Here is a 57671-nt window from a genome sequence, read left to right as displayed (position 1 = left end):
TCTCTTAGGACTAATACTTTATTGTTTAGTGTATCATCTAAAATCTTAGACTGCGGGATGATGTGATCAACTTGAACGTTTGTACCATATATAACATCCATCATAGTTAATGGAGTGTTTGTATAGATACAGTGCTTATTTTGTGAAAGATAGAGTTTATATCTTTCCATCATTTTAGAATTTACGTTAACGTGTAAGTTTTCTTTATTGATATAGTCAGTTAATTCGCTTTCTAATTGCAAATTCTTTTCATAATTATCATTTTGATATTTTTTATCATTATCTCTTTGTTCAAATGACTTATTAACATCTGAAGCAACTTCTATATTTATTCTTACGATATTATATTTATTGATTGCAGCATTAATAATCTTACGTGATTGGTTAATTGTACGATAAACAACAGGATTGCGTATTAAATCACTATCTTGAATGGCAATCAACTTGTTATTTTTCATAAAATGGTGATCTTCAAGTTCTCTAGTTTCATTGAATTCTGCTTGGAAATCACCATATTTTTTTCCACTTTCAAAAGCATGAATAGCCTCAAGCATATACTTGTTAGAAATATTGGCAACAGATTGGGATTTAATAACTTTTATACTATCGGCTAGTTTAGAAGCTAATTCTTTTGGATAATTTGTATCTATAAGTATGTTAGTTAGTTCTTCTTTTCGCTTTGATGGTGTAATAAATTGACCTATGCAATTCCCTATTTTATTGGATAATGAATTGACTGAACGGTAAGAAGATGTTTCTATTTCTTCTCTAAAACTTGCTATCATTTCAGTTTCAAAGATGGTTGAATCAGTCAATTGTTTCATATAATTGAGTTTGTATTTTTTATTACTCTTTTCTTTAGAGTTAAGTTCCAATCCATGTTTTAAGAGAAATGAACTAAGTTCTTTATTGGTTATCTCGCCTTTATGATCAAAGAAATATAGCATTAAATCATGAAGCAAAGACTTTGAAAAAGACATTATTACTCCATTACTGTCAGTAAAGAAAAACTGTGATAGGGTATTTATTAAATAATATTCATCGTAAATTAAAGAATTTTTAGTGCCTTTCTTTTCATTTGGATAAAAAGGACAAAGACCTATCATTTCATTAAAACCAGTATAGAATTGGTTTCCTTTACTATTATTTTTGTAATCATCTCTTTTATTTTTAGGTCCTGGCCCATCTTCAAAATTGCGTTGGAAGAAGATTTTGTCTAAAATAATAGTAATATTATCAATTGATAGACAATCATAAAACTCTTCTTGTTTATGAAGAATTAGTGACATTTCATTTTCTAGCAATTTTCTTGGAATTAAATACTGATAACCTTTCTTATTATGATATTTAATAACCTTTTTCGAACCACTTTTATCTACAATGAATGTTGGATCTGTTGCAATCATTTCACCAACAGTTCGATATGAATTAGAAGCAAAAAGCTTTTCTATTGTAGACTTTGCTTTTTGCATTTCTTTTTCGTCATTATCAGTATTGTTGTCATTAATATCATTATCATAGAAGTCTTTATAACCACGATTATTTGACATATAGATTAAAATAGAAAAGAGTTCTAATGGAGATAGTTTATTATCCAATCCTTTAACGCGTAATGAAAGAATATCATTAGGATTCTTTTGCTTTTTAAAAGAATTTAATATTTCTACTAAATCAGGAAATTCAATTTCCTGGAGAAATTTGATTAAAGCTTCTTTTCTCTGTTTTTTTCTTCGATTCAGTCTATGTGCTGATCTTTTAAGTCGTCGTTGCTGACTAGCTCTAGCAGAAGCTTTTTTGGCGCCTTCTTCACCACTTTCAAATATCTGTACACCTAGATCTTCAACTCGATGAGCATCTAAGTCAATTATTGCCCATCCGTTTGAACCGATTCCTAAATCGGTTGCAAGAACAAATCTATGTTTCTGACGATAATTCTCCATTTAATAACTCCTCCTAATTGACAAAATAATTTATAGACGCTATCATAATATTGCTTAGCGAAGTGTGATCTTACCAATAAATAACAGACAAAACCAAAAATTACACTTTATGATATAACTTTACCAGTGAATATCAGACGGCTAAGATAAAGCTATAAGCTGTGGGGTTGCGCATCCCCAATTTCGCGCACGAGCATTAGCTCGTTTTTTTTATGTCATTGATAAGATACAATGACATTATAACATCAACAAAAGATCTAGAGAAAGCACTTTCAATGCGTATAGAATATAAATTGAATAAATACAACAAATATATCACATCTCAAGAAGAGAATAATAAATGGGTGACCTTATTAATCATATGGAGAGTAGTAAAATTGTTTTATTTCAATTTTCAATTGAATAAGTTGAACAAAGTCATTCTACTATTTCCAATGTAAGAATTATTAAATGGTAAGTAAAAATATTATTGTTCATCATGAAAAGAAAAAGAACCAAGAGCTTTAGCTGACTTCTGGTTCTAGTAAACGAAAACTAGAAAGGACAAGAGTCACCTCTCTTGTCCTTTCAATTGCCCTGGTGTGTGCATACATAATGTAAATTATTTCTTCTATGATGTCAATGATTCTTAATGTTTATCTGGCTTTCTATTTGATTAGGTCTAGGGCTTAGTGTAAGAACGAGGCAATACCGTTCGCAATACCGTTAGCGACTTTTTCTTGATAGGCATCATTTGTCAGGTTGGCATCTTCATTTGGGTTTGAGATAAAGCCCATTTCTACGAGTGCGACTGGTACTTGTGTCCAGTTAATGCCTGACATGTTGTTGACAAGGCTTAAGCCACGGTTTTTAGCACCAGTTGCTGAACATAAGCCATTGACAACAGCTCTTGTAAGAGATTGTGATGATGAGACAATACTAGGTGATAGATAAGGATTACCTGATGCAGGTGCTAAACCAGTAACACCATTGACAGATTGATTATTTGAGGAATCACAATGTAAACGAATGAATGCTCCAGCATGAGCTTTGTTCGCAATATCAGCACGTTCTTTATTAGAAATATTAACATCTTGACTTGTACGACACATAACAACAGTATATCCACGTGATTGAAGGATGCGTTGTAGTTTAAGTGCTATTTCTAAGTTAATTTGTGATTCTGTACGATGTGAGCGAATACCAGTTGCTCCTGTTGTTACCTTTGCTTTTGTCTGACTAGCACCGGGACCGATAGGTTCCTTTGCGCTATTGCCGTAGCGTTGATGTCCTGCATCAATACATACGACCTTATTGTTTGTTGGGACAGCTTGTTTAACTGGTGTAGGTGTAGCTGTTTGTTGTGTTTGCTGAGCCTGCTGTGGCTTTTGTGCTTCTTGTTTTTGTTGTGGTTCATTTGTTTGTGGCTCTTCTTTTTTGTTGGCACTATCAACAACTTTCTTTGTAGCTTCAGAGAGAGCTTGTTCTGATGACTTTAAAGCTTCTTTTTCTGCTTCACTCGCTTCCCCTTTTGCAGTGTTATTGGTGATTGTTGTTGTAGAAACTTTAGGCTGTTGTGACTTTGTTTGCTTAGAAGCTGTCAAAGCAATCCCAATGCCTAAAACAAGGACAGCTAATAAGCCAACAATTATTATTTTATATTTATTCTTCATAAAGACATTCCCTCCGATATCATCATTATATATGATTTTTTAAGAGATTTTTAGGAAACATTCAAGAATTAATAAAAACAACTATAATAGATATAAGGAGGCGATGGAGATGTCAATACTCTATACATGTTGTGTACCCCATCCCCCACTCATTATTCCCGAAGTGGGTAAAGGGGAGGAAAAGAAAATCCAAGATACCATTCATAGTTATCGTGAAGTCATGAAGAAAGTTGCAAGCTTTCATCCCGAAACCATCATTATCATAAGCCCGCATAATACTTCTTATATAGATTACTTCAATATCTCAGAAGGTGCTCATGCCGAAGGTGATTTTGGTCAGTTTAGGGCAAAACAAGTTAAGATCACATGTGATTATGATGAAGAGTTTGTTGATGCATTATGTCATCATACAGAAAATAGTGGTGTCCCTGCTGGAACATTAGGTCAAAGAACGAAACGTCTTGATCATGGAACTATGATTCCACTCTATTTTCTTAATCAATACATGACTAACTATAAAGTTGTACGTATGGGATTATCAGGATTAAGCTATCAAGATCATTATCATCTAGGTCAGCTTATTCGAAAAACAGCTGATGAGCTAAATCGTAAAGTTGTTATTATTGCATCAGGAGATTTATCGCACAAACTTAAAGAGAGTGGTCCATATGGCTATGCCAGTGAGGGACCAGAATTTGATCATAAAGTGATAGAGGCATTAAGTCATGGAAATTTCCTAGATTTAATGACCATGGATTATGGTTTTTGTGAAAGAGCAGCAGAATGTGGTTTGCGTTCATTTATTATCATGGCAGGTGCCTTAGATTGCCTTTCTGTCAAACCAACATTCTATTCTTATGAAGGACCTTTTGGTGTGGGATATGGTGTTATTGGATTTGATATTGGTGAAAAAGATCCAACACATAATTTTGGTGAACAGGCGAAAAAATATGAAGAGGAGAAGATATTAACGATAAGAAAAGCAGAAGATCCCTATGTAAGATGGGCAAGAAATGTTGTAGAAAGCTATGTGATGAACAAGACTGTACCAGCACTTCCATCAAAGTTACCAGAATCTATGCTTAACAATCGGGCAGGCGTCTTTGTTTCTATTAAGAAGGATGGGCAGCTAAGGGGCTGTATTGGCACATTCCAGCCAACAACAGATAATATTGCCCTGGAAATACGCAATAATGCCATCTCGGCAAGTACAAGAGATCCCCGTTTCTCACCCATCATCAATATCGAACTACCAAAACTTATTTACAGCGTTGATATTCTAGGTGAAGTTACACCAGTTACTTATGAAGAACTTGATCCACAGAAATATGGAGTCATTGTCAAACATCATGAAAAAAGAGGCTTGTTGCTGCCTAGACTAGATGGTGTTGATACTGTATCAGAACAGATTGAAATAGCTGCAAGAAAAGCAGGTATTTATGATGATGAAGATATTGAATTGTTTAAGTTTGAGGTTGTAAGACATTATTAAGAAGGTGATATTGTGAAATGTGATCTATGTTTTCATCATTGTGACTTACAAGAAGGACAAACTGGGTTATGCTTTGCGCGAGAAAATAAAGCAGGACAGATTGTAAGTAAAAACTATGGCCAAATCACATCACTTGCATTAGATCCTATCGAAAAGAAACCACTCTATCACTTTCATCCAGGCAGCTATATTCTTTCAGTAGGAAGTTATGGCTGTAATCTCAAATGTCCTTTCTGTCAGAATTATGAGATTTCTTACGATAATGGCAGCAGTGTAAGGGGACAGATGAGTCCAGAGGAACTTGTTGGATATGCAGTTAAGCTAGTCAGACAAGGTAATATCGGTATAGCCTTCACATACAATGAACCACTCATTGCCTATGAATATATCAAAGATACTTTCATGAAGGCAAAAGAGGCTGGACTTAAAACTGTTCTTGTGACAAATGGCACTATTACAACAAAGTATCTTGATGATCTTCTTGATTATACTGATGCTTTCAATATTGATTTAAAAGGCTTTAGTCAGGATATCTATGATCGCTTAAATGGCAATCTAGAACTTGTCAAAACCAATATCATCCATGCCCATCAAAAAGCACATGTTGAAATAACTAGTCTCATTGTTCCTACTTTCAATGATGCTCTTGAAGATATGGAAAAAGAAGCAAGCTGGCTAGCGGATATTGATAACGATATCCCTCTTCATATCACCCGTTTCTTTCCAAGATATCATCTTTTAAATCAAGAACCAACAAGCATTCCTCTCCTAAAACAAATGCAGTCCATTTCTTTAAAGCATCTACATCATGTTCATCTAGGAAATGTCTAGATATTTTCTTGAAAGTCTGTTGGAAAACAGGCTTTTCATTTCCACATTTTCCCATATAATAATCCCTATATGGGGGAATTATTATGCAAAGAGATCTTACAAAAGGCAATTTGTTGAAGAATATTGTTGTTTTTTCATTACCATTCCTGCTTTCTTATTTTCTACAAACACTCTATGGCATGGCTGATTTATTTATTGTTGGTCAGTTCGATGGGGCAAGTGTTATTTCGGGTGTAGCTATAGGATCACAAGTCATGCATATGATCACTGTGATGCTCGTAGGTGTGGCGACTGGTGGTGCGGTGATGATTGGCCGTTATGTTGGTGCCCATGACAAAGAAAATGTTTCCAAAACAATTGGCAATACCATCACACTCTTTGTGATTATTGCGGCTATCCTGACAGCATTATTATTACTTCTTGTATCACCAATAGTAACCATTATGTCTACACCAAAAGAAGCTATTGTTGAAACATCAAATTATTTAAAGATATGTTTTATAGGGATACCTTTTATTATTGCCTATAATGTCATTTCTTCAATCTTTAGAGGCATGGGTGATTCTAAGAGCCCAATGTATTTTATTGCGGTGGCATGTGTTGTCAATATTGCCTTGGATTATTATTTTATTGGCACACTTTCTATGCATGCATCAGGTGCAGCCCTAGCAACAATCATTGCTCAGGCATTTAGTGTATTGGTAGCCATTCTTGCGATTGTGACAAAGAAACTCATTCAACTCTCATTCTCTTCACTGAAGTTTGAAAAAGAGATTATCACCTCTATTCTTAAGATAGGTATTCCTGTAAGCTTACAGGATGGTTTTATCCAGGTTGCTTTTCTCATTATTACTATTATTGCGAATAGTCGAGGTGTGGAAATAAGTGCAGCAGTAGGTATTGTTGAAAAGATTATTTCATTCCTCTTCCTCGTACCATCAACAATGATGCAGACAGTCTCGACAATCTCATCACAAGCCATTGGCGCAGGCAAGAAGGCATTGGCAAGAAAAACACTCTTTACCTCAATGGCTATATCAACATCGATTGGTTTGATCTTTGCTATCAGTTTCCAGTTTATCTCTGAACCAGTGATTGCTTTATTTACCCATGATGCAAAGGTTGTCCAGCTTGCAACAGGTTATATGCATTCCTATGTCTTTGATTGTGCTATTGCCAGTATGCATTTCTGCTTTAGTGGTTTCTTTGTTGCCTCAGGATATTCGATTGTATCCTTTATTCATAATGTTGCTTCAATAATTACATTACGTGTACCAGGTGCTTATCTTGCTTCCATTTATTATCCTAAGACATTATTCCCAATGGGTTTAGCAGCACCAGCAGGTGGTGTCTTGCAGCTAGCAATATGTATTGGCTTTTATCGCTATTTACGAAAGAAGAATAAGATATGATGAAGGAAGTTGGAACACATGCAATTAAAACTGAACGCTTGTTGTTAAGACGTTTTGTGGAAAGTGATATTAAGCCATATTATGATAACTATGGCTGTGATCAAGCTGTTCAGGAATATATTGCCTGGTTTGATTGTAAGACTTTGGATGATACTGAGAATTTTGTTCATGAACACTTAAAGAAATATGATGATCCTTATTTCTTTGGCTGGGTGATTGAATATGAAGGTGAAGTGATTGGTTCAATTGGCTGTTTTAATGTCAATCCATTTTTATCATGTTGCGAAATAGGCTATTCGATTGGTTCACGCTGGTGGAACAAAGGCATTGTCAGCGAAGGGGCAAAGGCTGTTGTTGATTATATGTTTAAGGAAGTGGGGGTTCATAGAATCTATGCATCCTATACAAAAGAGAATGTGGCATCAGGAAGAGTAATGGAGAAAATTGGCATGAAATATGAAGGAACAGCAATTGATGGGATCATGCTGGAAGACGGATATCATGATCTTGTCTATTATGCCATCATAAATACGCAAAAACCTTGACAATATCAAGAGAAAATGAATATAATAACACTCGCAAAGGCAATGAATAGAAGAGTAGTCTTATTGTCACATTCTAGAGAGCTTCCGGATGGTGTAAGGAAGTAATGCTGCATAAGATGAATAAAGACTAGGAGCTGTATTTTGGATCGTAAGTGATAAAATAACGTGTGACCGCGTTAAGGTTTAATGAGATCATAGTCATATGATGAATTAGGGTGGTACCACGATTAACTCTCGTCCCTTGGATGAGAGTTTTTATATTGGAGAAAAGGAGAATATTATGGCAAAAGAAAAACTCACTCAGCAAGAGCAAGTTAGAAGACAAAAGATGCAAGAATTAAGAGACATGGGTATTGACCCATTCGGACAGGCATTTGATGTCAAAGACAATACAAAAGATATTAGAGAACAGTATGGTAACTGTACTAAAGAAGAATTAGAAGAAAAAAATATTCATGTACAATTAGCTGGACGTATTATGTTGAGACGTCGTAAAGGTAAGGTTGCCTTCATGGATATCAACGATAAATTTGGAAAGATCCAGTTATATGTAAGAAAAGATGTTGTCGGTGAAGACGTTTATGAAATCGTAAAACGTGGTGACTTAGGTGATATCATCGGTGTAGAAGGCGTACTTATGGAAACAGACACAGGTGAGCTTACAATCCGTGTAGAACAGTACACACACCTCACAAAAGCCTTAAGACCACTTCCAGAAAAATTCCATGGCTTAACAGATACAGAAGAAAGATTCAGAAGAAGATACCTAGACTTAATCATGAACGAAGAAGCACGTAAAGTCGCTTTCACAAGACCAAAAGTCATTCGTTCCATCCAGCATTACTTAGATAACTTAGGCTATACAGAAGTTGAAACACCAATGATGAACTCTATTCTAGGTGGTGCTTCCGCAAAACCATTCATCACACATTTCAATGCCTTAGATAAAGATTTCTATTTAAGAATCGCAACAGAATTAAATCTTAAGAGATTAATTGTTGGTGGCATGGATGCCGTTTATGAAATCGGTAGACAGTTTAGAAATGAAGGTATGGATAAGACACATAACCCTGAATTCACTTCTATTGAAGTCTACAAAGCATTCTCTGACTTAGAAGGCATGATGGACTTAACAGAAGGTATCGTTGCCCAGGCAGCAATGGATGTTAATGGCACATATGATATCGAATATAAGGGACATAAGTTCTCATTAGCACCAGGCTATAAGAGAATTTCTATGGTAGAAGCTATTAAGGAACAGACTGGCATTGACTTTGCAGCTGATATGAGCTTTGAAGATGCTAAAAAGTTAGCAGAAGAACATGAAATCGAAGTAGAACCACACTTCGCCTATGGTCATATTGTGAATGCCTTCTTTGAAAAGTATTGTGAAGAAACATTTGTAGAACCAACATTTGTTTATGGTCATCCAATTGAAATCTCACCACTCGCAAAGAAGAACCCTGAAGATCCAAGATTCACATTAAGATTTGAATTATTCATTTGTGGTAACGAATATGCGAATGCCTTCTCAGAATTAAATGATCCTATCGATCAGCGTGAAAGATTCGAAAACCAGCTCAAAGAAAAAGAACTTGGTAACGATGAAGCTAACGAAATGGATACAGACTATGTAGAAGCACTCGAATACGGTCTTCCACCAACAGGTGGTATGGGCATGGGTATTGATAGACTTGTCATGTTGTTGACTGGCCAGGATACAATCCGTGAAGTCATTCTCTTCCCAGCTATGAAACCAACAGAAAAATAGTGCATATTGAAAAGTATATTCATAATATGATACGATCATATTACTGAATATACTTTTTTTTATTGATAATTGGAGCTTCAAACAATGTATAAATTTGCATTAGTAGATGATGAAATTGTGTTTTTAAAAATACTTGATCAAAAGCTATCAAACATCCTATTTGAAAAACATATTGAATATCATCTTTCATCATTCAACCAACCAACATCCTTTCTAAAAACACTTTCTCAAGAGAATTATGACATTGTTTTTCTAGATATTGATATGCCCAACGAAAATGGCATAGATATAGCGCGTAGATTACGCAATATAGATCATCCTCCAGTAGTTATTTTTGTCACATCAAAAGAAAAATATATGCGAGATGCTTTTGGCATGAATGTATTTGCGTTTATTGTTAAAGAGAAGATGAATGAAGAGCTAGCACCAATTATGACAGATTGCCTAACATACTTGGAAAAGAATAATGGGGTAACCTTAAAAACAAATCAAGGGCTTCATCGCTTCTATTTCAATGACATTATTTGCGTGTATAGTGAAGATAGAAAGATTCAAGTCATTACGCATTTAGAAGTATTTCAAATCTATCAAGAGACTTTAGGAAGCATTGTTCAAAAATTAAATCATCCACAATTCGTATCACCTAACAGGGGGAGTATTGTTAATTTAAGATATGTTTCTAATACAAGAAAAGGGTGTATTACTTTAGAACATACGAATCATAAGGAATATATAAGTAGGGAAAGAATAAAAGAATTTGATAGAATATTTACAAATTATGTATTAGGACAAAGGATCTATCAATGATGAGATATGTGATATATTTTTTATTATCAATCTGTGACTTACTTATTCCTTATTTCTTCATTTGTTTCTTTCTAGAGCATTATTACAAACAAGAAAAGCTTATCTTTATTTATTTCATAGCATTATTACTTCATATCATGAAAGTACCCATTATCATTATTCAATTATTCGTATTAATGATTAATGTGTATTTGAATAAGAAAGAATTACATAATAAGCATATCAAGGATATCTATGTTTATTTAGTTTATTTGGCAATCTATATGTTTATAGAAGTAATCTGTCAGACTATTATAGCTGTTACAACAGGCATTCCTTTCACTATTGATGATGTTTTTCAATTAAATCAATATGCCAATATTATTTATGAAGTCATCATTTTGCTTTCTGTTACAACAATCCTAAATTTAAAGTTTTTCAGCAACAATATATCTCATGGTAAAAATAGGATTTTATTAACGACAATAGCGCTTATTACAGGGTTATGCCTATTACTAGCCCAGTCTTATTTCAATAATGCTATACCAGTACTATTAATCTATACTTATTTTACAGGTATATTGCTTTGGTTGTTTTTTGTCATATTCACATTTTTTAAAGACAATATAAAAGCAAGAATTGAAAATGAGAAGCTTAATGAGCAATATAAACTCAACGAGTATAAGCTAAAAAGCCTGTTAGAAAAAGAACAGTATTATGAAGAATTACAAAAATACAAGCATGATATCAAGAATAATCTTCTTACATTATCCTATCTATTAAATAATGAAGATCAAGTGGAAGCAAATAAATATCTTGGTCAGTTAGTGGGAAAATTAAATGAAAATGATTCACACTTGCAATTCTCTGAGCATCCTATAATAAATGCTATTTTCAATGAAAAAGTCAGAAATAATAAGCATATTCAATTTCAAATAAAATGTAATTGTTCAAGAAAGATATTTATAGATGACCTACATTGTAATATTCTCATTACGAATTTAGTAGATAATGCGATTGAATATTTAAACAGTCATGAATTTCTTGAGAAATATATTCATTGTGTCATTGTTGAACATAAAGAATTCTTGGTCATCTCAATTGCAAACCCAATAGCATCATCATTTCAATACAACCAATCTATGCCAACATCAAAAGAGGATAAGATAAATCATGGCTATGGGTTATCAATCATAAGATCAGTTGTAGATCTATATGATGGTAATATGACATTAGAACAAAAGAATAATATGTTTTGCATAAATATATTATTGAAGAGGTAGTAAATGATTATTTTAAAAAGAGAAAAAAGCTTTGTGGATAGATTTAGAAAATATACGATTTATATCAATGACAACGTATACGGGAAAATCAAAAATAATGCATCAATTGCAATAAATCTTCCTTCAGGCAAATATGAGATGTTTCTCATGATAGACTGGTGTAGAAGTAGGACTTTGACAATTAATGTTGAAGAAGGGCAAGATATTATTCTAGAATGCTATTCTTGTCGGAAAGGAAGAAATTTTTTTAAAACAGCATTTGCTTCTATTCTACAATCTAATGACTATATCGTTTTACAATTTAAACATTGAAAATGACAATTCAGACAATGGAATGAAAAAATAGAAGAGGTATCACTATAATTGATTCTGGAAAGGAGAAAGATTATTGTGAGGAAAACTTTTCTTTGTATTTTTATGCTTTTGATATGTAGTGTCAGTAACATCCGAAATGTTGAGGCTCGTGGATTTATAGGTAATTCTTCCACTATAAGTACAGTTTTAGAGCAATATAATAATGTATTTATTGAAACTGGATTTATAAAAGAATTCTATCTTGTTGATGGGAAGATGAAGTGTAAACAAGATATTCAGTTAATGATGGAGAAATATGAATTTAATGAATCTGATCAAAAATTTATAAAACAGTTAATTGATGAGTCAAACGTTAACTCTACTGTAGAATGCATAAGAAAGCCAGCAAGAGTCAAAGTGAAAAATGGGAGTATATTATTAAATAAAAAAGAAGTAAGAAAATATTTCAAGAAGGCTATTACGATAGGACCAATTGCTATTGTTGGTGCAATGATAGCAATTGGAGCAACGGTAGGACCTGTTGGAGCAATTGCTGCCTGTGTAGCAAGTACTTTTAGTTCAAGCTATATAGCAACTAATATCAAAAAGGCATATGTTTCAAACAAGGGTTTAAAAATTTGCTTGAGCGGAATTAGTGTTTATTAATAAATCATTGAAACCTAGTCGTATTGCTTTCTAAATATAGTAGTTTACTAAGTAAAAAAAGATAACTAATATAATTATTTTGTCAATTTACAACAAGCTCTTATTTTGAAGAGTACATTAATCATAAGAAATATGAATGATGATAAAGCAAATGAGAATCAGTTTTTGCTACATGTCATATAACATTTATTGCTACTATAGTTACTGCTTAAGTACAGGCATTCAAAAGCAGCTGTAAAAAATCTTCAATGTCTTTATTAAAGATTGATTTCTTAATAAGAAATTATACATTAGAGAAGTTTTCATTGTTTGAACTTATGGGGTGATTCGAATAACTAGGTTATAAATAATCTTCAAGGGTACAAAAATTTATTGTTCACCACTTAAGCCATTGAACTGGTTAAAATATGAATTAAAGAAAAGGAGAACAAAAAAATGCACATAAAATTGAGAAAATTTATTGCAAGCATTCTTGCTTTTGTTTTATCTATAAGTGTTGTAGGCTTTAAGGAAATAAGCAAAATTTATGCATATGAAAGTAATAAAAGTGAAATTGATAGAATTGTTCTAACAAACAATGAACTTACTACTTATAAGGGATTGGATATAGCTAAACATCAGTATGACATGACCAAAATGAATGAAAAAGAACGAGATCTTTACAATATTCTTTTAGAAAAAGAATATGAAAGGCAAGAATCTTCTTTGGATAAGCAAGGAGTAAGTAAAGAGGAATTTATAAATGAGCTGAAAATGATTTTAGGAAATGATTATTTAGTTAAACAAGATAGCATGATAAAATACAAAGCAAAGGGAAAGAAAAAAGCTACGAGACTTATTTCCGTAGGTGCTTTGGGAAGTGCTTTGAATATTGTAATAACAGCTACTTTGATAGCAACGGGAGTTGGATCCATAGGTGAACTCGTGAAGAAGTTAGGAAAACAAGGAGCAAAGAAGTGGGTTAAGAAACATCTTTCTTCTAAAATAGTGAGTGTATTGACTAGGGTTGGAGCCAAAACATTAGGGAAGTGGATAGGTTCATTTGTGGTATCGATAATAGATACATATCTAGATCCAGGTACTTTTTTAGCAAAAAAGTTTGATTCTGTAGATATTGTTCCTAATAGTGGGTATATTGAATTATGGTAATAATCGTTATAATTATGGCGCTTAGTATTCTTGCAATGTTATTTGGCCCTTTGTCACCATTGGTATTATTATCATCGTTGGCGTTGATAATATATGAAAGAAATAATTCATTTGGAGTGGTTTCAACAAAAAATCGTATTATTAGTTTTCTTATTGCAGTTGTAGTAGGATGCATATGTGTGATATTGTCATATAAACTCCCTTATCATGACTATTATTCTGGTAATAATAGAAGATTTTTTGAGGCAATTGGAACAATAAACCTATATTTTACATCAAACATTTTGCTTATAAAGCTTAAAGAACATATAAAATAATGGAAGATTGAATGTAAGTTCTCTATGAGAGCAAAGAAAAATAACTCAGGCAGTTCCTGTTTAGAATTGCCTTTTTTATTCTTCAAAGAGATTCATCTTGATACACATAAGGTCTTTGATAAATATCGTATCAAATAAATTATTTTTGATGAAGTATTTTATAGTAAAGTAAGAAGTAGGAAGGAATTAAATGTTCATGTCAAATATATTATCTCATTTTACATTTGATGAAGCACATGTTGTTATAGCAGCTATTATTGCAGTTGTTGTATTATTTGAATGTAAATTTGGAAAGCCCATAACATTTATTTTTGGAAAACCAAAACTCTTTGAAGGAACAAGAAAGCAGAAAATATATGCTTGGATAGTATTTGTTTTTGTGATTTTGTGTTTGCTTAGTTCATCTTTATAGTTTTTTATGATACAGTAATTCTATATAAGAATGGAGAACGAAAAATGAATAAGAAAGTGAAGATTATTGTCATTGTTGCTGTAATAGCAGTAATCGTATTGTGCATTGCCACAGTTGTTGGTGGAATTCAACAAGGAACAACACCAGTCACAACAGTCAAGAATAACATCCCTGTTAGTACATTTGAAAAAGACTTCTCAATCAAACTTCCTCAAGTCAATAAACAACTCTATTCCATTGAAGAAATCCAAGACTATCGTTTTCTTTTCTATCACAACAAAAAAGTCCAAACACGTTATTGTGTGTATGAACTCAACACAGATACACCAACAAAACTCAAAAAAGGAAATATCATTGATCAAATGTATCCTGGCTCAGATGTACCAAAAGAGTATAATGTGAAAGAAATAACTGATTTATCATCAGCACATTACTTAAAAGCATCAAACTCAGGATCTAAACTGTACGTACAAGTCGTATCAGACAAGATGTATATTTGGCAGGAAATGAACGACCATTAAAGAATAATGAATTATGGTAATGCTTATTTTAGCTGCGACAATAAATATATTGGCAATGTTATTTAGGCCTTTGTCACTTTGGTAATTGTGTAAACATTGTTGTTGATCAGGTATGAAAGAAATGATACAGGTGATTCAGCTTCTAAAAGAAATCGAATCATAAGCTTTCTGATAACAGCTATCATTAGCAGTCTATGTGTGATCTTTACATATCATGACAAAAATCAAAGTCTTTTCATAGAATCAAGAGGCAGATAGAATGCAAGACATCTATCTGCTTTTTTCGTACAAATAAGTATGGGTAATGTGACTGGATGACAAAAATGAAAATCTTGTTTTTATCAGCAGTACTACAAATAAAGAAAAGGAAACGTTTGTCATGAAAGATTCAACAGTCAGTGCTTGTGTAGAAATGCATATTTATATAGAAAAAGATATCTTACAGAAATTAGGAATTCCATCATCTGTTGTGATTAACTCACTGTATCGCCAAATCCTCTAGCATAGAGGCATTCCATTTCTTTAACAAGACTTGCTGAATGAGACACAGTTGACAGTATGTCGGAAGATGGAGTCGATAAGAAACTGTCATAAAATGATACATTAAAACAATCTCGTAACATAAAAAGTGCAACGAGAATGTATCTCGTTGCAAACAAGATGCAACGAGCCCTATCGAATAAGTCATAAAAAGATGGAATAATATATTTAAAGCATAGAATACATCAAATACATATATATGAAATGTGAGATATTTAGGGTCTTATGAATATAATGGGGATTAAAATGCTGTATTATGCCTAAAATGCAACGAGAATTAATCTCGTATCATGAAAAAGTGCAACGGGATTATAATATGAATAGTTGAGGTCCTAGAGTATGGAACGAGAAAATAAGACATTAGAATATAAAGAAACACTCACAAAATCATTTTTGAAAACAGTTAGTGCATATGCGAATTATGGCACGGGTAGAATTATATTTGGTGTAAATGATGATGGAGTCATAGTAGGTATTAATGACTTAGATCAATTATGTCTTAATATCGAAAATTCAATTAATGACAATATCACACCGCACGCTCCTTATTCACTTTAATTATAATCTGTGTGGCGTAGTTATTAGAATTTGATTCAGCAATAAGACTTTTTTAAAAGGCATAATCTTCTAACAGGAGGTTATGCTTTTTGCGTACTATATTATTTTAAATATATTTCATAATCTTGACATCCATCAATTATTCCTAACATCTTCCTCGCTATACTAAAGTCATCAAAGGAGGCTGAAATCATGCAAAAATGGTTATTAAAAAATCGACAGAATATTACATTTATTACAGGGTTATTAGTGTTGCTTGCTTTAATGATGCAATGGTTCTTTAAAAATAAACAGCTTGCTGATTTATTATTGTTGTTGGCATCACTTATTGGTGGTTTTCCAATTCTCATGCAGGCTATATCAGCATTAAAAGTGAAGGTTATCAGTATTGATTTACTTGTCACAATAGCGATACTAGGAGCTTTTGTCATTCAAGAATTTGAAGAATCTGCAATTGTTGCTTTTCTTTTCCTCTTTGGAGCTTATCTAGAACAAAAGACATTAACGAAGACACGTTCGGCTATTCAGAATCTTGTTGCCCTTACACCAAGTGTCGCCTTACGTCAAAATGAAGAAGGTAACTTTGAAGAAGTAGACATCGATGAAGTGGGAAAAGGTGATCGTCTTCTTGTGAAAACAGGGGACAAGATTCCCGTAGATGGAAAGGTCATCTATGGCCATGGCAGTGTCAATGAAGCAAGTATTACCGGTGAACCTTTAGCCATCAGTAAGGCTATCAATGATGATGTTTTTGCAGGAACTATACTTGAAGATGGAACAATTCAGATAGAAGCAGAAAAAGTAGGTGAGGATAGTACTTTTGGTAAAATCATTGCTTTAGTAGAAGAAGCACAAGATTCCAAGTCATCAATGGAACGATTTATTGATCGTTTTGCGAAATATTATACACCTGCAATTCTTGTGTTATCCCTTCTTGTCTTTATCTTTACTCAAAGTATCTCTTTAGCGATTACCATCTTAGTCCTAGGTTGTCCTGGGGCGCTTGTGATTGGCGTGCCCGTCTCCCATGTTTCAGGAATAGGGAATGGAGCGCGTCATGGTATCTTGTTTAAAGGTAGTGATGTGATTTCTAAATTCAGCCATGTTGACAGTATTCTTTTTGATAAAACGGGAACTTTGACTTATGGCAATCCAGAAGTCATTACCACACATTATTATCAACAAGATCATCATCTTATAAATCGTTACCTTATCAGTATTGAGAAAGAATCCAGTCATCCCCTTGCGAAAGCCATTGTCAAATATTATCAAGACGTTTTAACGCTACCCGTATCATCCACTCAAGTTATTTCTGGCAGTGGTATTCAAGCAAGTGTTGATGCTCATGATATTCTTATAGGTAATCGTTATTTACTTCATCAATCTCATGTAAATATAACAGATGTTGTTGAACAAGATCTTAAAACAATGGAAGAAGATGGTCAGTCAATTGTCTTAATGGCTATAGATGGGCAGGTTGCTCTTGTATTAGGCATTCGTGATCAGCTACGTACAGGCGTTAAAGAAGACTTACAGGCGTTAAAAAAGATGGGTGTTAAAAATCTCATTCTTCTTTCTGGTGATAACCAGGCAACAGTAGATCTTATCAGCAAGGATTTAGGATTAAGTAAAGCTTATGGTAATCTCTTGCCAGAAGACAAAGCAGATTTTGTAAGAAAATATCAAGATAGAGGAGATATTGTAGCCTTTGTTGGAGATGGTATCAACGATAGTCCATCACTCGCTTCTGCTGATATTGGTATTGCCATGGGCAATGGTACAGATGTCGCTATTGAAACATCAAATGTTGTTATTATGCATTCTGATTTCCATAAAATCCCTTATGCCCTCTCTCTAGCTAAAAGAACAACCCTTAATATGATTGAAAATATTGTCATAGCTTTAATGGTTGTTGTGGTTCTTCTCACAAGTATCTTTGCGAGTGATTTTATGAATATGGCGATGGGTATGTTTGTGCATGAAGCAAGTATCTTGGTCGTTATTCTTAATGCAATGCGTTTATTAAAACATCACAAACTTGATAGAAATCAATTATTAATCAAAGATCTTCAAGTAAACTAAATTCAGAAAGGAAGTCGATGAATATGAAAAAAGCAGTCTTACAGTTAGAAACACTTGCATGCCCAACATGCATGCAGAAAATCACAGGAGCACTTAAAAGTGTTCCTGGTGTTGATCAGGAAAGTGTCAGAGTCCTCTTCAATGCCAGCAAAGCGAAGCTCACATTTGATGAAACTGTTACTGATATTAAGGATATCAGACAGGCAGTTGTTCATATTGGTTATGATGTACTTAAAGCATCAATACAATAAAAGGAGGCCTATTTATGATACAATCATTCTATAACACAAATAATGCAATACTAGATCTCTATACAAAAGCTATCACGAAAGCACATGGACAACATCATCCAGAAGTTTTTAAAGTACGTACTATTTATAAAGAGATTCAGAACAAGATTAATCATAATCAATATGATCTTACAAATGAATTCTCACAATTACGTATAATTACAAACGACTATTTCATCCCGAATGATGTATGTGGTACTTTTAAAGCAACTTATGAAATGTTGAAAGCTTTTGATGAAATCTCAACACAATAAGAAAGAGAGGTTATCTTATGGCAGAACATTTATGCATTGCCCAAGTTCCCTTATTCAATCATCTTCCCATAGAAGCACAACAAGAAATCATGAATCTCACACATCACCATATCTATAAGAAAAACGAATTAGTCTTTCAACCAGGTGATGAAAATCTTTATATAATAGCGAGTGGTAGTATTAAAGTCTATCAATTATCTATTAGTGGCAAAGAACATCTCTTACGTGTACTCAAAGAGGGTGATTATGAAGGCGAAAAACAGCTCTTCAATATACCAAGCGATACCCTCTTTGGACAAGCTCTAGAAGAAACGGAAATATGTACGCTAACTCAACAAGCATTTCACCAGGCTCTTTTAGAAAATCCATCCATTGCCATCAAACTCTTAGAACTATCAGCAAAGAGAACAGCTCAGTTAGAAAAACAAGCACAGTTTCTCTCAATGGAACGTGTCGAAGAACGACTTGCCCATTACTTATTACAGATCTCAGCTAATCAGTCATCAATAACTCTTTTCATGAAAATGAAAGATCTTGCTCTTTATCTAGGCACAACACCAGAAACACTCTCTCGTAAGCTTAAATATTTGGAAGATCACAATTACATCAAACGCACAGGGAAACATATCACTATTCTTGATCCTGATGCATTAGAAAATATATGAGAAATATCCCTTCATTAATCTGGAGGGATATTTGTTTTTTATAGTGTATTTAAGGTGAGTTATGTAAATGAATAAACTCTCAGGTAGGGTGTTAATGCATAAAATTAACGATTTTGTTGAAAATTGCACTTTTAAAACTAACGAAAATTGTAAATGTAATTAAAATAAAATTAACGATAAATGAAATAAAGCAAAAAATGGATGGAATTAAAGCAATCATTAATGGTGACGGAGTCTAAAGGACTTACATATAGACTTTACTTTCTAATTTTATTTGTTCATTCATTATTGAGAGAGCAGCTACAACAAAGTGAGGATAAAATATGACAATGTATGAAAAATTAAATGGAAAACAGTTAGAAGTGAAGTATGAGACAGGTGCACATTACCGCATGACATATCTTTCTGAAAATGAATTAAAATGGGAAGCTCTTTCTGAAGTTGCTGAAGGTGAAGCTACAACAGGTACTGAACCATATTGGGCTTATGAAGTCGCTGAAGGTATTTATCATATTGACTGGATTGAACAGGATGGCATGACAGCTGCTCAAACAGTAGATTTCAACAAGCTTCAGGCAACAGCTTTCTTAACTTGGAGTGATGAATCTGAACGTGGGGGTAGAGGAAAGATCCTTATGCATGGTACAATAACTGTAATTGGATAAGGAGGACGAACCATGCAGTTTTCTGGAAAGCTCGCTACAGCTGTGCATATCTTGCTTTATATTGAAAAATATCAGGATGAAGAAAAAATCACATCTGAAGTATTAGCGGATACAACAGGTGTGAATGCAGTGAATATTCGTAAAATTTTAGCTAACTTAAAGAGTTCTGGGTTAGTTGTTGTGAAAGCGGGTGTTGGTGGTACATATTTGAATAAGAAGCCTGAAGAGATTTCGGTGAGGATGATTTTTGAATCCGTTGAAGGCCATGATCAAAAGCTCTTTAGGATGCATGAGCATCCTAATGTGAACTGTCCGGTTGGAAGAACTATTCAGGATGTGCTAGAAGTGAGATTACAAGCACTACAAGATGAACTGCTGCAGAAAATGGAACATATGTATTTAAGTGATATGTATGATGATATGGAAAATATACTAAATAATGAAGAGTCTAGTGAAAACTAGGCTTTTTTCATATCTCTTAAAGAAAGAGACCCAGCTGGTCGAAAAGAGAGGGTGATATCCGTCATTAATTGAGCACTTTCTTTCATGCCGTGTTCAAACCACAACAACATTCCATTATAAATACCACCCACATGCCATGCAGTTTGAAACTGTTCTAAGGTGGATTGAGTGTCAGTTGTATTTACATGGAAACATGCATTAAGTGCATCAAGTAATAAATAGGATAGCTGAGCTTGATGAATAACGAGAATACCACGCTTATGAGAAAGAAATGTCTTAAAAATGGAATAAGTATAATCATGGAATGACACATTCTCTTTTTCAATCTCACCAATAATCTTATAAAAATACCAACGTAATAAATCCTCTTTCATATTAAAATGACGATAATACGAAGATCTATTGACCCCAGCCTTATTAGTAATCTCTCCAATAGTAATCTTTTCAAAAGATTTCTCTTCCATCAAAAGCAATAAAGCCTCAACCATATATTCCTTAATAAGCTCACTATTTAAATTCTTTCTACGCATCACACTACCTCCAAAGCAACAAAGAAGAACCTATTGTTGCTTTATAGGATACCTATATTGAAAAAGCAACAAATGTTGCTATTATCGTAGGGAATAAAGAAAAAAGTGTCAATAGAAAGGTGTGAATGAAATGCTTTATGTGAAATGGTTGTTGGTGCTTATTCTTGCTTATTTTGCAGGCATACTCATCAAGAAGTGTAAATTGCCTTCAATATTAGGTTGGCTTATTGCCGGAATGCTTTTAGGACCTGAAGCAGCCAATTTGCTTTCAAATCAATTACGGAATACTTCAAGTTATCAACTCATTATATGTTGGATGCAGTGTGCCTTTGGTATCATGCTTGGCTCTGAATTAATTTTGAAAAAGTTACGTTCTTATGGCAAAGCCCTCTTTGTGACGACATTGACACAATCATTAGGAACTTTTGTGATTGTCAGTGCGGTATTTGGCATTATCTTTGCCTTTCAGGGTGTACCTATCTATCTTGCTTTAGTATTTAGTGGGATTGCACTGGCAACAGCCCCTGCTCCAGCCCTCTCAATTGTACGAGAATTCAATACGCATGGACCAGTAACAGATACTTTGTTGCCTATGGCTGTATTGGATGATGTTGTAGGTATTGTCGTTTTCTTTAGTGTGAACGCATTTGTTGCTCATCAGGTTGCAAGTGGATCATTACCACTTTATATGATCCCCGTGATGATTTTTCTTCCAATACTTTTAGGCGGAGCTATTGGTTATTTAGTTGGTCTGGTCTTAAGAAAATCTCATGATACAAAGATGAATCTTATTGTGCTATTAATAGGTATTACTGTTATTGTTGGTATTGGCGTGTATCTGAATAAAGAAATACTTAAGGGGATTACCTTGAATTATATGTTGATGGGGGTTGCTTATTCTGGTGTTCTTTCCAATATGATAGAGGAAGAGAAGCTACAATTACTCCTTCAAGCCTATAATCCCATACTGGCCATCAGTTTATTGATATCCATTGTAGATTTAGGAGCACCTCTTGATTATCATCTTATTCTTGGGGCTGGTTTCTATACTTTTGTCTATATTGTTGCAAGAGCAGCAGGTAAAAATGGTGGGGCAAGACTGGGTGCAACCATCATGCATATGCCGGAAACAGTCAAGAAGTATCTTGGCTTAACACTCTTACCCCATTCAGGTGTTTCCTTAGTCTTCACTTCCATTGCCTGTGCAACATTACAAAGTGCACCAGCACTTGTACGTATTGTCCAAGGAACAATTGCAGCAGCTGCTGTTATTAATGAAATCATAGCTGTGATTGCCGCAAAGAAGGGATTTGAATTAGCAGGTGAATTAAAATAAATAGTACAAAATTAAATAGACAAAAATCTTTACTTTCTATAACTAAAGGACTATGATTTACCTTGTTCAAATAAGAAAGGTGATTAATCATGAGATTAGCGTGGAAAGAATTAAAATATAACTGGAAGAGATATCTTCTAATTGAAATTATTGTTGTATTAATGATGTTCATGGTTCTCTTTCTTTCAGGTCTTGTACAAGGCTTGGGGAGAGCTGTTTCATCAGGTGTAGAGAATATGAGTGTAGAACACTTTATACTAAGTGATGATGCTGAGAAACTCATAACTGTATCCAATCTTACAACAACACAATCTGATGCAGTAAAAGATACTTATGGCAAGAAGGCTACGCCTATTGATATTACGCGTATGTATCTTCAAAAGGAGAATGATGATGAGAAGATTGATGTTACTTATTTTGCCATTAATCCATCTTCATATCTGAATGTCGATGTCTATAAGGGCCACAAGCTTACAAACAAGACAAATACAATTGTCTTAGATGATGATTATGAAAGTAAAGGCATTAAACTCAACGATACAATAAAAGATGCTAATTCAGGTATTTCATTTAAGGTTGTTGGCTTTACAAAAGATGCTATGTATGGACATGTCTCTGTTGCTTATATCTCAACTGATAACTACAAAGCAATCATGAAAGAAGCAAATCCTATGTTTAATAACACAGTCCATGCCTATGCCATAAAAGGATCAGCTAAGAAAATAATCAAAGGTACAAAGACATATACAAAACAAGAAATCATTAAATCATTACCAGGTTATCAAGCTGAACAAATGACCATCACAATGGTCGAATGGTTACTTGTCGTTATTACAGCTTTTATTATCGGAATCTTCTTCTTCATTATTAATCTCCAGAAAGAAAAAGAATTTGGTGTTCTTAAAGCTATTGGTACAAGAATGAGTCGTTTAGTGAGATTTATTCTTTCTCAGGTATGCATGATTAGTATTAGTGGTGCTCTTATTGCCGGTGTCCTTGTTCTCTTAATGAGTCAAGCCTTACCAGCTACAATGCCATTCTTCCTTGTGCCTTCACAAGTCATATTGGTATTAGCGTCATTTATCTTTATTTCTATACTTGGTTCACTTGCCACAGTCATAAGAGTCGCAAAAATTGATCCAGCTAAAATTATCGGAGGTGATTTTGAATGAGTCAGACAGTCTTAAAATTAAATGATATTGTCAAAAAGTATCAGGATGGTGAGAGTGAACTTGTCATTCTTAATCATATTAACCTAGAAGTTCATGAAGGTGAATTTGTGGTTATTGTTGGTCCATCAGGATGTGGTAAGAGTACATTATTAAATATTGCTGGTATGATGTTATCTAGTGATCATGGTGGTATAACACTATGTGGTGAAAAGGTTTCAGCTCTTCCAAAGAAGAAATGGACGGATATACGTAAAGAGAATATCGGCTTTATTTTCCAGAACCACCAGCTTCTTCCTTATCTTAAAGCCGGAGAACAGCTTACGGCCTTACTAGGCACAAACCCACAGGAAGTCAAAAAGCTATTTAAAGAACTGAGTATTGATAATATTATTGATCAGTATCCATCTCACTTATCTGGTGGTGAAAGACAGCGTGTAGCAATTGCCCGTGCTTTTGCTTCAAACGCAAAACTGATTCTTGCCGATGAACCAACGGCATCACTTGATTCCAAAAGAGGCAGACATGCAGTAGAAATGATTCAGATGGAAGTACATAAGCGCAAAAAAGCAGCTATCATGGTCACACATGATGAACGTGTACTAGATCTAGCTGACAAGATCTATCGTATGGAAGATGGCCAGCTAACACAAATCAAATAATATCCCAAAGCGGTCTATACCGCTTTTTTTGCCTTAATAAAAAAAGCCAAATCACTCAATAGAAAAGCGCCAAATCACTTAATAGAGTTGAAATCTCCAATTTTTTATTTAAGGGACGGACGATATGGCTTGATAGAAATTAAGCTTGGCGGTGATGATAATATCGAGCACGGGGCAAAAACACTAAAAAAGCTTAAAGATACAATTGACACTGATAGAATGAAAGAGCCAGTATTTATGATGGTATTGGTAGGAAAAGGTAAATATGTATATCGAAGAGATGATGGTGTTTATTTTGTTCCAATAACTTGTTTAAAAGATTAATTGACCTATTTCCCTATTTATGGGAGATAGGTTTTTTGTTAATCAATATGATATATGCAAATTGCTCTGGCCTATCAAATTAATAAAGCACAAAAGGAATCCGTATGATGATGAGATTGTGTTTGCATGAGTGACAATACTGATAAGAATATAAATCTTACTCTCTAAAAAGAATCTCATTACACCCATACAATCAATGTGACATTTGTCATATTGATTGTATTCATTTTGATAATGTATAATTTGTTTCAAATAGGGGAGTGTTTATATGCATATAAAATCTAAAATTGTATGGATGATAATCTTTCTTTCAACTTCTTTAATGATTTATACAGTCTATACATATTCAAATGTAACAGATCATTCCATCATCATCGGAACAACATATATGACAATGAATAATACATTTTATGAAGCTATTAATTCTGAGGTAAAGAAAATTGCTTCACAGAATAATTGTAAGCTTGTTGTACGTGATCCAGAATTAGATGTTAATAAACAAATACGTCAGATCAATGCAATGAGAGAAGAAGGTGTGAATGCAATCATTATTAATCCTGTTGAAGGGAATAATAAACATCTTATTGAAGCATTAAAGAAAGCTAAACAGGATGGGATATATATTGTTGTTGTAGATTCTCAGTTAAGTGATAGTCAATTTGTCGATAGCACAATTGTATCTGACAACTATCATGCAGGTGTTATTTGTGCTCAGGATTTAATGAAAAGAAGAACACAAGCAAAAGTTTTATTACTGACGCATAATAGCGCTAATTCGGCAGTTGATCGTATCAATGGCTTTACAAATACAATAAAGGCACATCCTGAGTATCAAATTGTTGATCGTATTGATGTCTTAGGACAAACAGAAATCGCTATGCCAAAAGTCTCGCAGTATATCGATGAACATCGAAATTTTGATGTCATTATGTCGTTAAATGATCCTGCTGCTTTAGGTTCACTTGCGGCATTGGAGGAAAAGCATCTCAATAGGAATATGTTGATCTATAGTGTTGATGGTTCACCCAACATGAAAAAATTTATTAGTGATAAGGCCAATCATGTCTTCACTGCAATGCAATCACCTGAAGGTATGGCAAGACAATCCGTACATACAGTTTTACAGCTCATTAAAGGTAAACAAGCTAAAAAAACAATCAAGTTAAATGTTGATCAGCTGATCTCTAAAGATAACATCAATGAGTATAATATATTGGGGTGGCAATAATGCTGAAGTTTGATTCAAAGCAACTATCACAAATAAGACATTTCATTATCTTTCTTAATTTTATAGCTGTTCTTTATAGTACTTTGTTGTATATGTTCTGTACACAATATATTGTCAATAAGAATCTCAGCTATGAATTAATGGAAAATCTTACAGTTATACCTAAGAATCCCTTACATTTATTTTTTTACTCAATCTTTTTATTATTCTGTTTCTTAGTATTTATCTTTATTCGTGATGACTTATTAGAAAAGACAAATATGAGTATTGAATTGTTGATATCGATTGAATTAATCATTACTTTATTGATTATCCGTAATCTTAATCTTTGTTATAATGGGATGATATTAGTTGTGTTCATGGATATTATTTATTATATCAGGGACTTGAAAAGACGTATGCCATTCTTTGTTGTATCATTCTTGATTTGGTTATTTACAGATTATTCTCTTGTCTCTCGTATGATTGATATTCCTTCAATAGAAGTTTATATAAGTTTTTTGCCTAATGGTTATCGTTTTGCAGCTTCATTCTTTAAAAACTTTCTGACAAGTGTTAATTTATTATTGTTTATAATTTTCTTAGTCATATATTTAGTGGATTCCTTAATAGCCCAGAAAAATATTGAAGATGAACTTGCGATGGTTTCTAAAGTGAATACAGACCTCAATAACTATATCAATTTATCAGAAAAGATTGCTGAAGATAGGGAGCGTAAAAGAATTGCCAGGGAAATACATGACACGCTTGGGCATGCACTAACTGGTGTATCAGCAGGTATTGATGCTTGTATTGTCCTGATTGATATTGATCCAGCCAAGTGTAAAGCACAGCTACAAGTTGTCAGTCAGGTTGTGAGACAAGGCATTGGTGATGTGCGCCGTTCTTTGCAGAAGCTCCGTCCAGGGGCTTTAGAACAACATAGCTTTAAAGAAGCATTGAATCAAATGATTCAAGAATATAAAGAATTATCCAATCTCGATATCGAACTGTATTATGAATGGGAACATATTGATCTTGATCAAACAAAGGAAGATATTATTTTCCGCATTATTCAAGAATCAATTACTAATGCATTACGTCATGGACATGCTACACGTGTTGAAATCAACATGTTTAATTATCCTAATGCCTACTATATTATCATTCAGGATGATGGCAAAGGAGTTAAAGATATTAGGCCTGGATATGGCCTCAAACAAATGCAAGAAAGAGCAGCGATGCTTGGTGGTCATGTTGTATTTCATGGGGATAACGGCTTTAGAATCTTTGTAAGCATTCCAAAGAGAAAAGGGGAAGATATAGATGATTAAAGTATATATAGCTGACGACCAGGAACTTATTAGAGAATCGTTAAAAATTGTTCTTTCAGCGAACAGTGATATAGAACTTGTAGGAAGTGGAGCTGATGGATTTGAGACCCTTGAAGACATTAAGCATAATAAGCCCGATGTTATCCTGATGGATATTCGTATGCCTAAGATGGATGGTGTTATTGCGACAAAGAAAATCAAACAGCTTTACCCAGACATCAAAATCATCATTCTTACAACCTTTGATGATGATGAATTTGTCTATTCAGCACTTAAATATGGTGCATCAGGTTATCTGTTAAAAGGGGTCAGCATGGAAAATCTTCATAAAGCCATCCAAACAGTCTATAAGGGTGGCAGTATGATTAATCCTGATATTGCAACAAAGGTAGTGACACTCTTTTCTAAGATGGCACAAAGCAACTATAGTATTGAAGTTGATGAAGAGCTTACAAAGGAAATAAGTAATACAGAATGGAAAGTCATCCAGCAAGTCGCTCGTGGCCTTTCTAATAAAGAAATATCAGCCAATCTCTTCCTTTCCGAAGGAACAGTACGTAACTATCTTTCAAGTATTTTATCAAAGCTTAATCTTCGTGATCGCACACAGCTTGCTATATGGGCAGTACAGACAGGTGTATTAATGAAGGATTTCAACGATGATTAGATTATTAAGAAAGCATAAAGATCTGGTTGCCTGGCTGATTGCTTTTGCACTTATGATTAGCTTTATTTATGCTTATAATCCAGGACGTAAGACAGTGCTTAAGCTCGGTGTCTATGCCGGCAGTAGCTGGGATGTACCAAGTAATGATACAAAAGTATTAGACCGTGTCATTAAGAAATTTGAAAAAGCTTATCCCAATGTTAAAGTTGAATATGAATCAGGAATTCAGAAATCAGAATATAGCCAATATCTTGCAGAGAAGATTGTTCAAGGAAAACAGCCAGATGTCTTTGTCGTACCACAGGATGATTTTGCTTTGCTTGCCGATAATGGTGCACTTCAAGATATCTCAAGTTATATGGAGAATCAAAGACTATCAAAAACAGATTTCTATGACGCTGCTTATAACACTGGGGTTTATCATAATGCTCTCTATGGCTTGCCATTAGAAAGCAATCCAATGATGATGTGCGTCAATATTGATCTCTTAAAGAAAGAAGGCATACAATTACCTGCTTCATTAGATCTTAATCAGTTCTATGCTATTTGTAAGAAAGTAACGCATGATGGACAATATGGTGTAGCTGGCATGAGCTGGCAGAATATAGGTGACAGTTTTGGCTTAAAGGTGTTTACTGATGATGGTAAAGAAGCACATATTAATGATGAAACATTCAAGAAAACCATTAACTTCTACATCAAATTACGAAATCTCAATAAGGATTATGTAGTCTCTTCAGAACAATTCGATGAGGGTAAAGTGGCTTTCATGCCTATGACGCTTGCCCAATATCGTACCTACAAACCTTATCCTTATCGCGTTGCTAAGTATTCTACATTCAACTGGGACTGTATCACTATGCCAACAATGTTAGAAAAGCCACAAACACGACTTAATACTGTCCTATTATCCTTGTCAAGTCGTTGTACGAATAAACAAATGGGCTTTGCCTTTATGAAAATGCTTTGTTATGACACTACTATTCAACAAGAATGGCTCAAAAGTAATCTTGGTGCTTCACCATTACAGTCAGTCATGAATTCCAGGAAGTCAGAAAAACTCTTTGGTGAAACAGAGGCACTTAAATCATCAACAATTGATTCAATCATGCAAACATCCTATGCCTATCCGCTCTTTAAGAAAAAGGCTCAGGCAGAAATGAAATTAGATTATCTCATTAATCAAGCTATCTACAATAACAATAATAATGTTGATTATGCTTATATCCAGCAAGAAGTTGATCAGGAATTATAATCCTGATCTTTTTTTATATGACAAATGTCATTTCAAAGAGGAGAAATGTCACTTTGAAGAAGTGACAGATGACACATCACAAATGTATGCGCTTTAGATATGATATAGGTGCAATCGAGAGGGAAGGAGGAACATATGAGATATTTAGTTTTAGTCAGTCATGGAGACTTTGCGAAAGGGTTAAAGACTTCACTCGCCATGTTTGCCCCAGATAAGATGGACTCAGTCATCGCTGTAGGCTTAGAGAATGGAAAGGGTGCTGATGACTTCGCACAGGAATTTAGAAGTGCAATGAGTGTTCTTAAGGAAGAAGATGACTTGGTGCTCTTAGCGGATATTGTTGGTGGATCACCACTTACAACAGCATTGAATGTTCTTAATGAGCTTGGTCGCTATGACAACACTGTAGTGCTTGGTGGTATGAATTTACCAATGGCTCTTACAATGGCAGTTATGAAAGATAATTTGAGTGGTGAAGCACTCAAGGCAACAGTTCTTGGTGAAGCAAAAGGTGGTATCCAGGAATTTGACACAACACCAGCTGATGCAGCTGAAGATGAAGAAGACGATATTTAAGAGGAGAGAGAAAAATGGCAATTTCATTTGTAAGAATTGATGACCGTATGATTCATGGTCAGACAGTAACAAGATGGTCTAAAGAATATCCTTGTACAGGATTAATTGCAGTCAATGATGCAGCAGCATCTAATAAAGTCTTGAAAGAAGCTTATAAGTCAGCAAGTGATAAGAAAACATTTGTATGGACAAAAGATCATTTCAAAGATGTTCAGGAAAAGGTACTTAAGAGTGCAGATCAGTATTTCTTAATCACAAAGAATCCATTGGATATGAAATATATTCTTGTTGATTTAGGGTTTGTACCTGGTGATGTCAAGACAGTTATTGTTGGTCCATGTAATGATCGTCCTGGAGCAACAAAACTTGGTAACAACCAGTCAATTACACAGGAAGAAGCTGAAGCTTTAGAAGCTATTTATCAGAAAGGTTATACAGTCAAGTTCTCTTTGATTCCTGATATTACAATTGGTACTTGGGAAGACTTTAGAAGTAAGTTTGGCTTTTAACAAATCATAGAAAAAAGGGGAAAGAAAATTATGGTTATTAGTTGGTTACAAGCCGCTTTACTAGGATTATTTGCCTGCTTAGCATCTATGCCTGGTATGGGTGGTACTTCATTTGGTAACTATACATTAGGCCGTCCGTTAGTTGGTGGTTTAGTGTGTGGTCTTATTCTTGGTGATTTAAAACTTGGTATTCTTTGCGGTGTTGCTATGCAGGTTGTTTATATTGCCTTAGTTACACCTGGTGGAACAGTTTCTGCTGATGTTCGTGCAATCTCATATATTGGTATCCCACTTGCCATGGTCGCTGTTAAGTCACAGGGACTTGCTGCTAGCTCACCAGCTGCTGCTGGTCTTGCCACTTCAATGGGGACATTAGTTGGTACAGTTGGTACAGTATTATTCTATGGCACAGCTACATTAAACTTAGCTTGGCAGTCATATGGCTGGAAAGCTGTTGAAAAAGGTGATTTCCATAAACTTTATTTAGTAGACTGGGTATTACCTTGGGTTTCACATATCTTATTCTCTTTCATTCCAACTCTCATCATGTGTAAATTAGGTGCAACAGCCGTTACAGCTATGAAAGATGCCTTACCAATGGATGGTTTAGCTATGAAAACATTATTCACTGTAGGTGCATTGCTCCCATGTGTCGGAATTGCGATTCTTGTTAAACAGATTGTTGAAAAGGCGACAGACTTTATCCCATTCTTTGTAGGTTTCACACTTGCTGCATCTCTTGGCTTAAACTTAGTATCAGCAGCTGTTGTTTCATTAATCTTCGCTGTTATTACTTATGAATTACAGATTATTAAGACGCGACCTGTCGCCCAGGTAGCAATTGATGATGATGAAGAAGAGGAGGATATCTAAAATGGCAGACAAGAAGAAAATTAGTGCTAAAGCGTTATCTCGTTCCTTCCATCATTGGTATTATGGTAACTTAACTTGCTTTACACAGGAACATATGCAGACATTTGGTTACTTGACTTCAATGCTTCCAATTGTCGAAGATCTTTATGATAATAAAGAAGATCAACAAAGATCTATGAACACATATACAGCCTTCTTCAATACAGAACCACAAATTGGTTCATTAGTAGTAGGTATTACAGCTGGTCTTGAAGAAGCACGTGCAAATGGTGAAAATGTTGATGATGAAACAATCAACAGCTTAAGAGCCGGTTTAATGGGTCCTTTAGCAGGTATTGGTGATTCACTTATCGTTGGTACTCTTATTCCAGTATTATTAGGTATTGCTTTAGGTTTATCTAATGGTGGTAGTCCTGTTGGGGCCATCTTCTATATCGTAGTTTGGAACTTACTTGCCTACTTTGGTATGAAATTTGCTTACTACAAAGGCTATGAACTTGGTGGTAAAGCTGTGGAATTCTTAGTTGGTCCTACTGGTGTTGCTTTAAGAAAAGCCATTGGTACTGTTGGTGGTATGGTCATTGGTGCCGTTGCTGCTACATGGGTATCAGTAAAGACTTCATTCGAATTAAAGAATGCTGCTGGTAAGCCATTCTTACAGTTACAGAAACAGTTAGATGCTGTTTATCCTGGCATGTTAACGGCTGCATTTATCATTCTTTGCTGGTGGTTAATGGCTAAGAAGAAAATGTCTCCAATCAAAGTTATGTTACTCTTAGTTGTTATTGCATTTGTTGGTGTATTCATTGGCTTCTTCAACCCAAATTTAAAATACTAATAGAAAGAAGGAAACATTATGACAGAAGAAACAAAGCAGGGTTATCTCACAGAAATCGCATATCAGAAGCATATGCTTAAAAATCTCCAGAGATACATGACACTTACTTTCTTCATTTCAACAATCAGTGTTGTGCTCTTGTATTATTTCCACTCCCATATCTTCGACACGCTCTTCTTTGTAGTGCTTACTGTCATAAGTGTCCTTGCTACACTTGTGCTCCTATACGGCATAATATTAGGACGCAAGAATGTCAATAAAGTTATTGATCAATTTGAAAAACTCATTCGTTCATAAAATCTCCCAATAAGAAGATCTATCAATGATAGGTCTTCTTTTTTCGTGAAAAAACAGGCATTATTGCCTGTTTGAAAGAATGGCCTGAGCCACACCATCATCATTATTTGATGATGTATGGTTTCTAAATTGTTCTTTAATAGCCAAAGGTGCATTGTCCATAACAACGGGATAGCCAACACTTTCCAACATTGTTAAATCATTATAGTTGTCTCCAATAGCCATAACATGATTGATATCAATATGCATAGACTGACAAAATGTCTGGATAGCTGTAGCTTTGGAAACACCACCATTATTAATTTCAATAAGAATATTGGATGATTTCGCTATTTGAAGTTCAGGAAAGTTATCTTTTAGCTTGTTCTCAATATCAAGAATATCATCAGGATCACACATGCATAGAATCTTATCCACCATATCATCATCTTTTAAATCACTTACGTCACCTAATTGTGCCTGTGCTTCAACAATACTTTCTTCTCTTTTTACACGTTCATCACTTAAGTCTTTGACAAGCCATTGATCCTTTGTAAAGATGTTGTAGGTGAGATTGAAGTGTTGTTGTTCGATAAACTGACAAACCTCTTGCGCTTTCTCTTTTGTAAATCCACTTTCATATAAAACATGTCCTTCTTGATCAAGCATCAAAGCTCCATTGAAAGCAATCATATGACAATGAATATGATAGCGATTCATAATTGGATAAACACCCTGAGGACTTCTTGCCGTTGTTAAAACAAAGGCAATACCTTGGCTAATAGATGCATTGATTGTATTCGCTTGATGAATGGACATACGATGTTCATTATTCAGCAATGTACCATCAATATCACTAAATATAGCTTGTATAGTCATTTTTATTTCCTCCTCTTACACATATATTCTAACATCTACCAATGTGAGAATATACGTTTAGAAATGTTTGAATAAACATAAAACAATGATAATATATGTTTAAGTGAGGAATAAACAATGAATAGTATAGAGCGTCATGAAAAGATTAAACAATTACTAGAAGAACATCAGGATATGCAAGTAAAAGAGCTAGCGAGAGAATTTAAAGTTTCGGAGATGACTATTCGCAGAGATCTTCATTTCTTAGAAAAACAAGGGAGTGTGGAATTGTTCTTTGGTGGGGTACGTAAACGTGCAGCCTATTCACCTATTTCTATGTTTAATGAACGTGAAGGAATCAATTATGATGCCAAAAGAAAGATTGCACGAAAAGCATCTGAATTATTCTTAGAAGGTCATCATATTTATATTGATACCTCCACAACATTGACATTACTTGTACGTTTAATACCTGATATGAAAATGAGTGTGGTAACGAATTCATTATCGGTTGTCATGGAACTTGTAAGTCGTAAGAATATTGATCTCTATGTAGCACCAGGACTCTATTTAGATCAGTATGGTGGTTCTTTTGATTATGCAACAGTGGAGTATCTCAGGAACTTTCATTTTGATGAGGCGTTCTTTGGCACTTCAGCTATTGATCCTGCATATGGCATAACAGCGAGCAAAGAGATTGAGATGGTTGTTAAGAAAGCTGTTATGCGACAAAGTGATAAGTGTTATTTGCTTTGTGATCATACAAAGTTAGGGAAAAGCACTTCTTTAAGATGAATGATATTTATGATTTTGATGCGCTTTATATTGATGATGAGATAGATGAAGAGAGTTTGCAGAAATTAAAAGAAATGACACAGGTTGTTGTATGTGAATAGGATGGTAAGAATATGTTGTTAATTGAGAAGTTAAAAGATTCAAGCCTGACAGAACAAGAGAAACGCATTGCCCAATGCATGATTAAGTAAGAAGAAAAGCTAAAGACAAGAGAGTGCGAGATATTGCCCATGAAAAATATCTTCCTCAGTTCAAAGATGCTATTGAAAGAATTGAGGTTGCTGATGTCACAATCAAGGATGATAAAGCAAGAGCATTAACCGTAAGCGGGGGCATATCAAATAAGATGACCGTTTTCCATTTTATATATCTTTGTGAAATGTATATCTTCATGGTAATCATGTGAGGCAATGATAACAGCTTTGTTTTCTAAGATTAGGTTATTAATATGATGGATAAAGATTTGAATGCTTTCTTTGTCAAGTCCTCTTGTTGGTTCATCAAGCAAGATGATATTCTGGTTTTCCATAATAGCCTGGATAATACCAGCTTTCTGCCTCATTCCTAGTGAGTACTTCTTGATGGCTGTTTTATCGTTATAGTCAAGATGATAGAGATTGCAGAGATGACTGATCTTATTTTGATCATAGTGATGTTTAAGATTGGCAAGAAACTTAAGGTTATATGAAAGTGACTCAGTTTCAATAAAACCTGGATTCTCAATAAGCGCACCAATTTCAATATCATCACTTTCTTCTATAGTCCCACAATCAGGCTTAAGAATACCGGCAATTATTTTAAATAAAGTACTTTTTCCACATCCATTCATGCCATGGATGTAAATGCAATCGCCTGATTCAATGGTGAGATTGAGATTTTGAATGACATGGTGTTCTTGAAATGATTTTGAGAGATTGTTTATTGTTATTGTGGGCATGGTGACTCCTTTCTAATTAAAAATCAAATAATGTTCAATAAGATTGAGTGAAATAGGCAAAAGAATATAGAGAAGATTGGATTTGTGTTGAAATTGTAATCCTATGATATTTACACAAAGAAGAAGCAAGATTGTATGCGCGAAGAGAAGATGCCATGGTGTATGATGCAAACCAAATAAAGCAGCTACAAAAACATACTGAATACCAAGCATTAATAATGTATAGCTTGTAATCCTTGTGTGGATATAAAGGTTTGTATGCTTTTTAAGTCTTACACATAATGGATAATAGATTTGTTTTAGCTTTCTTATTTCATGGAAACATATAATGAGAATAGTATTGTTGAGAAATAGGGCGATAAAGTGATTACTAGTAATAATATAGACAAAGTCTACTTGATGAGGAACATGCACAAAAAACAAGTACAGCATCATCAAGATATAAACAACTGTTCCTTTAATCATCATGTTTACCTTTATAAAGAAGTATTATCATAAACACATAAAAACATAGAGAACCAAAGTAAGCCAATAAAAGAGGACCATGAAACAAAGTGTTGAGGATAATACCTGGATGAGTAAGGTTGATTGTCTGTATAAACAAGATCAATTGTACAAGTATGTCTAAATGAAGATTTCTCAATAAGCCACTTAAAAGAATACCTCCTAATAGTGTTGAAAAACCTAAAATAAGCCCTAATACACGATAGAGATAAATATTATGTATATATGCCTGTAAACAAAACATGAATAAGGCAAGAATACCACCACCAATGGATGATAGAATAATATAAAGCAATAGATTCATTCCGGCATTCATAGGAATGAGTTGATATTGATCAACTGCTTCACCTAATAAACTTCCCAAAGGAAAGGGCATTAGACATTTTATTGTCATTATTGTTAAGAGGTGAGTCATCAACATGATCATAAAGGCACTTATAAAACTCAAGCACATATCTTTATGATGATATTCTTGTTTTGTGAGTCTTGTGATGATCATATAGTCATGATGATTTTGTTTTAGGGTGAGTAATTGTGTATTGATGATATTGTTAAGTATGAGGCAGATAAGAAAGAACTGATAGAGATATAATCCCACTTCCTGCATTGTATAGAAGAAGGATATGCCCATATCAGGCATCTGCTTTTTCATTAATATGAGTTCAGAAGCAGGGACATTGGCATATTCTTGTTGATAAGTGATAAGTGTTGTGATGATGATCAAAAGAAAATAGATTATGAAAAGTATTTTTTGTCTTCTTGTTAAGAGTAATGGCACCATATAATCATCCTTTCATAAAAATGAGAATAGTTGAAGTTTATTGCTTCTTTTCTCTGCTTTTATCATAATAGAGGAGGGAGAGGATGAGAATAGGGTGGGCGTTAATGAACACTTTGTAAGCGTAAAGGGGAATATTTATGAGCTTTAAGTTAGCTATCATTGATGATGATCAAGAAGATATAGAAAGAATCAAGAAACTTGTGGGTGATGAGATGGAATGCACATGTTTTCAAGATGTTAAAGTGTTTGATACCAAGATATATTATGATGCACTATTTCTTGATATCGATATGCCAGAAAAATCAGGATTAGAGCTTGCGAGAGAATATCGTGCACTTCATCCCCATACATGTATTGTTTTTATTACTAATCATAATGAACTCGTCTATAAAGCTATTAATACGCATCCCTTTGATTTTATTAGAAAAGAGAATTTAGAAAAAGAACTTCCTCTTGTCCTCAAAGAACTTAAGCGAGAACTCACACCTCATCATACTATTTCATTTGTTATTAAAGGGGCAACATACATTATTAACGAAGAAGATATTTACTATTGCGAAAGCTTCAACCATATTACTATTGTTCATCTCAAAGACTCAGAACTTAGAGTAAATAGCCAGCTCAAGAGTATCATTTCAAAACTTACATCGCCTTATTTCATGCGCACAGGTCGCTCTTACTATGTCAATCTCAAACATGTAATAGCTCTAGAAAACCAAGAACTTATTCTTCATCAAATACATATTCCAATAAGTAGATATCATAAAAAAGCTATTCTAGAGAGATTAAAGGAGGTTAATCATGCATTTTGATATCATTCTTTTTGCACTGATCGCATTCTTTTTGAGCCGTTATCTTTATCACATCAAACAAACGACTTTATTATTTTCTTTGTTGGCGGCGATAGGACTTAGTTTTATAAGTAATGAGCGCATTGCTTATGGATTATTGATTGGGATAATGATAGTGCTCGTAGGATGGAAGAGGACTTTTGAAAGCATATTAGTATTATTGGGGTTAATTGTCATGAAGGTTCTTATTGTCCTGCTTTGTTTTTATGGGGCTGATTTCTTAGGTTATCATCTAGATTTCAATGCTGCAATGTTATATGGGAATATCACTTTAGCTATCGTTGTTTATCTGTTAAGAATGAAACTGAGGAAAGCTTTGTTTCAGTTAAGAAGCTATCATGCTATTGGTTATCTCGCTTTAAGTGGTTTACTGTCGCTTTATATGCTTATTCTCTTTTTTAGTTATAATCAAAGAACACCTAGCTTACTCGTCATATTAGTTATGGTGAGTATGCTTGTATATATGACTATTCTCTTATTACGAAAAGTGCAACAGGTGCAAATAGAAAATGATGACTTAACTTTTCATGAAAAGAATTATCAGATTCTTGAAGACAATCTTAATAACTTACAAGCTCAAAGACATCACCAAAGAAAATACATCCTCAACCTACTTAAAAATCTCAATGACCAGGATTATACAAGCCTAAGAGGTTCCCTGGAAAATGCTCTTATAACACTCAATAAAGCCTATACGATTCATACCGGTCAGGAAACAATGAACCGTATCATATCCTCAGTGCTTCCCCTTATTTTAGAAAAACATATTCAGCTTTATACGTCCTACTATGATGGTCTTGTCCCTCTAAGTAAGCAGGATTATGGCTTACTTATTTCAACACTCATCACTCATGCCATAAGGCAATGTCAAGAACCTAATAAAATCATGATTGATCAATATCAAGAAGATCATCACTATATCTTGGAAATCCGTTATACATCAAAAGTAATTGAACCTGTAGATGCTTATTTCCATTCAAATATGACTTATACGCTGAATGAGAACTATGTGATTATGCAATATCAAAAGATATGTGGATGAAATGATCTTTATCTGCATATCTTATATTTTTATTTCATGAAAATGTTGTATTTTTATTTGAAAGGGGTTGCATTTTCTTTTTGCGCATGTTAGTATACAACACGTCAAGGATAGTTATCGAAAGAGCTAAACCTATAAATATATAAATATGTAATATGTTTTTATGTTACAGCTTTATATATTTATAGGTTTTTTTATTGGAGGAGGGGATGTCATGAAGATTGAGAAAGCGCTTAATAATAATGTTGCGATTATTATTGATGGTGGTGAAGAGAAGATTGTGATGGGAAAGGGGATTGCCTTTTCTAAGCATAAGGGTGATGAAATCAGTTCTGATGCCATCGATAAGACATTTGTATTAAGTTCACCTGATTCATTAAATCAGTTTGCTCAATTACTAAAAGACATTCCTTATGAATATGTAACGCTTGCGCAAGAGATCATTGCTTACGCAAAGACGACATTGGGTAAGAAGCTTGATGAAAAAATAAATATTGATCTGACTGACCATATTTATACAGCTGTTAAGCGTTTAAAGGATGGCATTGTGATTAAAAATGCATTGTTATGGGATATTCAAAGATTTTATCAGGATGAATATACGATAGGTACTTATGCATTAGATGTGATTGAAAAGAAGTTTGGCGTACGTTTACCTGATGATGAAGCTGGCTTTATTGCCTTGCATATTGTGAATGCAGAATTGTCAGAAGGAAATCTTGAAGATATTTATGCGATTACTCAGATTATGCAGGAAATTATGAATATCATCAGACGTACTTTTAATAAGGACTTTGATCAACAGAATGTTTATTATTATCGCTTTATGACACATTTAAGATTCTTTGCGCAAAGACTTATTAATAAAACAACATATCAAGATGAAGATGACATGGATCTCTTTGAAATGATTAAAAAGAAGTATCCATCTTCCTATAAATGTACAGAAAGAATTAAAGAATTTGTGAAAAACCGCTATCACTATGATATATCAGGTGAAGAAGAAATGTACCTGACAATTCATATTGAGAGACTTGTTTATAAGTCATAGTGGTGTTATAGATGAAAGGATGTGAAAGATGATTAAGAAAAACGTACTCATGTAATTTTTGGATGGTGACATTAAGTTGGCCACACCTTCGTACATAACATCATTTTGTTCAAATTTATGATCGGAGGAAAAAGAAAAAATGGGTAAATATGAACAACTCGCTAGAGATATTTTGAAAGAAGTTGGTGGTAAAGAAAACATCAACTCATTAACACACTGTATTACAAGATTAAGATTTAAATTGAAGGATGAAAGCAAGGCTAATGATGACAACCTTAAGAATATGCCAGGTGTTGTTACAGTCATGCATTCAGCTGGTCAGTATCAGGTTGTTATTGGTAACCATGTGCCTGCAGTTTATGCCGATGTTTGTGAAATTGCTGGTATTAATGCTGGCGCTGCTGCTGATGAAGAAGAGGAAGCACCAAAGGGTGTATTCAACAAGCTTATTGATATCATTTCAGGCTGTTTCTCTCCAATCTTAGGCCCAATGTGTGCCGCAGGTATCATTAAAGGCTTAAATGCATTATTGAACTTCTTATTAGGTGCAAGTTATGCAACAAGTGGTACATACATGGTATTAAATGCCATTGGTGATGCTGTCTTCTACTTTATGCCAGTCATGTTAGGTTATTCTTCAGCTAAGAAATTCAAGCTTAATCCTGTAACTGGTATGCTTATTGGTGCAGCATTATGTTATCCTACAATCCAGGCTGATGCTTTAAAAGCTGCTGGAAAAGCTGTAGGTAGCTTAGGTATTTTAGGCTCTTACTATAAGACATTTGCAGGTATTCCATGGATTGCTGCTAACTATACATCAACTGTTGTTCCTGTACTAGTTGTAACTGCATTAGCAGGTAAAATTCAGAAACTTGCTAAGAAGCTTGTACCTGAAATGCTTCAGAACTTCTTTGTACCATTCTTTGTATTATTAATTTCTCTTCCTGTTGGTTTCTTAATCATTGGTCCTATTGTTTCATTAGCAACTAACGCTTTATCAACAGGCTTCACTTCATTATTTAAGATGTCTCCAGTTGTTGGTGGTGCTCTTGTTGGTTTCTTCTGGCAGATCTTAGTTATCTTTGGTTTACATTGGGCATTAGTACCATTAGCAATGATCAACATTACTACATTAGGTTATGATAACGTATTAGCTTCATCATTTGCTGTATCATTTGCTCAGACAGCTGCATTATTCGCAATGTTCTTAAAGATGAAAGATGAAAATCGTAAGGCATTAGCTTTACCAGCTGTTGTATCAGGTATTTGTGGTGTTACTGAACCATCAATCTATGGTTTCACATTACCAGAAAAGAAACCTTTCATCATTTCATGTATTGGTGGTGCTATTGGTGCTGCATTTACTGCTGTTATGAACGCTCCAACATATATCATGGGTGGTTTAGGTGTATTTGGTATCGTTAACTATATTTCACCAAAAGGTGATGCTCATGGTATGTATATACAGTTAATTGGTATCGCTATCGCAATGGTTATTTCTTTCGTACTTACATATATCTTATGGTTTGATCATAGTGAAGAAAAAACTGCTGAAACAAAAGCTCCAGAAAAAGCATCAGGACCAGAATCTATTGTATCTCCAGTAGCAGGCAAGGTTATCAACTTAAAAGAACTTAAAGATGCTGCATTTGCGGAAGGTGCACTTGGTACAGGCTTAGGTATTCTTCCTACAGATGGACATTTCTATGCCCCAGTTAATGGTACAGTCACAACATTATTCCCAACATTACATGCCATTGGTATTACAAGTGACAGTGGTGTTGAAGTGCTTATTCATATTGGCTTAGATACAGTACAGCTTGAAGGCAAAGGCTTCACAGCACATGTAAAACAGGGTGACCATATCACTGTAGGACAGCCATTAGTTGATGTTGACTTAAATGCTGTTAAGAAAGCTGGCTATGAAACACAGACTCCAGTCGTTATTACTAATACAAGAGATTTATTGGATGTATTACCTGTTGGTGAAGGCAATGTCACTGCTGGTGATGAGATTATCAAAATTATTAATTAAATTTTTCAAAAAAAGAATGAAAGTTTACACTTTCACTCTTTTTTACTAACATGGACATAGAAGGAGGAAATAAACATGAGTTTTCCTAGTGGATTTTTATGGGGCGGCGCAACAGCTGCCAATCAGGTAGAAGGCGGATGGAACGAAGGTGGTCGTGGACCAGCTTTAACTGATGTCACTACAGGAGGTTCGGTCAAAGAACCACGTTATGAAACATATATTGACAAAGATGGTAAGCCAGGCAAAAAGCTACAGAAGCAGCCATTACCAGATGGTGCACATTATGCAGTGCTAGATGGGTATCACTATCCAAACCATGAAGCAGTAGATTTCTATCATCATTATAAAGAAGATATTGCTTTATTTGCGGAAATGGGCTTTAAGACATATAGAATGTCTATTTCTTGGAGCAGACTTTATCCAAAAGGCATTGAAAAAGAACCAAACAAAGAAGGTGTTGAGTTCTATCGTAATGTCTTTATGGAACTTAAGAAATATAATATTGAACCATTAGTAACAATCTGGCATTTTGATACACCACTTTACTTAGAAGAACATGAAGGTGGCTGGCTTAATAGAGACCTTATTGAATACTATGTACGTTTCGCAACAACATGTTTTACAGAATATAATGGCTTAGTAAAATACTGGCTAACATTCAATGAAATCAACAATACAGTTATGTTCCTTGATATGTTTGGCAATAAAGCAACTGATGAAGATTATCAGAATGCCTACCAGATTCTTCACCATCAGTTTGTTGCAAGCGCAAAAGCAGTACAGATTGGTCATGCCATCAATCCTGATTATATGATTGGCTGTATGATCTGTGGTATCACACGTTATCCAGCTACATGTGATCCTAATGATATTCTTGCGAATAGATATGGCTGGGAAAAAGGTATCTTCTATTGTGGCGACGTCCAGGCTAAGGGCTATTATGGCACATATGCGAAAAGATTATGGGATGAACATAATGTCCACCTCAATATTACCGAAGAAGATCTTGTAGACTTAGAACGTGGTACTGTTGATATGTACACATTCTCTTATTACATGAGCTCACTTGAAACAACACATGAAGTTAAAGACAAAGTTTCAGGTAACTTCGTAGCAGGGGCTAGAAATGAATATCTTACATACTCAGACTGGGGCTGGGCACTTGATCCAAAAGGCTTACGTTACTATCTTGAAGTTATCTATGACCGCTATGAATTACCACTTATGGTTGTTGAAAACGGCTTAGGTGCATATGACAAGGTAGAAGAAGATGGCAGCATTCATGATGAATATCGTATTGACTACTATCGTCAGCACATCATTGAAATGAATAAAGCGATTGAACATGGTGTAGACCTCATCGGTTATACAACATGGGGATGTATTGACCTCGTATCAGCAGGTACTGGTGAAATGCGTAAACGTTATGGCTTCATTTATGTCGATATGGATGATGAAGGTAAAGGAAGTATGGCAAGAAGCCGCAAAGATTCATTCTATTGGTATAAGAAAGTCATTGCCTCTAATGGTGCGGATCTTGACTAAGTAAAAAGGGCACACTTGTGTCCTTTTTCAATACAATCATAAAACTATGAATCTTGTTATTGCTCGAATCCACCTCCTTGATAACCTCTTGCAATCTCATAAGACATTATTATATACACGTATTATGCCATCGAGATAATCTTCATTAGTATTCATGGAAACTAGAATTCATTGTTGATAGACTCTACCCATATCATGTGCATGAGGTATTATTTTGGCTATATCTTGATCTACCTTTGTGATGTCAAAATCACCCAATCCAATCACCTTTTTTAATATTTGATCATTGGCCATTGGGCCTTCTACCATATCATCATTACATTTCTAGACTTAGCTACAAAGTCAAGCTTATCATCACACACTTCTGGAAATGATAAAACTATTTACAATAGATTAACCTTCCTTTGTCAGTGCCTAACGTTTTGCTTTATTCTCATTTTTTGTACAATAGAACCCATTTTGGAGAATGCCCTGTAGCTTATAGTTCACCATAGAATGACACTATTGTCCTTTCATAAAAAGAAAAGACCAAGTTTTCACTTGGCCTAAGTTCTTATTTAAGTTTCCAGATATCTTCATTATACTGAGCAATTGTTCTGTCACTTGAGAAGAAGCCTGCTTTAGAGATGTTAATGAGCATCTTCTTAGCCCATGCCTTTCTGTCGTTGAAGTCGGCAATAGCTTGTTCTTTTGTCTGGATATAGTCTCTAGCATCAAGTAATGCCATGAACCAGTCTTTGTTTGTCATGTCATTATAAAGTCTGTAAAGGCATTCCTGATCACCAATAGCTTTCATTTCATCACTGACAATAAAGTCTACAAGTTTTCTTAATTCAGGATCATTTGCAAGAACATCCTGTGGGTGATAATCCCCATTCTGGTAATGGGCAATAACTGTATCTGCCTTAGCACCAAAGATATAGATGTTGTCATCACCAACGAATTCATGAATTTCAACATTGGCTCCATCATCAGTACCTAATGTTACAGCACCATTCAACATGAACTTCATATTTGAAGTACCACTAGCTTCCTTAGAAGCTAATGAAATCTGTTCAGAGAAATCAGCTGCTGGAATAATAGATTCTGCATATGTCACATTGTAGTTTTCTACCATCACAAGCTTTAAGTATGGTGATACTTCAGGGTCATTGTCAATGATCTGCTGTAAGCAGAGGATTGTGTGGATGATATCTTTGGCAAGAATATAGGCAGGAGCTGCTTTCGCACCAAAGATACATGTGATAGGATGAGCAGGCTTATTGCCAGCTTTGATCTGTAAGTACTGGTAGATAATATAGAGAACATTCATTTGCTGACGCTTATATTCATGTAATCTCTTAACCTGAACATCGAAGATTGATGAAGGATCAAGCTTAATGCCTTCCTTAGCTTCAATAACGTGAGCTAATTGTTCTTTCTTTGTCTGCTTGATGGCAAGTAATTCTTCAAGAACTGCATCATCATCAACGAATTTCTGTAATTCTTCGAGCTTGTTGGCATCTTCCTTATAGCCTTCACCAATAAGCTTATCGATAAATGCTGTTAATTCTTCATTACAAGATAATAACCATCTTCTGAATGTCACACCATTAGTCTTATTGTTGAAATGTGTTGGATAGAGCTTATAGAAATCATGTAATTCAGTATCTTTTAAGATATCTGTATGAATAGCTGCGACACCATTGATAGAGAAACCAAAGTGAATATCCATATGAGCCATATGAACAGTCTTGTTGGAATCAATGATGGCTACTTTTTCATCAGCACATCTTTCACTTGCAACAGCATCCAATGCTTCAATGATTGGAACTAACTGTGGAACGATTTCTTCAAGATAATACATTGGCCATTTTTCTAATGCTTCGGCTAAGATTGTGTGGTTTGTATAGGCACATGTCTTAGAAGTAATGTCGATTGCCTGTTTCATCGTCAAGCCTTCTTGCATCAGTAAACGAATTAATTCAGGAATGACCATTGATGGATGTGTATCATTGATCTGGATACATACATGCTTATCTAATTCTGTTAAGCTAATACCTCTCTTCTTGATGTCTTCAAGAATCATCTGAGCACCATTTGATACCATGAAGTATTGCTGATAAATACGTAATTTACGACCATCTTCATCACTATCATCAGGATAGAGGAATAAAGTCAAATTCTTTAAGATATTAGATTTATCAAACTGAATACCATCATGAACAATATGCTCATCAACAGAAGCAATATCAAATAAATGTAATTTATTCTTATTACCCTTATAACCTAAAACATCTAAATCATATAATTCAGATTTTAGAGAAAAGTCTTTGAAATCAACAGTATAGTGTTTGTTTGTAGGAATAAGCCATGAGTGGTCATCGATCCAAGGGTTTGGTGTTTCACACTGTTTGTTGTGGTCAAAGACCTGTTTGAATAAGCCTAAGTGATAATTTAAACCAACACCATCACCTGGAAGATCTAAAGTCGCAATAGAGTCTAAGAAACAAGCAGCCAGTCTACCTAAACCACCATTACCTAAAGAAGGTTCAGCTTCAATTTCTTCAATTTCTGCTAAGCTCTTGCCATTCGCTTCAAATAAATCTTTAACTTCCTTACGAATACCTAAGTTAATGAGGTTATTACTCATTAATTTACCAATCAAGAATTCAGCAGAGAAGTAGTAAACCTTACGGTCTCCTTCAATTGTCTTCTTATCTTCAAGTAATTCTTTAACAACACTTAATAAAGCAACATAAGCTTGTTCATCAGAACAATCCTTTAATGAAAGATTGAATAATGTCTGAACTCTTTCTTCAATTAACGTTTTAACATCCATCGGGTGTCTCTCCTTTAAATTCGGTTTGTTTTTTCTGTAATATCACGCATGCGATTTTTTAACGCATCAGTAAAGTCATTGGCATTTAAACGCCACATCCAGTTAATACCTAATGTATTAGGCTGATTCATACGTGCGCTATTATCAAGTTTGAGATAATCCTGCATTGGGATAATGCATTTATCACTCTTACTTGCCATGATACAATCAATGCTCATATCTACAAGTGTTGCATCATCATCACAATCTGTATGTAAGTAATCTTTAAGCATTTGTCTTTCTTCAGGATGAATATTCTTAAACCATCCCATCATTGTTTCATTGTCATGTGTACCTGTATAAACAACAGAATTCTCTGTGTAGTTATGTGGGAGGTAGTTGCTTGCACCTGAAGAGTCACGTGAGTCAAAAGCGAACTCAAAGACCTTCATGCCAGGATAGCCACACTGCGCAACCATTTCCTTAACTGTATCCGTTAAGTAACCTAAGTCTTCGGCAATGACATCAAGCTTGCCTAAAGATTCTTCAACAGTCTTAAATAAGTCATAGCCTGGACCTTTTTCCCAATGTCCATTAACAGCTGTCTCATCACCATAAGGAATAGAGAAATATTCATCAAAACCTCTGAAGTGATCAATACGTACAACATCATAAGCTTTCTTACAATAAGCAATTCTCTGAATCCACCAGGCATAACCTGTTTCCTTATGTTTCTTCCAGTCATAAAGTGGATTGCCCCAAAGCTGTCCTGTTGCTGAGAAACCATCAGGTGGTACACCGGCAACAGCTGTTGGCTTAACATCTTCATCAAGCTGGAAGAGCTCTGGCTGACCCCATACATCTGATGAGTCAAATGCTACATAAATAGGGATATCACCAATAATCTTTACCCCTTTACTGTTGGCATAAGCTCTTAAGGCATACCACTCTGTCCAGACAAAGTACTGAAGGAATTTATGATAGTTGATCTCACTAGCGAGCTCAGCTCTTTTTGCATTAAGTGCTTCTTCATCTCTTAAACGTAATTCACGAGGCCAGACTTCCCAGCCTTGATTATCATAAGATGCCTTGATTGCCATAAAGAGCGCATAGTCATCAAGCCACCATTTATTTTCTTCACAATAAGCCTGAAAATCTGCATCTTCAACAATATTGGAATTTTCATAAGCTTTTCTTAACAATGGATATCTATTTTCATATAGATATTCATAATTAACTTTATCGCTATTCACATCAGCTTCAGGTAAGTCTTCTTCATCTAAATAACCACGCTTTACAAATTCATCTAAAGAGATGAAATATGGGTTACCAGCAAAAGTAGAGAAAGACTGATAAGGTGAATCACCATATCCTGTAATACCTAAAGGAAGAATTTGCCAGTATGTCTGTTTAGCTTCTGCTAAGTCATCAACGAACTTATAGGCAGCTTCATCAAAGCAGCCAATCCCATATTTACTAGGCAAACTAGAAATAGATAGAAGCACACCACTTTTTCTCATAAATTATCCTCCATCAAAATACCATAATGATCTGAAACAACAGGTTCATTCTTCCCATCAAAGATCACTTCATGGCTTAATACATTTTCATCACGATTACACCAGATATAATCAATACGCATACCATCAACAGCTTCATCCCAGCCATCAATCTTGCCTTGAGCAGTGAAACGACCTGATACTTTTTTGGCAAGATCACGGGTATCTTTCCAGCCATCATTTTTTATAGTTTCATAGCTTTGATCTTTCAATACATCGGGAGCATTGAAGTCACCAGCAAGATAAACGGGCATATCTTTTGAAGCTGCTACACTTTTGAGTTTCTTCCATTGTTTGATAAAAGGCTCTTCATCATCATCCCACCAGCCAAGATGGGCAGTGTAGACGTAGAAGCTTTGTGTACCTTTGGTGATTTCAACACCAAGCGCGTTTCTCTTCTTCCAGAAAGAATAATCGTTTGTCGTAGTGAGTAATGTGTTTTCGCTAGCCGTAATTTTATGCTTAGAAAAGATGGCTAGACCTTCATCAAAACGGTCATAGCCAACTTTCACAGGAATATATGTCCAATAATACTTGCCTTCAAGAAGCTTACTCAAAGCAAGGGCAAAGTTATCTTCTTTAATGATATCTCTTCCAACATAATGTTCGTCGCAAGAAATACTCTTTGCATTCATTGTTTGATTCACTTCTTGTAAGGCAATGACATCAATATCACGACTTGAAATCACATGAGCGATTGCTTTAAGTTTATTGTCTTCATTTGCATCACTAAGTGAGTGCGTATTTAATGTCAGTAATTTCATTTATTTTCCAAGAGCGTCATTAATATCTGACTTGAGGACATCAGCTTTAGGACCATAGATAGCCTGTACACCATTATCCTTCTTCAAGAGTCCCTTGGCACCTTCCTTCTTCCAATCGTCAACATCAGCAACTTTATTGATATCATTAACAGTAACTCTTAAACGTGTCATACATGCATCAACTAACTGAATATTGTCACGACCACCAAGTAAGTTAATAATAGCTTCTACCTGAGCACTACCTTCATGGGCAGTAGATGCTTCATCACTTTCCATGTCATCATAGTTACCATTTCTACCAGGAGTAGCGAAGTTGAACTTCTTGATCATGAAGTTTGCAACAAAGTAACCAACAACAGCGAAGATAATACAAGCAATGATGAAGTTAATGATATCGCCACCAAGACCAGCCTGGATGGACATAGGCATACGTGTTAAGAATTCGATATTACCAAATGAGTGTACTCTTAAGTGTACTAAGTCACTGGCTGCGAAAGCAAGACCCTGAAGGACTGCATAAACAAGGTAAAGTGGAACAGCTGCAAACATGAACATGAATTCGATTGGTTCAGTTACACCAGTTAAGAATGTAGCAAGGAATGTAGAGACGAACATTGATTTATATTTATGTTGTTTATCTTTATCAACATTCTTATACATGGCAAGAGAGAAACCAGCTAACATACCAGTAGCACCAATCATCTGACCTACTTTGAAACGAGCTGGAGTAACTGTTGTAAGTAAGTGATTGTAAGCAGACATGTTGCCAGCTTTCTTAAGGTTGATTAAGTCTGTAACCCAAGCTAACCATAATGGATCCTGACCGAATACTTCTTTGCCCTTTTGAGCACCTGTTAAGATAGTATATGTACCACCAAATGAAGTGTAGTTCATTGGAATTGTAAGCATATGATGAAGACCGAATGGTAATAAGAGACGTTCTAATGTACCATATACGAATGGTGCGATAAATGGAGCTGTCTTAGAAGACTGGGCAATCCAGACACCAAATGCATTGATAGCACCCTGAACGAATGGCCATACAATTGACATTACGATAGCAATAACAACTGAGTGAACAATAACCATTAATGGAACGAAACGTTTACCATTGAAGAATGAAAGAGCGTCTGGTAATTTACGGAAGTTGTAGTATTTGTTGTAGACAACACCACCAACGAAACCGGAAATAATACCAACAAAGACACCCATATTAAGAGCAGCAGAACCAAGTACTGTTGTGAAATAACCACTGACTGGAATCTTAGCACCAAAGAGTGTATGCGTATAAACAGTAGTTGCACTGTTAACCATGTCAGCTGTAACACCAAAGATTGTACCTGTAATATTATTGATTAAGATAAATGCGATTACTGCAGCAAATGCCCCACCGGCACGATCTTTAGCCCAGTTACCACCAATAGCAGCGGCGAAGAGAATATGTAGGTTGTTGATGACAGCCCAACCAATCTGTTCCATAACAGTACCAATTGTCATCACAAATGAGACATCAGCACCGAACATCTGAACAACTTTACCAAGAGAAATCATTAAACCAGCAGCAGGCATAACAGCGATAACTGTCATTAAAGCTTTACCTAACTTCTGTAAGAAATCAAAGTTAATACCTTTTTTCTTCTTACCTTCAGCTGGAACATCTTTACTTGCAGGTGCATCTTCAATAACAAGCATATCCTGTCCAGCTTCATGATGACCTTCTTTGATGATCAGCTTTTTACCTTCAAGGTTTTCTGCTTTAGTGAAGACAACAGGTGTAATCGTATTAATGCCTTTAGATTTAAAGAAATCTAAATCAGCTTCATACAATAAATCACCTTTTTCAACAACCTGACCTTCTTTAACATGCCAAGTGAATCCTTCACCCTGTAAGTTAACAGTTTCAAGACCAAAGTGAATGAGAATTTCAATACCATCATCAGTCATTAAACCAACTGCATGTTTTGTAGGAGCCACCATTTTGACTGTAACGTCTGCAGGTGCATAAACTTTCCCGTCCTCTGGAATGATGGCACATCCATCACCCATCATCTTCTCGCTGAAGACTGGATCTGGGACATCTGTGATTGGCACGACTTTGCCCTTAATAGGCATACCTAAAACTTTCCCCTTACTCATTTCTTTTTCCTCCTGTAATGGGTTTTTGAGATAGAATTCTTTTCCCGTTTCATTCCATCTCTTTTCTTTACACATCCTATTTTATAGAATGTAAAAGCTTTCACAAGATAGTTTACGCAATATTCTTGCCTATTTACGCAACAATTATGCATATCTTGGCGCAATCATAGTGCAACGGTTGACAAATGCATGATTTAAGCGAAAAATAGGTGTGAGGTGATTTTATGGCAATAACAATTAAAGATATCGCAAAAAAGGCAGGTGTATCGCCTTCAACCGTCTCTCGTACCATCAACAATCATTATTCCATCAGCGAAGAGACAAAAGCTAAGGTACGAGCTGTTATGGATGAACTTGGCTATGTTTATGACAAAAGCCATTTACAGACCCATACGATTGGGGTTGTCTTTCCAAGATCAATGGTCGATGTTTACGAAAATCCTTTCTATCTTGAAATCGTCCGTGGTATTAGTTATCTCTGTAATAAAGAGCACTACACCCTTAATTTAATTACTGGTGCTGATTTCAGAGAAATTAAAACCAGTATTGAGATTGCAAACTGTGAAGGTTATATCTTCCTCTATGCTGATATCAATGAAGCCCTTACGCATTATATGGTTGAACATGAGATTCCCTATATTGTCATTGGTAAACCGGCTATGCAATCTGTCACTTCATTAAGTGTTGATACGGATAATGTGCAGGCTGGCTATGAAGCTGTGAAATATCTCATTAGTAAAGGCCATAAAAAGATTGGCTATATTGGAGCCGAAAAACATGCCCAATATGCCTTGGATCGCCGCATTGGCTATACACAAGCTATTACCGAAGCAGGCTATCCTCTTCGTGATAATTACATTCATACACTTTCTTCAAGCTATACCTATAGTCCGGATGACATTCTTTCCTTGCTTAGAAGTGAAAACTGTCCAACAGCTTTTGTCGTATGTGATGACATTTATGCTGTTATTATGACACGCTTGATTGATGAAGTAGGAAAGAGGGTACCTGATGATATTTCTCTTATTAGCTTCAATAATTCTATCTTTGCCCGTCTTGCCAATCCACCACTCACAACAATCGATGTCAATCCAAACCAGTTAGGCATGGAGGCTGTTGTTCAGATTGTCAAACATATTGAAACACCAACAATGTTTGCGACAAGAACAATCGTCCCTTTTACAATCAGAAAGCGACAAAGTGTTAAAAGTGTATAGTCATTTTTTTCACATTCACAATATAATATCGTATAAACAAATACAATCCTTAGAAGATTTTTTCAAAATATTTTTCTAAGGCTAGCTAGATAGTAACATGTTGATTGTTTTAAATCTTTTACATCGTGTATAATCATAGTATTCTCGTATATATCTAAGAAATCTATTATGAAGAGGTAAGGAAATGGATATAAAAATTATCTTTTTTGACATTGATGGAACATTGAAAAGTTTCCATAATGATGGCTTAACACCCGGTGTAATCCAGGCGCTTCGCCAAGTGCAACAACGTGGTATTAAGATTTTTATCGCGACCGGTAGAGCACCCTATATGATGCCACATTTTGATGGTGTGAATTTTGATGGCTATCTTTGTTTTAATGGCGGCTATAGCTATACAAAAGAGCGAGTGCTTTATCATAATGCTCTCGATAAGCAGGATATTGAGCAGCTTATACATAATGCCAAGATAATGGGTGAAGATGTATTGGTTGCTGGAGTTAAGGAAATGAGTGCGACTGGACTCAATAAGGCTCTTGAAGACTATATGAGCTTTGCGAAATTAAAAATCACAAATTATGGCGACAAACATTTACAAAATGTCCTTGATCACGATGTCTATCAGTTGATGGTTGGAACAAAAGAAGAACAGGATGCAGAGCTTCTTCAGGGCATTAAGAATTTGAAAGTTACAAGATGGTGGGACTGTGCTTGCGATATTGTTGATAAGGATTGTTCTAAGTCACAAGGCATCAGCCATGTCTTAGAAGCTTATGGTTATGATCGAGAGAATGTTATGGCTTTTGGTGATGGTGGCAATGACATGGATATGTTGGCATATGCAGGAATGGGCGTAGCTATGGGCAATGCGAAAGAAAAAGTCAAAGCCTGTGCCAATTATGTAACAGATTCTGTTGATGATGATGGCGTTGTGACTGCACTAAAACACTTCCATATTATATAGAAAGGTGATCATGATGAAATATAAGTATGATATCTGAGGATATATTTATGATGAGGATTTAGAAGAAAGACCAGTCAGTGATCTTGATTGTTGTCCTCGATGCCATATGGATCAAACTCATCTTAAACCTATAGAAGAATAGAGTGATGATATAATGATTGTGCTTTATGCTTTTTTCGATATAATACTTGTGGTGATATTATGATCAAAATTGTACAAGAAAAAGAAGCAAAATTTATAACTCATGCTGGCTCCTTCCATGCCGATGAAGTCATGGCAACGGCATTACTTGAAATACTCTATGATGAAATCTTGCTTGCAAGAGTAGGTGAGGTAGAAGAGGCGAAAGAAGATGCCTTTATTTATGATGTTGGCTTAGGTAACTACGACCATCATCAGGAAGATAAGGTAAGAAGAGAGAATGGCATTGCTTATTCATCCGTTGGGCTTATATGGCGTGATTATGGCAAGGAAGTTCTTAAGAAAATGGGTATTGAAGATAATCTGGAAGATTATTTCTTGGATATCGATGAACAACTCATTATGCCTATTGATGCTTTAGATAATGGCGAAGGTGAACGTGCTCCTATGACTATCACCAGTGTTATTTCTCTCAACAATCCCTTCTGGAATGCACAGAAGACAAGTGATGAAGCATTTCTTGAATCGGTTAGCTTTGCTCATACTGTATTTTGTGGATATGTTGATTATTTGACAACTGTTTATCAGGATCAGGAACTGGACTGGGATAAAGGCTATGAATGGCTTGATCAAGTCTTAAAGAAGCTTGTGCTTAATGTTGCCAATAAGGCAAACTGCTTTATTTATAATGAAGAAGGTAATGCTTTGGATATGTGGGACGAATATGGAGAAGATGTTCTGACATACTACCGGTGTCCTGTTGAGCATGCCCATCAAGGTGTTCATAATGTCCGCAAGATGTTTATTGATCCACTTTCCTATGAACGACCAGAATATGAAGGCATTACTTCCTATCCCATTGAACAAATCGCAATTATTCTAGGAGAGCATCAGGGAGAAGCCATGCTTGAAAAGATTTTTGATCGTTGTATTGAATCAGAAGCAAGTCGTCTTTGTGGTAATGACTATGTTGAACAATGTATTGATTTAGCCCAGGATCATATTGTCGTATTAAAGAAGTTTGCTCCATGGAAAGGGACATTATTAAAATCAGAAAGTCCTAAGGCCAATGATGTCTATCTCGTTGTCTTTCCTTCTCAAAGAGGTGGCTGGAACTACCAGGGTATTCCGCTCTCACCGGCAAGCTTTGACACACGTATAACTGTGCCAGAGGAATGGTGTGGGAAAAGGGACCAGGAATTAGCTGAGTTAACAGGTATTAAGGAAGCTCGCTTCATTCATCCCAATGGCTTTATTGGCGGCACGGATAGCTTTGAAGCAACGATTGCCCTAGCGAAAGCCATCATAGCTTATACCGAAAGTCAAAAGAAATAAGCTCTATCGCATGATTACGATAGAGCTCTTTTTTAGTCTTTTTTCATTTTTATTTTAATGGAACGCTTTATGGCATAAGGGGCAAATGCCTTTAATTTACCATTTTCAGCAGTGAACATTCTTGTATTTTCTGGTTTATCTCTTGTCAGATGAATGGCATCAAATTCACATTTTGTCGTACATAAACCACATCCAATACATCTGTTAACATCAACAATTGTCGCACCACAATGAAGACAACGATTCGTTTCATTCTTGACTTGTTTTTCTGTAAAAGGCATACGTAAGTCATCAAAGCTCTTTGCCACTTTCTTTAAACCAGGAATCTGACGGGAAGCATTATCGTAGCTTTCAATAGAAATATTGTTTTTATCGAGTTCATCAAAATGACGTAAATCACGCCCAATTGTGAGTGACTGCCCTTTGTGGACATAACGGTGAATGGACTCATAGCCATCTCTACCATCGGCAATCGCATCAATCGCAAAACGTGCACCATGATAGATATCACCACCGACAAAGATATCTGCTTCACCTGTCTGTCTTGTTATTGGATCGGCTATAATCGTACCATTCTCTCTTACTTCAACCAAGCTATGATCTAATAAATGCCCAAAGACTGGTGCTTGTCCAATGGCTAATAAGATATGATCACATGGTATTTCTTTAGTTGTTGTATCATCATAGATTGGATGGAAATGACCGTCCTTATCATAAACCTGGATACAACGCTTAAAGATCATGCTTTTTATTTTGTCATTTTCAACAACAATTTCCTGTGGTCCCCAGCCATAATTGATATCAACGCCTTCCTGTAAGGCTTCTTCAACTTCTTGTATATCTGCAGGCATTTCTTTTGGTGATTCGAGACAGAACATCATTGTCTTTGAACTGTTGATTCTTGCGGCTGTACGAGCAACATCAATCGCAACATTACCACCACCAATGACAACAGTTCTTCCATTTAAAATATCTGTTTGACCATGGTTAACACGGTTAAGGAATTCAACACCGTTGAGGGCATATTCTTCATTGGATATGTTGATTTTTCGACCTGACTGCATACCGATGGCAAGATAGAATGCTTTGTAGCCTTGTTCTCTTAAATCCTGCAGGGTGAGATCTTTGCCAACATTGACACCACATGCGATCTTCACACCCATTTTCTCAATCACACATATTTCTTTTTGAATCAAAGTGCGATCTAAACGGAAGGATGGAATACCATAACGTAACATACCGCCAGGTTCTTCTTCTTTTTCAAAGATTGTCACTGGATAACCATGCATACGTAAATAATAGGCGGCGGATAAACCGGCAGGACCAGCGCCAATAATGGCAACCTTGTAAGTATCATCCCACATCTTACCAATATCATTAGAACATTTTGGAATATAGAGATTATCATGACTTAATGCATGAAGAGATACGAACTTCTTGATTTCATCGATTGCTACAGCCTCATCAATAGTTCCTCTTGTACACTCATCTTCACAGCGACGATTACAAATAGCACCACATACAGCAGGTAATGGATTATCCTGCATGATTAATTTATAGGCCTCATCATAGCGACCCTGTTTCGCAAGTTCAATATAGCCTTGAACAGCAATATGAGCAGGGCAGGCTGACTTACATGGAGCTGTACCTGTTTTATAAGTATGTAGTTTTGCATCTTCTCTAAAATGCTTATTCCATTTTTCTGGACCCCACTTTGTCGCATCTGGTAATTCAGTTAATGGATATGTCTGATTTTCACCATCTTTCAAACATAGCTTTTGACCGAGCTTTGCAGCTCCAACAGGGCATATTTCGACACATTTTCCACAGCCAACACAATTGTCGGGATTAACATGGGCACGATAAGCCGATGCCGATAGATTAGGAGTGTTGAAGAGCTGAGAAGTACGCAATGCATTACATGTTGATGTATTACAATTACAAATACCCACAATCTTGTCTTCACCATCTAAGTTGGTAATCTGATGCACATAACCCTTTTCTTCAGCATTCTGTAAGATTTCCATGGCTTCATCATAGGTAATATAATGGGCATCTTTATGTGACTCAACAATATATTCCGCCATATCACCAACAGCTAAGCAATAATAATCTTCAACATTACCATCACCTTCTCCACGAATTGTCTGCTGTCTTCGACAAGAACAAATATCGGCACAAATCTTGTCATACTTTTTAAGCCAATAGGAAAGTTTTTCAAGGGAAACGGCTTTGCTATTTGCCTCAATAGCCTTTTCTACCGGGATGACATGCATCCCAATGCCCCCACCTCCAGGAGGAACCATGTGGGCAATTTTGCCGACTGGAACACTGGAAGCGTAATTGAAGAAGGTTGCGACTTCGGGATGTTTCTCAAGCAACTTACCATTCATCATCATATATTCACCACTACCAACGACCCATTGTGGTACGAAGTATTGTTTATGATGCGCGCTATTATCACGGTCGAATTCCAATAAGCCGATTCCTGCAATCTTCTCTGCCATCGCTTCAGCTTCATCAGGCGTCATATTATTTCTTTGTGCAAGTTCATACTTTGTCAGTTTAACAGTACGCTTTTTCTTGAATGATAACATAAAGCGTATTTCATCTTTTTCCAACAAACGATCAATCAACCAAAATTCAGGATTGTTTTCAGGTACTTTCTTCGAGAGTGCCATCTTCATATCACTTGTAATCATCACGACAAGTTTCTTGATGAGTTTAGCTTTTTCTTCATCAGCACACTTGTAATCATCAGGAAGAAAGTCTGAATCATTGAACATATAGTTCTTATAATCTTCTCTAATCATGTACCTACCTCTTATAATGTTTAATATCTATATTCATTTTAGTGCAATTAAGTCCACAAAAACAATATTTCACATAAAAGTAATAAAAACAAAATAGTGCCTATTACTTAACACAAAACAAAAAATCATTTAGAATGGTAATAGAAATGAAAGCGGATACAAAAAAGGGAGATGAAAGTATGAAAAACTATAATGTGTACCTCTATCATGATAATGAACCAATCACACAGGTTACTGCAAGAAATACTCTTGATGCCTATATGAAGGCTTATCAAAAAGTTCCAGATGAAGAAGAGAATGCGTTAACGGTAAGAGAAGCTTGGTCAGAAATCCAAAATGAATATCTTGATGAAAATGGTCAGCCAAGAGTTGCAGAAATACGTGCAAGTGCTTATACTGGCGAAAATCATGAACATAATACGGTCTATGGCGTTAAAATTGTATTGCCAGATAATGCCAACTTAGATATTCGTGCTGACTATGATAAGAATGGATTCTTTAATGTCTATCTTAATGGTAAGAAAATTTATTAATCATTATAGGGGCTTAATTGCCCCTATTCAATTAGGGAGAGATTAATGGATAAAGTGATATTTTTAGATATTGATGGTGTACTGAATAATGCAAGTACCAGCAATATTGTTGAAACAACAGGTTTTATTGGTGTAGATGAAAGAAATGTGAGGGTATTGGTGAAACTGATGAAGGAAGTGGATGCGGACATTGTGCTTTCGTCAACATGGCAAGCAGATCAACAAATGTATGACTATCTCACGGATACTCTTAAACAATATGATATTCATATATCGGATCAAACGAATGAAAAAGGAATATTAAGAGGAACGGCAATCAGGCAGTATATAAAGAAACATGATGTGAAGCATTATGTTGTCATTGATGATTGGATGTTTCCTGATTTCTTAAAAGGAAGTTTTCTAAAACATGTCATTAGGAGTGATGAAATGACAGGCTTAAAAGAAGAACAAATCCCAGAAATCATAAGGGCCCTATCCTTATAATGAGAATTGACTCTAAATATGCCTTTAGAAGCCTCAAATATCGCTTAAGAGAAACTTTCTTCACTTTTTTGAGAAAAACCCTTGCAAAGGGCGGAGATGCGTGGTACTATAGGCGAGCAGTCCCGAGAGGGACGCAGCCGAACACTGATAACTGAACAGAAACACGTCAGATAAACAAGAAAAGACATTCGGAAGAATGCAAGCAATAGAGAGAGCTAGATGCTCTCCATGAGACGATGGAGAGTTTGATCCTGGCTCAGGATGAACGCTGGCGGCGTGCCTAATACATGCAAGTCGGACGGAGCGCTTCGGCGCTCAGTGGCGAACGGGTGAGTAGCACATGGGCAACCTGCCCTTCAGAGGGGGACAACAGCTGGAAAC

Annotated in this window: 55 protein-coding genes, 1 rRNA gene and 1 other annotated feature (1 of these 57 running past the window's edge); of the genes, 44 read left to right on the top strand and 12 right to left on the bottom strand. The window is 35.2% G+C overall.

Features of this window, described 5'->3' with window-relative positions; translation table 11 throughout:
- Together cas9 and T529_RS0103030 are read right to left on the bottom strand one after the other, a co-directional pair.
- Positions 1-1940 carry the 5' portion of a type II CRISPR RNA-guided endonuclease Cas9 gene (cas9, locus tag T529_RS0103035; protein WP_033162146.1) on the bottom strand. The gene continues 1696 nt to the left of window position 1, outside the view, so only the first 1940 of its 3636 coding nucleotides appear in the window; its start codon is at positions 1938-1940; its stop codon lies beyond the left edge, outside the window.
- Positions 1941-2608: 668 nt separating this feature from the next.
- On the bottom strand, positions 2609-3592 hold the full coding sequence (locus tag T529_RS0103030; RefSeq protein WP_051646820.1) for an N-acetylmuramoyl-L-alanine amidase: 984 nt from the start codon (positions 3590-3592) through the stop codon (positions 2609-2611).
- Positions 3593-3701: 109 nt separating this feature from the next.
- On the opposite strand from T529_RS0103030, the gene amrA reads away from it, so the two are divergent.
- The 19 genes from amrA to T529_RS0102930 all read left to right on the top strand — a co-directional run bounded on the left by amrA (position 3702) and on the right by T529_RS0102930 (position 20587).
- Positions 3702-5084, top strand: a complete 1383-nt coding sequence (gene amrA, locus T529_RS0103025; protein ID WP_033162145.1) for an AmmeMemoRadiSam system protein A — start codon at positions 3702-3704, stop codon at positions 5082-5084.
- A gap of 12 nt (positions 5085-5096) precedes the next feature.
- The gene (amrS, locus tag T529_RS0103020) at positions 5097-5915 is read left to right on the top strand and encodes an AmmeMemoRadiSam system radical SAM enzyme (RefSeq protein ID WP_033162144.1); all 819 of its coding nucleotides are present in this window, start codon (positions 5097-5099) and stop codon (positions 5913-5915) included.
- An 83-nt stretch (positions 5916-5998) separates the two neighbouring features.
- A complete protein-coding gene (locus T529_RS0103015; RefSeq protein ID WP_033162143.1) occupies positions 5999-7327 on the top strand; it encodes an MATE family efflux transporter in 1329 nt (442 codons plus the stop codon).
- The gene (locus T529_RS0103010; protein WP_033162142.1) at positions 7324-7872 is read left to right on the top strand and encodes a GNAT family N-acetyltransferase; all 549 of its coding nucleotides are present in this window, start codon (positions 7324-7326) and stop codon (positions 7870-7872) included. The genes T529_RS0103015 and T529_RS0103010 overlap by 4 nt, the downstream gene beginning before the upstream one ends.
- A 33-nt stretch (positions 7873-7905) precedes the next feature.
- Positions 7906-8117 (top strand) — a binding site (T-box leader).
- Between the two features lie 35 nt (positions 8118-8152).
- Positions 8153-9643: a lysine--tRNA ligase gene (gene lysS / locus T529_RS0103005; RefSeq protein ID WP_033162141.1), complete on the top strand. Its 1491-nt coding sequence runs from the start codon at positions 8153-8155 to the stop codon at positions 9641-9643.
- 84 nt (positions 9644-9727) lie between these two features.
- Positions 9728-10450 (top strand): LytR/AlgR family response regulator transcription factor, encoded by a 723-nt coding sequence (locus T529_RS0103000; RefSeq protein WP_033162140.1) that lies wholly within the window; start codon positions 9728-9730, stop codon positions 10448-10450.
- Positions 10451-10641: 191 nt separating this feature from the next.
- Complete coding sequence (locus T529_RS0102995; RefSeq protein ID WP_162172984.1) at positions 10642-11712, top strand: sensor histidine kinase; 1071 nt, start codon at positions 10642-10644, stop codon at positions 11710-11712.
- 3 nt (positions 11713-11715) lie between these two features.
- Positions 11716-12024: a hypothetical protein gene (locus T529_RS0102990; RefSeq protein WP_033162138.1), complete on the top strand. Its 309-nt coding sequence runs from the start codon at positions 11716-11718 to the stop codon at positions 12022-12024.
- A 78-nt stretch (positions 12025-12102) separates the two neighbouring features.
- Positions 12103-12672, top strand: a complete 570-nt coding sequence (locus tag T529_RS0102985; protein ID WP_033162137.1) for a hypothetical protein — start codon at positions 12103-12105, stop codon at positions 12670-12672.
- 435 nt (positions 12673-13107) lie between these two features.
- The gene (locus T529_RS12455; protein WP_051646819.1) at positions 13108-13821 is read left to right on the top strand and encodes a hypothetical protein; all 714 of its coding nucleotides are present in this window, start codon (positions 13108-13110) and stop codon (positions 13819-13821) included.
- A gap of 513 nt (positions 13822-14334) precedes the next feature.
- The gene (locus tag T529_RS0102975) at positions 14335-14550 is read left to right on the top strand and encodes a hypothetical protein (RefSeq protein ID WP_156032143.1); all 216 of its coding nucleotides are present in this window, start codon (positions 14335-14337) and stop codon (positions 14548-14550) included.
- 44 nt (positions 14551-14594) lie between these two features.
- Entirely contained in the window at positions 14595-15071 is a 477-nt protein-coding gene (locus T529_RS0102970) for a hypothetical protein (protein ID WP_033162135.1), read from the top strand.
- Between the two features lie 879 nt (positions 15072-15950).
- A complete protein-coding gene (locus T529_RS0102960) occupies positions 15951-16169 on the top strand; it encodes an AlbA family DNA-binding domain-containing protein (protein WP_033162134.1) in 219 nt (72 codons plus the stop codon).
- Between the two features lie 192 nt (positions 16170-16361).
- Positions 16362-18251 (top strand): heavy metal translocating P-type ATPase, encoded by a 1890-nt coding sequence (locus T529_RS0102955; protein ID WP_033162133.1) that lies wholly within the window; start codon positions 16362-16364, stop codon positions 18249-18251.
- A 23-nt stretch (positions 18252-18274) separates the two neighbouring features.
- On the top strand, positions 18275-18502 hold the full coding sequence (locus tag T529_RS0102950; protein ID WP_033162132.1) for a heavy-metal-associated domain-containing protein: 228 nt from the start codon (positions 18275-18277) through the stop codon (positions 18500-18502).
- A gap of 14 nt (positions 18503-18516) precedes the next feature.
- Positions 18517-18795: a hypothetical protein gene (locus T529_RS0102945; RefSeq protein ID WP_033162131.1), complete on the top strand. Its 279-nt coding sequence runs from the start codon at positions 18517-18519 to the stop codon at positions 18793-18795.
- A 17-nt stretch (positions 18796-18812) separates the two neighbouring features.
- Positions 18813-19460, top strand: coding sequence for a Crp/Fnr family transcriptional regulator (locus T529_RS0102940; protein WP_033162130.1), 648 nt, complete (start codon positions 18813-18815; stop codon positions 19458-19460).
- A gap of 323 nt (positions 19461-19783) precedes the next feature.
- Complete coding sequence (locus tag T529_RS0102935) at positions 19784-20125, top strand: MoaF-related domain-containing protein (protein ID WP_033162129.1); 342 nt, start codon at positions 19784-19786, stop codon at positions 20123-20125.
- Between the two features lie 12 nt (positions 20126-20137).
- Complete coding sequence (locus T529_RS0102930; protein ID WP_033162128.1) at positions 20138-20587, top strand: Rrf2 family transcriptional regulator; 450 nt, start codon at positions 20138-20140, stop codon at positions 20585-20587.
- On the opposite strand, the gene T529_RS0102925 is transcribed toward T529_RS0102930, so the two are convergent.
- A complete protein-coding gene (locus tag T529_RS0102925; protein ID WP_033162127.1) occupies positions 20584-21117 on the bottom strand; it encodes a TetR/AcrR family transcriptional regulator in 534 nt (177 codons plus the stop codon). The genes T529_RS0102930 and T529_RS0102925 overlap by 4 nt on opposite strands.
- A gap of 130 nt (positions 21118-21247) precedes the next feature.
- On the opposite strand from T529_RS0102925, the gene T529_RS0102920 reads away from it, so the two are divergent.
- The 13 genes from T529_RS0102920 (at position 21248) to T529_RS0102860 (ending at position 32164) form a co-directional block, all read left to right on the top strand.
- Positions 21248-22453 carry a cation:proton antiporter gene (locus tag T529_RS0102920; protein ID WP_033162126.1) on the top strand — a complete coding sequence of 402 codons (1206 nt, stop codon included), beginning with the start codon at positions 21248-21250 and terminating at the stop codon, positions 22451-22453.
- Between the two features lie 89 nt (positions 22454-22542).
- Positions 22543-23625 carry an ABC transporter permease gene (locus T529_RS0102915; protein ID WP_033162125.1) on the top strand — a complete coding sequence of 361 codons (1083 nt, stop codon included), beginning with the start codon at positions 22543-22545 and terminating at the stop codon, positions 23623-23625.
- Complete coding sequence (locus T529_RS0102910) at positions 23622-24284, top strand: ABC transporter ATP-binding protein (RefSeq protein WP_033162124.1); 663 nt, start codon at positions 23622-23624, stop codon at positions 24282-24284. Before T529_RS0102915 ends, T529_RS0102910 begins: the two co-directional genes overlap by 4 nt.
- Before the next feature lie 129 nt (positions 24285-24413).
- Positions 24414-24608, top strand: a complete 195-nt coding sequence (locus tag T529_RS0102905) for a hypothetical protein (protein WP_033162123.1) — start codon at positions 24414-24416, stop codon at positions 24606-24608.
- Between the two features lie 268 nt (positions 24609-24876).
- Positions 24877-25836, top strand: a complete 960-nt coding sequence (locus tag T529_RS0102900; protein WP_033162122.1) for a substrate-binding domain-containing protein — start codon at positions 24877-24879, stop codon at positions 25834-25836.
- Positions 25836-27149, top strand: a complete 1314-nt coding sequence (locus T529_RS0102895; protein ID WP_033162121.1) for a sensor histidine kinase — start codon at positions 25836-25838, stop codon at positions 27147-27149. Before T529_RS0102900 ends, T529_RS0102895 begins: the two co-directional genes overlap by 1 nt.
- Entirely contained in the window at positions 27142-27816 is a 675-nt protein-coding gene (locus T529_RS0102890) for a response regulator transcription factor (protein ID WP_033162120.1), read from the top strand. Before T529_RS0102895 ends, T529_RS0102890 begins: the two co-directional genes overlap by 8 nt.
- Entirely contained in the window at positions 27809-29071 is a 1263-nt protein-coding gene (locus tag T529_RS0102885; RefSeq protein WP_033162119.1) for an ABC transporter substrate-binding protein, read from the top strand. The genes T529_RS0102890 and T529_RS0102885 overlap by 8 nt, the downstream gene beginning before the upstream one ends.
- Before the next feature lie 135 nt (positions 29072-29206).
- The gene (locus T529_RS0102880; protein ID WP_033162118.1) at positions 29207-29647 is read left to right on the top strand and encodes a PTS sugar transporter subunit IIA; all 441 of its coding nucleotides are present in this window, start codon (positions 29207-29209) and stop codon (positions 29645-29647) included.
- A 14-nt stretch (positions 29648-29661) separates the two neighbouring features.
- Positions 29662-30156, top strand: a complete 495-nt coding sequence (locus T529_RS0102875) for a PTS sugar transporter subunit IIB (RefSeq protein WP_033162117.1) — start codon at positions 29662-29664, stop codon at positions 30154-30156.
- Between the two features lie 30 nt (positions 30157-30186).
- The gene (locus tag T529_RS0102870; RefSeq protein WP_033162116.1) at positions 30187-31029 is read left to right on the top strand and encodes a PTS mannose/fructose/sorbose/N-acetylgalactosamine transporter subunit IIC; all 843 of its coding nucleotides are present in this window, start codon (positions 30187-30189) and stop codon (positions 31027-31029) included.
- Position 31030: 1 nt separating this feature from the next.
- A complete protein-coding gene (locus tag T529_RS0102865; RefSeq protein ID WP_033162115.1) occupies positions 31031-31867 on the top strand; it encodes a PTS system mannose/fructose/sorbose family transporter subunit IID in 837 nt (278 codons plus the stop codon).
- A gap of 18 nt (positions 31868-31885) precedes the next feature.
- On the top strand, positions 31886-32164 hold the full coding sequence (locus tag T529_RS0102860) for a hypothetical protein (RefSeq protein WP_033162114.1): 279 nt from the start codon (positions 31886-31888) through the stop codon (positions 32162-32164).
- Positions 32165-32224: 60 nt separating this feature from the next.
- On the opposite strand, the gene T529_RS0102855 is transcribed toward T529_RS0102860, so the two are convergent.
- Positions 32225-33022 carry a Cof-type HAD-IIB family hydrolase gene (locus tag T529_RS0102855; RefSeq protein ID WP_051646818.1) on the bottom strand — a complete coding sequence of 266 codons (798 nt, stop codon included), beginning with the start codon at positions 33020-33022 and terminating at the stop codon, positions 32225-32227.
- Between the two features lie 117 nt (positions 33023-33139).
- Between T529_RS0102855 and T529_RS0102850 the strand changes: the two genes are divergently transcribed.
- Complete coding sequence (locus tag T529_RS0102850; protein ID WP_033162113.1) at positions 33140-33796, top strand: DeoR/GlpR family DNA-binding transcription regulator; 657 nt, start codon at positions 33140-33142, stop codon at positions 33794-33796.
- Positions 33797-34133: 337 nt separating this feature from the next.
- Here the strand turns inward: T529_RS0102850 and T529_RS0102845 are convergent, their stop codons facing one another.
- Genes T529_RS0102845 through T529_RS0102835 form a run of 3 tightly spaced genes read right to left on the bottom strand, consistent with a single transcriptional unit; the run spans position 34134 to position 36018 of the window.
- A complete protein-coding gene (locus tag T529_RS0102845) occupies positions 34134-34733 on the bottom strand; it encodes an ATP-binding cassette domain-containing protein (RefSeq protein ID WP_033162112.1) in 600 nt (199 codons plus the stop codon).
- A gap of 12 nt (positions 34734-34745) precedes the next feature.
- Complete coding sequence (locus tag T529_RS0102840) at positions 34746-35201, bottom strand: hypothetical protein (RefSeq protein WP_033162111.1); 456 nt, start codon at positions 35199-35201, stop codon at positions 34746-34748.
- On the bottom strand, positions 35191-36018 hold the full coding sequence (locus T529_RS0102835; RefSeq protein ID WP_033162110.1) for a hypothetical protein: 828 nt from the start codon (positions 36016-36018) through the stop codon (positions 35191-35193). Before T529_RS0102835 ends, T529_RS0102840 begins: the two co-directional genes overlap by 11 nt.
- Positions 36019-36155: 137 nt before the next feature.
- On the opposite strand from T529_RS0102835, the gene T529_RS0102830 reads away from it, so the two are divergent.
- From T529_RS0102830 to T529_RS0102810, 5 genes are all read left to right on the top strand, one after another.
- Positions 36156-36830: a LytR/AlgR family response regulator transcription factor gene (locus T529_RS0102830; protein ID WP_033162109.1), complete on the top strand. Its 675-nt coding sequence runs from the start codon at positions 36156-36158 to the stop codon at positions 36828-36830.
- Positions 36820-37911 (top strand): APC family permease, encoded by a 1092-nt coding sequence (locus T529_RS0102825; protein ID WP_033162108.1) that lies wholly within the window; start codon positions 36820-36822, stop codon positions 37909-37911. The genes T529_RS0102830 and T529_RS0102825 overlap by 11 nt, the downstream gene beginning before the upstream one ends.
- A gap of 214 nt (positions 37912-38125) precedes the next feature.
- Positions 38126-38962: a BglG family transcription antiterminator LicT gene (licT, locus tag T529_RS0102820; protein ID WP_033162107.1), complete on the top strand. Its 837-nt coding sequence runs from the start codon at positions 38126-38128 to the stop codon at positions 38960-38962.
- A 139-nt stretch (positions 38963-39101) separates the two neighbouring features.
- A complete protein-coding gene (locus T529_RS0102815) occupies positions 39102-40997 on the top strand; it encodes a beta-glucoside-specific PTS transporter subunit IIABC (RefSeq protein WP_033162106.1) in 1896 nt (631 codons plus the stop codon).
- Between the two features lie 75 nt (positions 40998-41072).
- Entirely contained in the window at positions 41073-42542 is a 1470-nt protein-coding gene (locus T529_RS0102810) for a glycoside hydrolase family 1 protein (protein WP_033162105.1), read from the top strand.
- Between the two features lie 553 nt (positions 42543-43095).
- Here T529_RS0102810 and T529_RS0102805 read toward each other — a convergent pair.
- Genes T529_RS0102805 through T529_RS0102790 form a run of 4 tightly spaced genes read right to left on the bottom strand, consistent with a single transcriptional unit; the run spans position 43096 to position 49801 of the window.
- Positions 43096-45363: a glycogen/starch/alpha-glucan phosphorylase gene (locus T529_RS0102805; protein WP_033162104.1), complete on the bottom strand. Its 2268-nt coding sequence runs from the start codon at positions 45361-45363 to the stop codon at positions 43096-43098.
- A 14-nt stretch (positions 45364-45377) separates the two neighbouring features.
- Entirely contained in the window at positions 45378-46862 is a 1485-nt protein-coding gene (gene malQ, locus T529_RS0102800) for a 4-alpha-glucanotransferase (protein WP_033162103.1), read from the bottom strand.
- Positions 46859-47665, bottom strand: coding sequence for an endonuclease/exonuclease/phosphatase family protein (locus tag T529_RS0102795; protein WP_033162102.1), 807 nt, complete (start codon positions 47663-47665; stop codon positions 46859-46861). The genes malQ and T529_RS0102795 overlap by 4 nt, the downstream gene beginning before the upstream one ends.
- The gene (locus tag T529_RS0102790) at positions 47666-49801 is read right to left on the bottom strand and encodes a PTS transporter subunit IIBC (protein WP_074732612.1); all 2136 of its coding nucleotides are present in this window, start codon (positions 49799-49801) and stop codon (positions 47666-47668) included.
- Between the two features lie 224 nt (positions 49802-50025).
- Here T529_RS0102790 and T529_RS0102785 point away from each other — a divergent pair, with 224 nt between their 5' ends.
- The 3 genes from T529_RS0102785 (at position 50026) to T529_RS12450 (ending at position 53458) form a co-directional block, all read left to right on the top strand.
- The gene (locus tag T529_RS0102785) at positions 50026-51018 is read left to right on the top strand and encodes a LacI family DNA-binding transcriptional regulator (RefSeq protein WP_033162101.1); all 993 of its coding nucleotides are present in this window, start codon (positions 50026-50028) and stop codon (positions 51016-51018) included.
- Between the two features lie 184 nt (positions 51019-51202).
- On the top strand, positions 51203-51982 hold the full coding sequence (locus tag T529_RS0102780; protein WP_033162100.1) for a Cof-type HAD-IIB family hydrolase: 780 nt from the start codon (positions 51203-51205) through the stop codon (positions 51980-51982).
- Between the two features lie 201 nt (positions 51983-52183).
- The gene (locus T529_RS12450; RefSeq protein WP_051646817.1) at positions 52184-53458 is read left to right on the top strand and encodes an MYG1 family protein; all 1275 of its coding nucleotides are present in this window, start codon (positions 52184-52186) and stop codon (positions 53456-53458) included.
- A 32-nt stretch (positions 53459-53490) separates the two neighbouring features.
- On the opposite strand, the gene T529_RS0102770 is transcribed toward T529_RS12450, so the two are convergent.
- Positions 53491-56271: an FAD-dependent oxidoreductase gene (locus T529_RS0102770; RefSeq protein ID WP_156032142.1), complete on the bottom strand. Its 2781-nt coding sequence runs from the start codon at positions 56269-56271 to the stop codon at positions 53491-53493.
- Between the two features lie 179 nt (positions 56272-56450).
- Between T529_RS0102770 and T529_RS0102765 the strand changes: the two genes are divergently transcribed.
- From T529_RS0102765 to T529_RS0102755, 3 genes are all read left to right on the top strand, one after another.
- Positions 56451-56804 (top strand): hypothetical protein, encoded by a 354-nt coding sequence (locus tag T529_RS0102765; RefSeq protein WP_074732842.1) that lies wholly within the window; start codon positions 56451-56453, stop codon positions 56802-56804.
- 45 nt (positions 56805-56849) lie between these two features.
- Positions 56850-57290 (top strand): HAD domain-containing protein, encoded by a 441-nt coding sequence (locus T529_RS0102760; RefSeq protein ID WP_033162098.1) that lies wholly within the window; start codon positions 56850-56852, stop codon positions 57288-57290.
- Positions 57291-57523: 233 nt separating this feature from the next.
- Positions 57524-57671 (top strand): 16S ribosomal RNA (locus T529_RS0102755); the annotation flags it as partial.

This window comes from Sharpea azabuensis DSM 18934, from assembly GCF_000702165.1.
GTDB classification, from domain to species: domain Bacteria; phylum Bacillota_I; class Bacilli_A; order Erysipelotrichales; family Coprobacillaceae; genus Sharpea; species Sharpea azabuensis.
This window is presented reverse-complemented; position numbering and strand designations above follow the sequence as displayed.

Coding starts and splice junctions, on each gene's coding strand:
- T529_RS0102860 (WP_033162114.1), top strand. CDS start 31,886: ATGACAGAAGAAACAAAGCAGGGTTATCTCACAGAAATCGCATATCAG.
- T529_RS0103030 (WP_051646820.1), bottom strand. CDS start 3,592: ATGAAGAATAAATATAAAATAATAATTGTTGGCTTATTAGCTGTCCTT.
- T529_RS0102885 (WP_033162119.1), top strand. CDS start 27,809: ATGATTAGATTATTAAGAAAGCATAAAGATCTGGTTGCCTGGCTGATT.
- T529_RS0102760 (WP_033162098.1), top strand. CDS start 56,850: ATGGATAAAGTGATATTTTTAGATATTGATGGTGTACTGAATAATGCA.
- T529_RS0102835 (WP_033162110.1), bottom strand. CDS start 36,018: ATGGTGCCATTACTCTTAACAAGAAGACAAAAAATACTTTTCATAATC.
- T529_RS0102920 (WP_033162126.1), top strand. CDS start 21,248: ATGCTTTATGTGAAATGGTTGTTGGTGCTTATTCTTGCTTATTTTGCA.
- T529_RS0102925 (WP_033162127.1), bottom strand. CDS start 21,117: ATGCGTAGAAAGAATTTAAATAGTGAGCTTATTAAGGAATATATGGTT.
- T529_RS0102825 (WP_033162108.1), top strand. CDS start 36,820: ATGCATTTTGATATCATTCTTTTTGCACTGATCGCATTCTTTTTGAGC.
- T529_RS0102805 (WP_033162104.1), bottom strand. CDS start 45,363: ATGGATGTTAAAACGTTAATTGAAGAAAGAGTTCAGACATTATTCAAT.
- T529_RS0102785 (WP_033162101.1), top strand. CDS start 50,026: ATGGCAATAACAATTAAAGATATCGCAAAAAAGGCAGGTGTATCGCCT.
- T529_RS0102850 (WP_033162113.1), top strand. CDS start 33,140: ATGAATAGTATAGAGCGTCATGAAAAGATTAAACAATTACTAGAAGAA.
- T529_RS0102990 (WP_033162138.1), top strand. CDS start 11,716: ATGATTATTTTAAAAAGAGAAAAAAGCTTTGTGGATAGATTTAGAAAA.
- T529_RS0102970 (WP_033162135.1), top strand. CDS start 14,595: ATGAATAAGAAAGTGAAGATTATTGTCATTGTTGCTGTAATAGCAGTA.
- T529_RS0102790 (WP_074732612.1), bottom strand. CDS start 49,801: ATGAGTAAGGGGAAAGTTTTAGGTATGCCTATTAAGGGCAAAGTCGTG.
- T529_RS0102870 (WP_033162116.1), top strand. CDS start 30,187: ATGGTTATTAGTTGGTTACAAGCCGCTTTACTAGGATTATTTGCCTGC.
- T529_RS0102890 (WP_033162120.1), top strand. CDS start 27,142: ATGATTAAAGTATATATAGCTGACGACCAGGAACTTATTAGAGAATCG.
- T529_RS0102955 (WP_033162133.1), top strand. CDS start 16,362: ATGCAAAAATGGTTATTAAAAAATCGACAGAATATTACATTTATTACA.
- T529_RS0102900 (WP_033162122.1), top strand. CDS start 24,877: ATGCATATAAAATCTAAAATTGTATGGATGATAATCTTTCTTTCAACT.
- lysS (WP_033162141.1), top strand. CDS start 8,153: ATGGCAAAAGAAAAACTCACTCAGCAAGAGCAAGTTAGAAGACAAAAG.
- T529_RS0102845 (WP_033162112.1), bottom strand. CDS start 34,733: ATGCCCACAATAACAATAAACAATCTCTCAAAATCATTTCAAGAACAC.
- T529_RS0102830 (WP_033162109.1), top strand. CDS start 36,156: ATGAGCTTTAAGTTAGCTATCATTGATGATGATCAAGAAGATATAGAA.
- T529_RS0102895 (WP_033162121.1), top strand. CDS start 25,836: ATGCTGAAGTTTGATTCAAAGCAACTATCACAAATAAGACATTTCATT.
- T529_RS0102765 (WP_074732842.1), top strand. CDS start 56,451: ATGAAAAACTATAATGTGTACCTCTATCATGATAATGAACCAATCACA.
- T529_RS0102865 (WP_033162115.1), top strand. CDS start 31,031: ATGGCAGACAAGAAGAAAATTAGTGCTAAAGCGTTATCTCGTTCCTTC.
- T529_RS0103000 (WP_033162140.1), top strand. CDS start 9,728: ATGTATAAATTTGCATTAGTAGATGATGAAATTGTGTTTTTAAAAATA.
- T529_RS0102815 (WP_033162106.1), top strand. CDS start 39,102: ATGGGTAAATATGAACAACTCGCTAGAGATATTTTGAAAGAAGTTGGT.
- T529_RS0102915 (WP_033162125.1), top strand. CDS start 22,543: ATGAGATTAGCGTGGAAAGAATTAAAATATAACTGGAAGAGATATCTT.
- T529_RS0102935 (WP_033162129.1), top strand. CDS start 19,784: ATGACAATGTATGAAAAATTAAATGGAAAACAGTTAGAAGTGAAGTAT.
- T529_RS0102930 (WP_033162128.1), top strand. CDS start 20,138: ATGCAGTTTTCTGGAAAGCTCGCTACAGCTGTGCATATCTTGCTTTAT.
- T529_RS0103015 (WP_033162143.1), top strand. CDS start 5,999: ATGCAAAGAGATCTTACAAAAGGCAATTTGTTGAAGAATATTGTTGTT.
- T529_RS12450 (WP_051646817.1), top strand. CDS start 52,184: ATGATCAAAATTGTACAAGAAAAAGAAGCAAAATTTATAACTCATGCT.
- amrA (WP_033162145.1), top strand. CDS start 3,702: ATGTCAATACTCTATACATGTTGTGTACCCCATCCCCCACTCATTATT.
- T529_RS0102840 (WP_033162111.1), bottom strand. CDS start 35,201: ATGATGATTAAAGGAACAGTTGTTTATATCTTGATGATGCTGTACTTG.
- T529_RS0102810 (WP_033162105.1), top strand. CDS start 41,073: ATGAGTTTTCCTAGTGGATTTTTATGGGGCGGCGCAACAGCTGCCAAT.
- T529_RS12455 (WP_051646819.1), top strand. CDS start 13,108: ATGCACATAAAATTGAGAAAATTTATTGCAAGCATTCTTGCTTTTGTT.
- T529_RS0102875 (WP_033162117.1), top strand. CDS start 29,662: ATGGCAATTTCATTTGTAAGAATTGATGACCGTATGATTCATGGTCAG.
- T529_RS0102960 (WP_033162134.1), top strand. CDS start 15,951: ATGGAACGAGAAAATAAGACATTAGAATATAAAGAAACACTCACAAAA.
- T529_RS0102910 (WP_033162124.1), top strand. CDS start 23,622: ATGAGTCAGACAGTCTTAAAATTAAATGATATTGTCAAAAAGTATCAG.
- T529_RS0102770 (WP_156032142.1), bottom strand. CDS start 56,271: ATGATTAGAGAAGATTATAAGAACTATATGTTCAATGATTCAGACTTT.
- licT (WP_033162107.1), top strand. CDS start 38,126: ATGAAGATTGAGAAAGCGCTTAATAATAATGTTGCGATTATTATTGAT.
- malQ (WP_033162103.1), bottom strand. CDS start 46,862: ATGAGAAAAAGTGGTGTGCTTCTATCTATTTCTAGTTTGCCTAGTAAA.
- T529_RS0102880 (WP_033162118.1), top strand. CDS start 29,207: ATGAGATATTTAGTTTTAGTCAGTCATGGAGACTTTGCGAAAGGGTTA.
- T529_RS0102945 (WP_033162131.1), top strand. CDS start 18,517: ATGATACAATCATTCTATAACACAAATAATGCAATACTAGATCTCTAT.
- T529_RS0102975 (WP_156032143.1), top strand. CDS start 14,335: ATGTCAAATATATTATCTCATTTTACATTTGATGAAGCACATGTTGTT.
- T529_RS0102795 (WP_033162102.1), bottom strand. CDS start 47,665: ATGAAATTACTGACATTAAATACGCACTCACTTAGTGATGCAAATGAA.
- T529_RS0102950 (WP_033162132.1), top strand. CDS start 18,275: ATGAAAAAAGCAGTCTTACAGTTAGAAACACTTGCATGCCCAACATGC.
- T529_RS0102855 (WP_051646818.1), bottom strand. CDS start 33,022: ATGACTATACAAGCTATATTTAGTGATATTGATGGTACATTGCTGAAT.
- T529_RS0102940 (WP_033162130.1), top strand. CDS start 18,813: ATGGCAGAACATTTATGCATTGCCCAAGTTCCCTTATTCAATCATCTT.
- T529_RS0102780 (WP_033162100.1), top strand. CDS start 51,203: ATGGATATAAAAATTATCTTTTTTGACATTGATGGAACATTGAAAAGT.
- T529_RS0103010 (WP_033162142.1), top strand. CDS start 7,324: ATGATGAAGGAAGTTGGAACACATGCAATTAAAACTGAACGCTTGTTG.